General features: G+C 62.0%; 48 protein-coding genes and 1 riboswitch (1 of these 49 running past the window's edge). Of the genes, 32 read left to right on the forward strand and 16 right to left on the reverse strand.

Features of this window, described 5'->3' with window-relative positions; all coding sequences use genetic code 11:
- The 7 genes from CIB54_RS02365 to CIB54_RS02395 all read left to right on the forward strand — a co-directional run.
- Window positions 1-63 carry the end of an SDR family oxidoreductase gene (locus CIB54_RS02365; RefSeq protein WP_101218430.1) on the forward strand. 762 nt of this gene lie to the left of the window's left edge, so 63 of the gene's 825 nt are visible here — the last part of the coding sequence; its start codon lies beyond the left edge, outside the window; the stop codon is at window positions 61-63.
- 72 nt (window positions 64-135) lie between these two features.
- Window positions 136-3081 (forward strand): amino acid adenylation domain-containing protein, encoded by a 2946-nt coding sequence (locus CIB54_RS02370; RefSeq protein ID WP_198557179.1) that lies wholly within the window; start codon window positions 136-138, stop codon window positions 3079-3081.
- A gap of 2 nt (window positions 3082-3083) precedes the next feature.
- Entirely contained in the window at window positions 3084-6734 is a 3651-nt protein-coding gene (locus CIB54_RS02375; protein WP_198557180.1) for a non-ribosomal peptide synthetase, read from the forward strand.
- A gap of 16 nt (window positions 6735-6750) precedes the next feature.
- Window positions 6751-11820 carry a non-ribosomal peptide synthetase gene (locus CIB54_RS02380; RefSeq protein ID WP_101218434.1) on the forward strand — a complete coding sequence of 1690 codons (5070 nt, stop codon included), beginning with the start codon at window positions 6751-6753 and terminating at the stop codon, window positions 11818-11820.
- Between the two features lie 9 nt (window positions 11821-11829).
- Window positions 11830-12615, forward strand: coding sequence for an AzlC family ABC transporter permease (locus tag CIB54_RS02385; RefSeq protein WP_083217916.1), 786 nt, complete (start codon window positions 11830-11832; stop codon window positions 12613-12615).
- A gap of 1 nt (window position 12616) precedes the next feature.
- Complete coding sequence (locus CIB54_RS02390; RefSeq protein WP_065949747.1) at window positions 12617-12943, forward strand: AzlD domain-containing protein; 327 nt, start codon at window positions 12617-12619, stop codon at window positions 12941-12943.
- A gap of 22 nt (window positions 12944-12965) precedes the next feature.
- A complete protein-coding gene (locus CIB54_RS02395) occupies window positions 12966-13523 on the forward strand; it encodes an RBBP9/YdeN family alpha/beta hydrolase (RefSeq protein WP_065949746.1) in 558 nt (185 codons plus the stop codon).
- Window positions 13524-13567: 44 nt separating this feature from the next.
- On the opposite strand, the gene CIB54_RS02400 is transcribed toward CIB54_RS02395, so the two are convergent.
- The gene (locus CIB54_RS02400) at window positions 13568-14857 is read right to left on the reverse strand and encodes a mechanosensitive ion channel family protein (protein WP_065949745.1); all 1290 of its coding nucleotides are present in this window, start codon (window positions 14855-14857) and stop codon (window positions 13568-13570) included.
- Window positions 14858-15049: 192 nt separating this feature from the next.
- Between CIB54_RS02400 and CIB54_RS02405 the strand changes: the two genes are divergently transcribed.
- Entirely contained in the window at window positions 15050-16396 is a 1347-nt protein-coding gene (locus CIB54_RS02405; RefSeq protein ID WP_065949877.1) for a DEAD/DEAH box helicase, read from the forward strand.
- A gap of 80 nt (window positions 16397-16476) precedes the next feature.
- On the opposite strand, the gene CIB54_RS02410 is transcribed toward CIB54_RS02405, so the two are convergent.
- Window positions 16477-16752 (reverse strand): hypothetical protein, encoded by a 276-nt coding sequence (locus CIB54_RS02410; RefSeq protein WP_101218436.1) that lies wholly within the window; start codon window positions 16750-16752, stop codon window positions 16477-16479.
- Window positions 16753-16906: 154 nt separating this feature from the next.
- Between CIB54_RS02410 and CIB54_RS02415 the strand changes: the two genes are divergently transcribed.
- On the forward strand, window positions 16907-17308 hold the full coding sequence (locus CIB54_RS02415) for a transcriptional regulator (protein ID WP_065949743.1): 402 nt from the start codon (window positions 16907-16909) through the stop codon (window positions 17306-17308).
- 165 nt (window positions 17309-17473) lie between these two features.
- Here CIB54_RS02415 and CIB54_RS02420 read toward each other — a convergent pair whose 3' ends face one another.
- The 3 genes from CIB54_RS02420 to CIB54_RS02430 form a co-directional block, all read right to left on the reverse strand.
- Window positions 17474-18340, reverse strand: a complete 867-nt coding sequence (locus tag CIB54_RS02420) for a DUF6279 family lipoprotein (protein ID WP_065949742.1) — start codon at window positions 18338-18340, stop codon at window positions 17474-17476.
- A gap of 66 nt (window positions 18341-18406) precedes the next feature.
- Window positions 18407-19129 carry a TorF family putative porin gene (locus tag CIB54_RS02425; RefSeq protein WP_065949741.1) on the reverse strand — a complete coding sequence of 241 codons (723 nt, stop codon included), beginning with the start codon at window positions 19127-19129 and terminating at the stop codon, window positions 18407-18409.
- A gap of 207 nt (window positions 19130-19336) precedes the next feature.
- Window positions 19337-19516 (reverse strand): hypothetical protein, encoded by a 180-nt coding sequence (locus tag CIB54_RS02430; protein WP_003193095.1) that lies wholly within the window; start codon window positions 19514-19516, stop codon window positions 19337-19339.
- A 323-nt stretch (window positions 19517-19839) separates the two neighbouring features.
- Between CIB54_RS02430 and CIB54_RS02435 the strand changes: the two genes are divergently transcribed.
- The 3 genes from CIB54_RS02435 to CIB54_RS02445 all read left to right on the forward strand — a co-directional run bounded on the left by CIB54_RS02435 (window position 19840) and on the right by CIB54_RS02445 (window position 22768).
- Window positions 19840-20676 carry a CvfB family protein gene (locus CIB54_RS02435; protein ID WP_065884480.1) on the forward strand — a complete coding sequence of 279 codons (837 nt, stop codon included), beginning with the start codon at window positions 19840-19842 and terminating at the stop codon, window positions 20674-20676.
- 53 nt (window positions 20677-20729) lie between these two features.
- A complete protein-coding gene (locus CIB54_RS02440) occupies window positions 20730-21128 on the forward strand; it encodes a DUF2177 family protein (protein ID WP_101218438.1) in 399 nt (132 codons plus the stop codon).
- Window positions 21129-21325: 197 nt separating this feature from the next.
- Window positions 21326-22768, forward strand: a complete 1443-nt coding sequence (locus CIB54_RS02445; protein ID WP_101218440.1) for an NCS1 family nucleobase:cation symporter-1 — start codon at window positions 21326-21328, stop codon at window positions 22766-22768.
- Here CIB54_RS02445 and CIB54_RS02450 read toward each other — a convergent pair.
- Window positions 22680-23879: an MFS transporter gene (locus CIB54_RS02450; RefSeq protein WP_101218442.1), complete on the reverse strand. Its 1200-nt coding sequence runs from the start codon at window positions 23877-23879 to the stop codon at window positions 22680-22682. The genes CIB54_RS02445 and CIB54_RS02450 overlap by 89 nt on opposite strands.
- A 104-nt stretch (window positions 23880-23983) precedes the next feature.
- On the opposite strand from CIB54_RS02450, the gene ptrR reads away from it, so the two are divergent.
- Window positions 23984-24877, forward strand: coding sequence for a putrescine utilization regulator PtrR (gene ptrR / locus CIB54_RS02455; protein ID WP_101218444.1), 894 nt, complete (start codon window positions 23984-23986; stop codon window positions 24875-24877).
- Between the two features lie 143 nt (window positions 24878-25020).
- A complete protein-coding gene (locus tag CIB54_RS27805; RefSeq protein WP_017737772.1) occupies window positions 25021-25143 on the forward strand; it encodes a PA1414 family protein in 123 nt (40 codons plus the stop codon).
- A gap of 117 nt (window positions 25144-25260) precedes the next feature.
- Here CIB54_RS27805 and CIB54_RS02460 read toward each other — a convergent pair whose 3' ends face one another.
- Window positions 25261-26643, reverse strand: a complete 1383-nt coding sequence (locus CIB54_RS02460) for a sodium:solute symporter family protein (protein ID WP_101218446.1) — start codon at window positions 26641-26643, stop codon at window positions 25261-25263.
- A 166-nt stretch (window positions 26644-26809) separates the two neighbouring features.
- On the reverse strand, window positions 26810-27760 hold the full coding sequence (gene speB, locus CIB54_RS02465) for an agmatinase (protein WP_065949735.1): 951 nt from the start codon (window positions 27758-27760) through the stop codon (window positions 26810-26812).
- Window positions 27761-27914: 154 nt separating this feature from the next.
- Between speB and CIB54_RS02470 the strand changes: the two genes are divergently transcribed.
- From CIB54_RS02470 to CIB54_RS02500, 7 genes are all read left to right on the forward strand, one after another.
- Window positions 27915-28808 carry a LysR family transcriptional regulator gene (locus CIB54_RS02470; RefSeq protein ID WP_101218448.1) on the forward strand — a complete coding sequence of 298 codons (894 nt, stop codon included), beginning with the start codon at window positions 27915-27917 and terminating at the stop codon, window positions 28806-28808.
- A gap of 8 nt (window positions 28809-28816) precedes the next feature.
- Complete coding sequence (locus CIB54_RS02475; RefSeq protein ID WP_101218450.1) at window positions 28817-29416, forward strand: tRNA-uridine aminocarboxypropyltransferase; 600 nt, start codon at window positions 28817-28819, stop codon at window positions 29414-29416.
- Window positions 29417-29654: 238 nt separating this feature from the next.
- A complete protein-coding gene (gene cysM, locus CIB54_RS02480) occupies window positions 29655-30557 on the forward strand; it encodes a cysteine synthase CysM (protein WP_101218452.1) in 903 nt (300 codons plus the stop codon).
- Window positions 30557-31909 carry a 23S rRNA (uracil(1939)-C(5))-methyltransferase RlmD gene (rlmD, locus tag CIB54_RS02485; protein ID WP_065949731.1) on the forward strand — a complete coding sequence of 451 codons (1353 nt, stop codon included), beginning with the start codon at window positions 30557-30559 and terminating at the stop codon, window positions 31907-31909. The genes cysM and rlmD overlap by 1 nt, the downstream gene beginning before the upstream one ends.
- Window positions 31910-32029: 120 nt before the next feature.
- The gene (gene relA, locus CIB54_RS02490) at window positions 32030-34276 is read left to right on the forward strand and encodes a GTP diphosphokinase (protein WP_065893746.1); all 2247 of its coding nucleotides are present in this window, start codon (window positions 32030-32032) and stop codon (window positions 34274-34276) included.
- Between the two features lie 143 nt (window positions 34277-34419).
- A complete protein-coding gene (gene mazG, locus CIB54_RS02495) occupies window positions 34420-35253 on the forward strand; it encodes a nucleoside triphosphate pyrophosphohydrolase (protein ID WP_101218454.1) in 834 nt (277 codons plus the stop codon).
- A 25-nt stretch (window positions 35254-35278) separates the two neighbouring features.
- The gene (locus tag CIB54_RS02500; protein ID WP_014719402.1) at window positions 35279-35824 is read left to right on the forward strand and encodes a DUF2058 domain-containing protein; all 546 of its coding nucleotides are present in this window, start codon (window positions 35279-35281) and stop codon (window positions 35822-35824) included.
- A 65-nt stretch (window positions 35825-35889) separates the two neighbouring features.
- Here CIB54_RS02500 and CIB54_RS02505 read toward each other — a convergent pair whose 3' ends face one another.
- From CIB54_RS02505 to purM, 7 genes are all read right to left on the reverse strand, one after another.
- On the reverse strand, window positions 35890-38007 hold the full coding sequence (locus CIB54_RS02505) for a TonB-dependent receptor (protein ID WP_101218456.1): 2118 nt from the start codon (window positions 38005-38007) through the stop codon (window positions 35890-35892).
- Window positions 38004-39230: an MFS transporter gene (locus tag CIB54_RS02510; RefSeq protein WP_065949728.1), complete on the reverse strand. Its 1227-nt coding sequence runs from the start codon at window positions 39228-39230 to the stop codon at window positions 38004-38006. The genes CIB54_RS02505 and CIB54_RS02510 overlap by 4 nt, the downstream gene beginning before the upstream one ends.
- Window positions 39220-41145, reverse strand: coding sequence for an IucA/IucC family protein (locus CIB54_RS02515; protein WP_101218458.1), 1926 nt, complete (start codon window positions 41143-41145; stop codon window positions 39220-39222). Before CIB54_RS02515 ends, CIB54_RS02510 begins: the two co-directional genes overlap by 11 nt.
- 215 nt (window positions 41146-41360) lie before the next feature.
- Window positions 41361-41549, reverse strand: coding sequence for a hypothetical protein (locus CIB54_RS02520; protein ID WP_083217915.1), 189 nt, complete (start codon window positions 41547-41549; stop codon window positions 41361-41363).
- Between the two features lie 359 nt (window positions 41550-41908).
- Window positions 41909-42622, reverse strand: coding sequence for a DUF3108 domain-containing protein (locus CIB54_RS02525; protein ID WP_065949725.1), 714 nt, complete (start codon window positions 42620-42622; stop codon window positions 41909-41911).
- Between the two features lie 8 nt (window positions 42623-42630).
- Window positions 42631-43281, reverse strand: coding sequence for a phosphoribosylglycinamide formyltransferase (gene purN, locus CIB54_RS02530; RefSeq protein WP_101218649.1), 651 nt, complete (start codon window positions 43279-43281; stop codon window positions 42631-42633).
- Between the two features lie 11 nt (window positions 43282-43292).
- Window positions 43293-44351 (reverse strand): phosphoribosylformylglycinamidine cyclo-ligase, encoded by a 1059-nt coding sequence (gene purM / locus CIB54_RS02535; RefSeq protein ID WP_065949723.1) that lies wholly within the window; start codon window positions 44349-44351, stop codon window positions 43293-43295.
- Between the two features lie 338 nt (window positions 44352-44689).
- Between purM and CIB54_RS02540 the strand changes: the two genes are divergently transcribed.
- From CIB54_RS02540 to CIB54_RS02560, 5 genes are all read left to right on the forward strand, one after another.
- Entirely contained in the window at window positions 44690-45730 is a 1041-nt protein-coding gene (locus tag CIB54_RS02540) for a DUF2066 domain-containing protein (protein ID WP_101218460.1), read from the forward strand.
- Window positions 45731-45798: 68 nt separating this feature from the next.
- A complete protein-coding gene (locus CIB54_RS02545) occupies window positions 45799-46872 on the forward strand; it encodes an AI-2E family transporter (protein ID WP_065949721.1) in 1074 nt (357 codons plus the stop codon).
- A 205-nt stretch (window positions 46873-47077) separates the two neighbouring features.
- Window positions 47078-47782 carry a DnaA regulatory inactivator Hda gene (hda, locus tag CIB54_RS02550; RefSeq protein ID WP_065884498.1) on the forward strand — a complete coding sequence of 235 codons (705 nt, stop codon included), beginning with the start codon at window positions 47078-47080 and terminating at the stop codon, window positions 47780-47782.
- 213 nt (window positions 47783-47995) lie between these two features.
- Complete coding sequence (locus CIB54_RS02555; RefSeq protein WP_101218462.1) at window positions 47996-48625, forward strand: C40 family peptidase; 630 nt, start codon at window positions 47996-47998, stop codon at window positions 48623-48625.
- A gap of 144 nt (window positions 48626-48769) precedes the next feature.
- A complete protein-coding gene (locus CIB54_RS02560; protein ID WP_065892596.1) occupies window positions 48770-49309 on the forward strand; it encodes a C40 family peptidase in 540 nt (179 codons plus the stop codon).
- 139 nt (window positions 49310-49448) lie between these two features.
- On the opposite strand, the gene CIB54_RS02565 is transcribed toward CIB54_RS02560, so the two are convergent.
- Window positions 49449-50762 (reverse strand): PQQ-dependent sugar dehydrogenase, encoded by a 1314-nt coding sequence (locus CIB54_RS02565; RefSeq protein ID WP_101218464.1) that lies wholly within the window; start codon window positions 50760-50762, stop codon window positions 49449-49451.
- A gap of 99 nt (window positions 50763-50861) precedes the next feature.
- Window positions 50862-51119, forward strand: a riboswitch (cobalamin riboswitch).
- A 79-nt stretch (window positions 51120-51198) separates the two neighbouring features.
- On the opposite strand from CIB54_RS02565, the gene cobO reads away from it, so the two are divergent.
- Genes cobO through CIB54_RS02595 form a run of 6 tightly spaced genes read left to right on the forward strand, consistent with a single transcriptional unit; the run spans window position 51199 to window position 57195 of the window.
- The gene (gene cobO, locus CIB54_RS02570; RefSeq protein WP_065949718.1) at window positions 51199-51810 is read left to right on the forward strand and encodes a cob(I)yrinic acid a,c-diamide adenosyltransferase; all 612 of its coding nucleotides are present in this window, start codon (window positions 51199-51201) and stop codon (window positions 51808-51810) included.
- A complete protein-coding gene (locus tag CIB54_RS02575; RefSeq protein WP_101218466.1) occupies window positions 51807-53213 on the forward strand; it encodes a cobyrinic acid a,c-diamide synthase CobB in 1407 nt (468 codons plus the stop codon). Before cobO ends, CIB54_RS02575 begins: the two co-directional genes overlap by 4 nt.
- Window positions 53210-53860: a 5,6-dimethylbenzimidazole synthase gene (gene bluB / locus CIB54_RS02580; RefSeq protein ID WP_065949716.1), complete on the forward strand. Its 651-nt coding sequence runs from the start codon at window positions 53210-53212 to the stop codon at window positions 53858-53860. The genes CIB54_RS02575 and bluB overlap by 4 nt, the downstream gene beginning before the upstream one ends.
- Window positions 53857-54765, forward strand: coding sequence for an adenosylcobinamide-phosphate synthase CbiB (gene cbiB, locus CIB54_RS02585; RefSeq protein ID WP_065949715.1), 909 nt, complete (start codon window positions 53857-53859; stop codon window positions 54763-54765). Before bluB ends, cbiB begins: the two co-directional genes overlap by 4 nt.
- Entirely contained in the window at window positions 54758-55747 is a 990-nt protein-coding gene (cobD, locus tag CIB54_RS02590) for a threonine-phosphate decarboxylase CobD (RefSeq protein ID WP_065949714.1), read from the forward strand. Before cbiB ends, cobD begins: the two co-directional genes overlap by 8 nt.
- Entirely contained in the window at window positions 55744-57195 is a 1452-nt protein-coding gene (locus CIB54_RS02595) for a cobyric acid synthase (protein WP_065949713.1), read from the forward strand. Before cobD ends, CIB54_RS02595 begins: the two co-directional genes overlap by 4 nt.
- The last annotated feature ends 476 nt before the right edge of the window (window positions 57196-57671 follow it).

Raw genomic sequence — 57671 nt, forward strand, 5'->3', positions numbered from 1 at the left:
GACGACGCGCGCCAGGTGACGGGCAGCGTGATTGCGGTCGACGGCGGTTTTACTGCCCGCTGATGGCAGGCGTCTTTCATCTCTTTGCAGGGCTCGCGGTGGTGCAGACCCCAGAGCAATAAGGGCAGGTTCAAAATGGATAGTTTACTTAGCACTGCGGTGGCGACTGAGCCTCAGTCTGTTCAGCGTTCCGTCCTGGTGGGCGCCAAGCGCCGCGATGGCGCCTATTGCCACGGTGTGCGTTACAGGGTCAGCGGCGTTTCTGATGTGACGCAGCTTCAACAGCATTATTCGCGTGTGGTGGCCCGCTATTTGTCCGATGGCAATACGCACGAGGCGCCGGTGGCCTACACCCTCTGGCATGAAACGGTTGCCGCGCAGTCCGGGGATGCCTTGGCGTTGCGCCGGGCCGAGGCGCAGTTGCGACAGCCACTTTCACCGTCGAGCCCTGCCGCGTTGCGGGCAGTGTTGCTGGAATACCAGGATAGCGTGTGCGACCTGATCCTGATCGCGCGTCGCGGCCAACTGGACCGGCGCTCGTTGCTGCTGCTGGGGGATGCCTTGCTGTGTGGCGGCGACCAGCCGCTGCAACCGCTGGCGCTCACGCAGGCCACCGGCTTGCCCGACGTGCAACGCTTGGAGGAAGAGCGTTTTGCCGCACCGGAATGGGCGCTGGGAGAGCCTGGCCAGGCGGCGCTGGTGTCACGTTTCCAACTGCCTCTGACGCCGCAGCAGACCGGCAGCGCCAGCAGTTGGCTGGCGGCGTTGGCGGTGACCCTGGGCCAATACGCCGAGGCGTTGCCCTGCGAGATCGCGACGCTGGTGCAGGACGACCAGCGCCCACCTTTCGCCATGGGCGCCTACGAGCGGCTGGTGCATGTGCCGATTGAGGCGCAGGGCACGTGTGCCGCTTTGCAGGCCACTGTCGCGACGCAACTGGCGCGTCTGGAGGACGCGCCGGCCGGGCCGCTCAAGGCTTTTGTGGCGGCCATGATTGCCCGCGATCCCGAGGCAGACCTGGCGCCCCTCAGCGACTACCAGTCGTCCTTGAGCCGCTTGTATTCGCTGCTGTTCGTGCGTGACCAGAATGCCCAGGGCGAGGCCTATCTTGAGTGCGCCTACCATTGCCAGTCGTTCAATGACGAGGTTATCCGGCACTTTGCGCGGTCACTGGTGCATGTTCATCAGCAAGTGCTCGAGCTGCCCGAGGCCCAGGTAAACAGCCTGTGCCTGCTCAGCGACACCCATGCGCTGCAGGTCGGTTCACTGGGCCGCACCGTCCAGGCTGAAGACCCGCTGCCGCGCATCGAGCAGCGCTTTGCCGAGCAGGCGCGCCTGCGTCCCCAGGCGCTGGCGCTGTCGTTTGAAGGGCAGCGCCTCACCTATGAAATGCTGGACCAGCAGAGCAGCCAGTGGGCCCATGTTTTGCGCGCCGAAGGCGTCGCGCAGGGGGATCTGGTCGGCGTCTGCCTGGAGCGCTCCCTGGAGCTGGTGGTCATGCTGCTCGCGCTGCTCAAGGCCGGTGCAACCTATGTACCGCTGGACCCGGCGTACCCGGCCGAAAGGCTGGCCTACACCGTGGACAATGCACGCATCGGCCTGGTCGTCAGCAGCCAGGCGCAGTTCCCAGGCCCGGTCCGGTTGCTCTCTGTGCAGGCAATTGTCGAGCGCAGCGTTGATTATCCGCCCGTCGCGCCTGTGCACACCGGCGACTCGCAGGCGCCTGCTTATGTCATCTACACCTCCGGTTCCACCGGCAAGCCCAAAGGTGTGGTGGTCCGCCACTGCAACCTGCTCAGCCTGCTCATCGGCACGCAGGACGACTTCAAGCTGTCCGCCTCCGATACCTGGACACTGTTCCACTCCAGTGCGTTTGATTTCTCCGTCTGGGAAATGTGGGGCTGCCTGCTGACCGGCGCGCATCTGGTGGTAGTGCCGTATTGGGTCTCCCGGTCGGCCCGGGAGTTTCACCAATTGTTGGTGCGTGAGCGGGTCACGGTGCTGAATCAGACCCCGTCGGCTTTTTCGCAATTGATCGACGCCGACGAGCACAGCGACGAGGCCCTGGCGCTGCGCCTGGTGGTGTTTGGCGGCGAACCTCTGGATGCCAGGATGCTGGTGCGCTGGTTCGACCGTCACCCCGAGTCTGTATGCCGGATGGTGAACATGTTCGGTATCACCGAAACCACGGTGCATGTCACGGCGCAAACCATCACCCGTCGCGAGGCGCTCCAGGCCACTCGCTCGGTGGGACGACCCGTGGACGGCTGGCACGTTTACATCATGGACGAGGCGGGCCGCTTGCTGCCGCCAGGCGTGAGTGGCGAGATCTGTGTGGCCGGTGCCGGGGTAGCGCTGCACTACCTGAACCAGCCGCAACTGACCGCCGAGCGTTTTATCGAGGGGCCGGCCCACATTGGCCGACTCTATCGCAGCGGTGACAAGGGGCGCCTGCGTCCGGATGGGCGGCTGGAGCACCTTGGCCGCCTGGACAGCCAGATCAAATTGCGTGGTTTTCGTATCGAACTGGATGAGATCCGCTCGGTGCTGCTGCAAGTCAACGCGGTGGTCGCCGCTGCGGTGGTGCTCAATCAGGGTAAGCCAGGGGATGCGGCATCGGCGCGACTGGACGCCTACATCGTGCTCAACGGCGGCAGCGTGCAGGAGGTGCGCCAGCATGCCGGCAAGTTCCTGCCGGAGTACATGCTGCCGGCGACCTTCACCGTGCTGGATGTGCTGCCCCTGACCGCCAATGGCAAGCTCGATGCACGGGCCTTGCCGGCACCGGCCCTGCAAGGGCTCGCCGCTGCGCCGAGCAAGAAAGCAGGCGTGGTGGGGGATGACGTGACCCAGGCCCTGGTGGCGATCTGGGAGACGGTGCTCGGCGTTCCGGTGGCGCTGGACGACAACTTCTTCGAGCTGGGGGGCAACTCCCTGTACGCGGTGCGTATCGATGCTCTGTTGCGTGAGCAACAGTTGCCTTCGATTCCAATGCGCGAGATCTACATCCAGCAGACCGTGCGCAACCTCGTGGCGTTTCTGCAGGCCGCCGAGGGTGAGCCCTCGACTGCGGGGGTGTGATGATGTCGACTTCCCCAGAGCTTAATGACTGCGGCGTCTGCAAGCGCACCCTGGCGCTGGCGGACATCGGTGCAAGCGGCCTCAGCCCGGCGTGGCTGTTGGCCGGATGGTCGGTGCTGATTCAGGTGTACACGCGCCAATCGCGGGTCACGTTGCATCCGCGGCTGACGCACGGACCGGGAGCGGTGCTGGAGCTGGATCTCGATCCCGCTCAGGCGTGTTCGGTCCTGGCCGAGCAGATCGAGGCGCACCTGGCGGCCTTGCCTGCGACTGCGCGGTATGTGGTCGCCACCGCGCCCGATGCGCCGCCCGGCAGCGGGCAGGAAATCACGCTGACCTGGGCCGATCAGCACCTGTGCCTGCGCAGCGACCTGACGCTCGATGGGCAAAGTTTCGAGCGTTATCTCGAACACCTGGCGCAGGTTTATCGTCAACTGGCACAAGCGCCCGACCGCCCCATCAGCCAGCTGCACGCGTTGCCGCCCGAGCAGGCGAGGCAAGTGCTCGAAGGGTTCAATCGCACGACCCGCAGCTACCCGTCCGACCTGACCATCGAGCAGCGCTTTGCCGCGATTGCCACGCGGTTTCCCGAGCGGTGTGCGGTCATGCACCGTGATCAGCACCTGACCTACCTGCAGCTGGAGCAGCAGGCCAATCGCCTCGCCACACGTTTAAGGGCAGAAGGGGTGGTGGCCGGTCAGGTGGTGGCGCTGCTGATGCCGCGTATCCCTGCCATGGTGGTGGCGACCCTGGCGATTCTCAAGGTCGGCGCTGTCTACCTGCCGATTGATCCGGACTATCCCGAAGACCGGATCAATTTCTTGCTGCAAGACAGCGGCGCCGGGCACTTGCTGGTCGACAACGCCCAACGCCGGCAGGGCGGCGGAGTCTTCAGCGGGCGCACCCTCAACGTGGGCGAACTCGACGGCCAAGCGTGCGCAGCCTCGCTGATGTCGGCGCCTGGACGTGCCGAAGCCGCCGCTTACGTGATGTACACCTCCGGCACGACGGGCCAGCCCAAGGGCGCGATCGTTACGCACAGAGGCGTGATGCGCCTGGTGTGTAACCCCGACTACGTGGTTTTGGACCAATACACCCGCATGCTCCAGGCGGGCGCCATCGGTTTTGATGCCGCGACGTTCGAAGTCTGGGGCGCGCTGCTCAACGGTGGCTGCCTGCAACTTGTCGATCGCGACGTGTTACTTGACGCGACGGCGCTCGGTCGCTTCCTCGCCACTCACCAGACCACCTGCGCGCTCATCACCACGTCGCTGTTCAACCAGCTGGCCGCACAGGACCCCGCGCTGTTCAAGCCCCTGCAGCAGTTGGTGATTGGAGGGGACGTCATTTCCCCTCTGCATGTTCAACGCGTGTTGAGTGCCTGTGCGCCGCTGCGCCTGATCAACGCCTACGGGCCGACTGAAAACGCGGTAATTTCCACGGCGTGCACGGTGACGCAGGCCGACGGCCTGCACATTTCCATCGGGCGTCCCATCGCCAACTCGACGGCCTACATCCTCGATCGCGCAGGTCACCCCGTACCGATCGGCGTCGAGGGCGAACTCTATGTGGGCGGCGACGGCTTGGGCCTGGGCTACCTGAATCGAGCGGATCTGACTCACGCGGCGTTCCGCAGCGAGGCGGGCATCGGCGGGCGCCTGGTCTACCGGACCGGCGACATGGCGCGCTGGCAGGAAAACGGCAGCATCGAATTTCTCGGCCGGCGTGACCATCAGGTGAAAATCCGGGGTTTCCGGGTGGAGACCAGCGAGATCGAACAACAGTTGCTGGCACTCGAATCCGTACGCCAGGCCCTGGTACAGGTGCACAAACAAGCGGTAACCCAGGAGCGCGTCCTGGTGGCGTATCTGGCGCTGGAACCGGGTGGCTGCATTGATCGCGTGCGGCAGGCGCTGGCGTGCAAGCTGGCGGCGCACATGGTACCTGCGGCGTTTATCCGGTTGGCGAATCTGCCGCTGACGACCAACGGCAAAGTCGACCGAGCGGCACTGCCGCTGCCCGAACCCGCGGACTTCATCGGCGGCGGGCTCGACAGCACGGCGCCCGACACGGCCACTGAGCGCGCATTGGTACAGCTGTGGGCCGATGCATTGGGAATGCCTGCGGTAGGGGTGCATGCCAGCTTGTACGACATGGGCGCCAGTTCGTTGACGGCGACCCTGCTGGCCGGTCGTATTGAACAAACCCTGGGCTGGCGCTGCCCGGTGGCGCAGTTGCTGGCGACGCCGACCGTGGCCGGGATCGCCGCGTACCTGGATGCCAACACTGGGCGTGCGGCATTGTTGCCCGGGAACATCAGCGTTGCGCACGAACAGCCGCGCTATCAGGCCTCAGCCCAACAGCAGCGCGTTTATATCGAACAAATGAAGGACGAGCGCGCCACGCACTACCACCTGCCCATGATCGTGCCGCTTGCCCAGATGCCGGACGTGCCGAAATTGTCGGAAGCGTTGCAGGCGCTTGTGCAACGCCACGAGATATTGCGCACGGAGTTCCTGCAGGAAGACGGCACGACCTGGCAACGGATTCAGGCGCGAGTGCCGGTCGAGCTGCCCGTGCATGATTACGCCGGCACGGCCGAGGCTTTCCTGGGCCAGTTCGTGCGGCCGTTCGCGATGAGCGAGGCGCCGCTATGGCGTGTGGCCGTGGTACGTCACAGTGGCGGCGTCGCGTTGGTGTTGGATATCCACCATCTGATCACCGACGGTTTCTCCCTGGCGCTGTTGTTCCGCGAATGGGCCCTGGCCTATGACGGCCGGCCTGTCGCCCAGCCGGTATTGCAGTACAAGGACTACGCCCAGTGGATGGCGCAGGACACGGTTGCACCGCTGTTGGCGCACGCCGGTGCGTACTGGCAGCAGGTGTATCAGGTGCCGTTCAAACCGCTGGACATTCCCTGTGATCACCCGCGTTCGCACAAGCGTTCCACTGCCGGTGGCCGGTTGGATTTCGCGCTCGGCAGCGAGCGCACCCTGGCGTTGCGCACCCTGGCGCGCGAACACAGGGTGACCCTGTTTCAGGTACTGCTGGCCGGCTATGGCCTGTTCCTGGGGCGGGTGAGCATGGCGCGGGACGTGACCGTGGGCACGCCTGTGTCGGGTCGCAACCTGGCGCAAACCCAAGCGCTGCAAGGCATGTTCGTCAACACCGTGTGCCTGCGCCTGGCACTTGCCGGGGAGCTGCGCTTTGACCAGTACCTCCAGGACGTGGCCGCACATGCCAACCAGGCGTTCGATCATCAGATCTACCCCTTCGATGCCCTGGTGAAAAGCTTGCCGCTGGTGCGCGAGCCCAACCGCAACCCGTTGTTCGACAGTTTGTTTGCCCTGCAGAACACCGACCTCGAAGCGCTCGACTTTCTCGGTGGCCAGCCCCGCTGGGTACCCGAGGCGACGCAGAGCACGATCTTCGAACTCAATTTGCAGATCAGCGAACAGCCGCAGCAACTGAGCGCCGCCTGGATGTACAGCAGCGATCTGTTTCTGGCGCCCACCATCGGCAGTTTTCGCGACACCTACCTGGCAATCCTGGACGCGCTGTTGGCCGACCCATCGCAACGCCTGGATGCGCTGCTGATCACCGAGCCGGCCGAACAGGCCGTTGAACTGCCCACTATCGACTTCTGTTTCTGAATTCCCGGAGCTTGTGATGCAATCGATTGAAACCCTTGGTCAACTTAAGGTCGCTGCGGCCCAGCGCCCGAAACAAGCCGCTTACTGGCGCGAACTGTTCAACCTGGACTGGAGTAGAACCGGTTTTCCGGTCGACACGTCGCTGGCCGGTGAACCGCGCCAGAGCGCGCTGACGCTCGCCTTGCGTGGCGAGGTCTCGGCCCAGGTCATCAAGGTGACCCGAGGCAACGAGGCCAGCCAGCAAGTGTTGTTGACGGCGGCGGTGATCGCCCTGCTGCAGGTCTACACGCGCCACGAAGTGCTGGTGGTCGGTCTGCCGGCCAGCTTCGAACCGAGCCTTGTCGCGTCGCAGAACCTGGCGTTCCCCCTGCACGCCAGCCTGCACGGCGACACCAGCTTCAAACAATTGCTGGACCAGGTGCGCAGCCGCGTACTGGGCGCCATCGAGCACAGTGACTACCCGCTCGCGCTGTTTGCCGACGAACTCTCACTGCCGGAAACCGAAGGCCAGAGTCCGTTTTTCGACGTGGCCGTGGAAATCGCTCATCCGCAAAAGCCCGGCCTCGCACAGCGTCTGGACGTAGCGACGCTGTTCAGCTTTAACGTCGGCGCCGAGCAGGTCGAGCTGACGATCCACTTCGATCAGCGCAAATATGAGGCCGCCACGCTGCGCTGGGTGGCCATGCACCTGGAGGAACTGTTGGCGCAGGTCTTGAGTGCGCCTCAAGCGCCGTTGGCGAACCTCGACCTGATGACCGCCCGCGATGTGGATTTTCTGAGTACGGTCAATGCCACCGAGCAGGCCTACGACCAGAACGTGAGGATCGAAACGCTGTTCGCTCGTCAGGTGCAGGAGCGCCCCGAGGCTGTTGCAGTGGTCTCTGACGCTGGGCAAATGACCTTTGCCGAACTGGATAAACGGGCCAACCAACTGGCCCGCACCCTCGTCGAGCGCGGCGTGTGCCGTGACCAGGTGGTGGCGGTGGTGGCCCAGCGCTCCAACGAAATGCTGGTGGCGATTCTGGCTGTGCTCAAGGCGGGCGGGGCGTACCTGCCCATCGACCCGAACTATCCGCAGTCGCGGATTGACTATGTACTCAATGACAGTGGCGCCCAGCTGATTCTGGCGCAGACGCACCTGCTGAGCGAGTCGGCGGACCGCGAACAGCAGGTCATCGACCTGGCCGATGCCGCTGTATACGCGGCCGACGACCAGGCGCTGGCAGTGGTGGGCGATTCGCGCAACCTCGCCTACGTCATCTACACCTCCGGATCTACCGGTCAGCCCAAGGGCGTGATGGTGGAGCATCACTCGGTGGTCAATCGCCTGGCCTGGATGCAGCGTGCCTATCCTATCGGCCCTGGCGATGTGATTTTGCAGAAGACCCCGATTGCCTTCGACGTATCGGTATGGGAACTGTTCTGGTGGATGATCGAGGGCGCGACGGTGTGCCTGCTGGCACCGGGCGCGGAGCGTGACCCGGAGGCGATGGTCAGCACTATTGAGGCCCATCGGGTCACGACGCTGCACTTCGTGCCGTCGATGTTGAACGCGTTCCTCGGGTATGTGCAGAGCGCCCGTTCCGGCGCCCGGTTGGCGAGCCTGCGCCAGGTGTTCGCCAGTGGCGAAGCGCTTGGCGTGCACCAGGTGCGGTTGTTTGAAACGCTGCTGTTCGACACCCACGCCACGGCCCTGATCAACTTGTACGGGCCTACCGAGGCCACGGTGGACGTGTCTTACTTCAACTGCTGCGGGCGCAACCTGAGTCACTTGGTGCCCATCGGCAAACCCATCGATAACACGCGCCTGCACATTGTGGGGGCGAACCTTCAGCCCCTGCCGGTCGGTGTGCCCGGCGAGCTGTGCATTGCCGGTGCCGGTTTGGCCCGTGGCTATCATCAGCGCGAGGCGTTGACGGCCGAGCGTTTTGTCGAGCAGCCGGTGGCGGGCGAGTCGCGTATCTACCGCACCGGCGACCTTGCACGCTGGTTGCCGAACGGGGAAATCGAATACCTGGGGCGTATCGATAACCAAGTCAAACTGCGCGGCCTGCGCATCGAATTAGGTGAAATCGAAAGCCGCCTGCGCGCTTTTCCCCAGGTGCGTGAGGCGGTGGTCGTGGTACGCACCCTCGGCGAGACCCAATCGCTGTGCGGCTATGTCGAGGCGCCGCACACCCTGGACCTGGCGCAACTGCGCAGCTTCCTCGGGCAGTTTTTGCCCGACTATATGGTGCCCACCCACCTGACCGTGCTTGAGGCCTTCGCGTTGTCACCCAGCGGCAAGCTGGATCGAAAAGCACTGCCGGACCCGCAATTGACCAACGCCGACGACACGGAGTACGTGGCGCCGCGCAACGCCAGTGAGACCTTGCTGGTGGGCATTTGGGAAGACGTGCTGGGCGTGCGCCCGATTGGCGTGCATCACAACTTCTTCGCACTGGGGGGTGACTCCATCCACTTCGTGACTATCCTGGCCCGGGCGCGTACCCAAGGCATGGACTTCACCTTCCAGGACTTCTTTGCCCGTCCGACCGTCGCTCAACTGGTGGAGGGGCTGGCGTCCGGCACTGGCGGCGAACAGGTTCGCCATACGTTTGAACCTTATGAACTGCTGAGCCCGGCGGACCGCGAACGCTTGCCCGAAAGCGCCGAAGACGCCTACCCGTTGTCCATGCTGCAGGCCGGACTGATCTTCCAGAACGAACTCAGTTTCGGCACTGCGCAGTATCACGACATCATCAGCTACACGATCAAAAGCGCAATTGATTTGGCCGTATTCGAGCAAGCCGTGCGGATTCTGGTGCAGCGTAATCCGATTTTCCGCACCAGTTATCATTTGTCCGGCTTCGACCAGTTCATCCAGATGGTCAATCGGGACGTGGAGCTGCCGCTGACGATGGCGGACCTGCGTGGCATGGACGAGCAGGCCCAGGAACAGTGGTACCAGCAATGGCTGGAAGACGAAAAGGCCCACCGTTTTGTCTGGGAAAATGCCGGACTGGTGCGCCTGCATGTGCATGTGCTGAGCGACACGCTGTATCGTTATGTGCTCAGCCAGCACAACTCGGCCCTGGATGGCTGGAGCATCACGCTGGTACACACGCAGTTGTTCGACATCTACTACAGCCTGCTCAAGGGCAACACGTACGACAAGCCGCTGGTCGATAACCACCTGCGCAACTACATGGGCCTGGAGCAGCAGTCGCTGGCCAGCGTTGCCGACCGTCAGTTCTGGCACGACCTGATGGAGGAGGCGCGGTTTACCCAACTGCCGCGCCTGCAAGCTGAGCAGCCGACGGACGGCTTATCGGTGGTGTTCCATGAAGTGAAGATCGACACCGGACTGTCGGAGCGCATCATTGCGTTGGCCGATGCCCTGAATGTGCCGGTCAAAACCGTGTTGATGGCCGCGCACCTGAAGGTCCTGAGCGAACTGACCGCCGACAATGACGTGCTGGTCGGCTATGAGCACAGTGGGCGTCCCGAGGTGGATGGGGCGACGCGGGCGATTGGCCTGTTCCTCAATACCCTGCCGCTGCGGGTGAAGATCGCCAAGGGGTCGTGGGCGCAATTGATCCAGCAGGTGTACAACGCCGAAACCGACCTGCTGCCGCACCGCCGTTACCCGATGGCGCAGATCAAGCAAGACATGGGCACCCAACAACCGCTGTTCGAAACCGCGTTCAACTACACCCACTTCTATTTGCTCAAGGACCTGGAGAGCCTGCCGGAGTTCGACCTGCTGGACGTGCGCGCCAACTCTGAAACCGAGTTCGTGCTGCGTGCCGAATTCTCCCGGCATTTCTCCACCGACGAGGTCCATCTGAGCCTGCACTACCACGACCACGTTTTCAGTGCGCAATACGTCGAACAGATGGGGGATTACTACCGTCAGGCGTTCGAACTGATGACCCGTGACCGTCAGGCGCCCCACGATGCCATCCCGCTGCCGAGCCCTGAACAGGCGCAGTTGTTGAATCAGGCCCGGGCCGTCGAGGTCATGACCTTTGCGCGGGCGAGCAAGTCCCAGGGTGCCGGGTCAGGCGCCACGCCATTGGCCCCGCACACACCCACCGAGCGGCGTATTGCCCAGGTGTGGGCGCAAGTGCTCGGAGTGCCGGTAGAGAGCATCCAGCTTGAGGACAACTTCTTCGAGCTGGGCGGTACCTCGATGGCGGCGATTCGCGTCGCGCTGGTGTCTGAAGGCTTGATCTCGATTCCCAACCTGATGCGCCACTCCACGCTCAAGCCCCTGGCCGACGCCATCGATGCCGGCGCGGGGGATGTACAGAGCGTGCTGCAGCGCCTGGCACCACCGTGCAGTCACGCCAGCGCTGCGGTGGTGTGTTTCCCCTATGCGGGCGGCAACGCCATCAACTTCCGCGACCTGGGCCAGGCATTGGCGGCGGATGGCGCTGAGCGGGATCTCTTTGCGGTCGAACTGCCGGGGCACGACATCACCCGTGCCGATGAGCCGCTGCTGGATGTGCAGGAAGCGGCGCAACGCATCGCCCGCGCCATTGAGCAGACTTCGCCGGGTGTACCGCTGTTGTTCTGGGGGCATTGCGTCGGTGCGGCGCTGATGCTGGAAACCGCGCGATTGCTTGAAGGGCAGGGGCGCACGATTTCCCGGCTGTTCATTGGTGGCAAGTTACTGGACGACGCCGAGTCGACGCGCCAGCGCACCGCGCAAACCCAGGCGCTGAGCCATGAGCAAGTGTTGAACTGGATGGTCGGCGAAACGGGCTACCAGGAACTGGCACAGATGAATGAGCAACAGTCGGCCACCTTGATCCGTGCTTTCCGCCATGACGCCACGGTGGCCAATCTGTACCTGGCCGATGCCGAGGAGGCGTGGCGCGACCGAACCCTGGTGGCGCCGCTGACCGTGGTGGTGACGCGTGACGATGGCATGACTGCTGACTTCGCCGAGCGCTATCAGCGTTGGAGCCTGTTCAGCCAGGACGTGTCGCTGCAGGTGATCGACGACGGTGGGCATTACTTCTGCCGGACTCGCCCCGAAGCGGTGGCTGCCGTGATCAACGCGGCCTGCCCGACCAGCAGCCCACGTACTCATCAATAAGGAATCGACATGACCCATAAAGAGTCGTTTGTACAGGACGCGGCGGTGGCAGCGGGCGCCGTCGCGCTCAATGCCGGCCCGATGCCCAATCGCCGGGAAGAGTTGACCGCCGGGGCGAAGGCGATGATTCCGTTTCTGGTGTCGGCATTTCCCATGGGGCTGCTGGGCGGTGCCTTCGGCATGACCAGCGGCCTGGGGGAAGCCAAGACGTTGGCGCTCGCCATGGTCCTGAACTCTGGCACGGTGCAGTTCATTGCCATCAAGTTGCTGCAGCAGGATGCGGCCGCGTCGGTGTTGCTCCTGACGGGCCTGGTGCTCAGCCTGCGCCTGTTGATCTACAGCACGGTATTGCGTTCCAGCACCCGCCACTTGTCGCAGCGTTGGCGTGCGGTATTGGCCTTCGGCATGATCGACGCGGTGTTCTTCGTGATGCTGGATCGATTCAAGAAACACCACGAGGCCTATCCGGGTTGGCAATGGTTCTATGCGGGTGCTTCCCTGGCCATGTATGTGAACTGGATGGTGGCGACCGTGATCGGTATCGCCATCGGTGCCTCGTTGCCCGACCTGATTCAGCACGGGCTGGATTTCCCGATGATCGCAGTGTTCGTCGCCATGCTGGCGTCCACCCTGGTCAACTGGAAGGTATGGGCCACGGTGAGCTGTGCCGGGGTGGTGGCGCTGCTGTTTGTCGCGCTGCCTTACAACCTGGGCTTGTTGATCGCCACCGTCGCGGGCGCCGCGATGGGTGTGCTGTGTGAAGTGTTGGAAAAACGTCGCGCCAAGGAGCTGTGAAATGACTACCTGGATCTTGATTTTCGGTTTGGGCCTTTGCACGTTCCTGCCACGCTACCTGCCCCTGGTGCTATGGGGGCAGCGCGAGCTGTCACCGCTGGCCAAGACGGTATTGGGCGCGGTGCCTCCGGCGGTGCTGGCGGCGTTGGTGGTGCCGGCGATGCTGGTGCCCACCGGGACGGCCATCGATTTCAGTGTGCAAAACCCTTATCTGCTAGGGTCTGTAGCGGTGTTTGTGTTGTTTTTCCTGACTCGGCGTATGTTGTTGTCGAGTTTTATCGGTGTGCTGGTGTTTTTTGCAGTGCAGTGGTTTTTTGGTCGTGTATGAAAGGTCTTGAGGGAGAGGGAAGATGACAGTCAACGTTTTGATCCTGCCGGGCCTGTTCAACTCCGGTGAAGCCCATTGGCAATCGCAATGGGAGCGTCAGTTCCACGGCTTGCAGCGGGTGGAGCAGCAGGACTGGGAAACACCGGTCGCTGCCGATTGGGTGGCGCGCCTGAATCAGGCGATAGAGGCGGCTGACAGCGACGTTGTGCTGGTCGCGCACAGCCTGGCGATTACCCTGATCACCCGCTGGGCGGCGCAGTATCCGCAGTCGAACAAGGTGAAGGGCGCCTTGCTGGTGGCGCCGAGCGATACCGAGGCGGACTCGTATCCGTCGGGCACCACCGGTTTTACGCCGATGTCGATGCAGCGCCTGCCTTTTCGCACGATCCTGGTGGCGAGCACCAACGATCCCTACGTCACCCAGGAACGGGCGAAAGCGTTCGGCGAGGCATGGGGCAGTGAACTGGTGTGGGAGCAGGACGCCGGCCATATCAGCGGCGACGCGGGGTATGGGCCTTGGCCGAAGGGTGTGGAGTACCTTTACCAATTGACCGGTGACCCGCAGTTCCAACTTAAGTAGCGGCCACTGCGAGGGGCCGGTCAAGCCCCTCGCAGCTCAGGTTGTCAGTGCTCCAGGGTTTGCGCGGCGTTGGCATTTTGCGTCATCGCAAACAGCCCGCTGCGCAGGTCCGTGCCGCTCGGCTGCTGATACAGGCTCAAGCCGAACTCCGGCAACACCGCCAATAAATAATCGAAAATATCCCCCTGGATGCGCTCGTAGTCCGCCCACGCCGTGGTGCGGGTGAAGCAGTAGATTTCCAGCGGCACGCCCTGGGCGGTGGTCTGCATCTGGCGCACCATGCAGGTCATGTTCGGCTGGATGTCCGGGTGACTTTGCAGGTACGCCAGGGCATAGGCGCGAAAGGTCCCCAGGTTGGTCATGCGGCGGCGGTTGGCCGACAGTTGCGCGCTGTGGCCCTGGGCCTCGTTCCAGGCCTTGAGTTCGGCCTGCTTGCGACCGATGTAGCCGGTGAGCAGGTGCACCTGGGTCATGCGCTCTTCTTCGTCATCGCGCAAAAAGCGCACGCCGCTGGCGTCGATGAACAGGCTGCGCTTGATGCGCCGACCGCCGGAGGCCTGCATGCCGCGCCAGTTCTTGAACGACTCGGACATCAGGCGCCAGGTGGGAATGGAGACGATGGTCTTGTCGAAGTTCTGCACCTTGACCGTGTGCAGGGTGATATCCACCACATCCCCGTCGGCACCGACCTGGGGCATTTCGATCCAGTCGCCGACCCGCAGCATGTCGTTGCTGGTCAATTGCACACTGGCGACGAACGACAGCAGCGTGTCCTTGTACACCAACAGGATCACTGCCGACATCGCACCCAGGCCCGATAGCAGCAACAGCGGCGAACGGTCGATCAGGGTGGCGACGATGATGATTGCACCAAACACGAACAGCACCATCTTTGCCAGCTGCACATAGCCCTTGATCGAGCGGGTGCGCGCATGTTCGGTGCGTGCGTAGATATCCAGCAGCGCGTTGAGCAGGGCACTTATCGCCAGCACCATGAACAGGATGGTGATCGCCAGGGCCACGTTGCCGATGAACAGGATGGCGGTCTTGCTCAGGTCCGGCACCAGGTACAGGCCGAACTGGATCACCAGGGACGGCGTCATCTGCGCCAGGCGATGGAAGACTTTGTTATGCCGCAGATCGTTAAGCCAGTGCAGCGCCGGTTGCCGGCCGAGTAACTTGACCGCGTGCAGGATAAGGTAACGTGCCACACGCCCTACCACCAAGGCCACCACCAGCAGTACCAGCAAGCCGAGGCTGGAATGCAGGACCGGGTGTTCATCGAGGGCGCCCCAGAGGTCTTGGACGTTGAGCCAGAGCTGTTTGATATCCATGGGTTAACCGATTCTTCTGTAAGACAACACGGGCCGATTAGAGCATTTAAGTGCAACAAAGTTGACGCCACGGACAAAATCGCTGACAAAAAAGCAGCTGATTAGCACCGTTCGCGTAAAGAAACTCGGTTTGGACGCCCGAAACCGGTAACCTATGCAGCTGATATTTTGTATTTCTTCGAGGTAGCACCCGTGTTTTCCCAATTCGCCCTGCACGAACGCCTGCTCAAAGCCGTGGCCGAGCTTAAATTTGTCGAGCCTACGCCTGTGCAGGCAGCGGCCATTCCGCTCGCGCTCCAGGGGCGTGACCTGCGGGTGACGGCGCAAACCGGTAGCGGCAAGACCGCTGCTTTCGTCCTGCCGATTCTCAACCGCCTGATCGGTCCGGCCAAAGTCCGCGTCAGCATCAAGACCCTGATCCTGCTGCCGACCCGCGAGCTGGCCCAGCAGACCTTGAAGGAAGTGGAGCGCTTCTCGCAGTTCACCTTCATCAAGTCCGGCCTGATCACCGGCGGTGAAGATTTCAAGGTCCAGGCCGCCATGCTGCGCAAGGTGCCGGACATCCTGATCGGCACCCCGGGCCGCATGATCGAGCAACTCAATGCCGGCAACCTCGACCTCAAGGAAGTCGAAGTGCTGGTGCTTGACGAAGCCGACCGCATGCTCGACATGGGCTTTGCCGACGACGTGCAGCGCCTGGTAGCCGAGTGCGTCAACCGCCAGCAGACCATGCTGTTCTCCGCCACCACCGGCGGCTCGACCCTGCGCGACATGGTCGCCAAGGTGCTGAACAACCCCGAGCACCTGCAGGTCAACAACGTCAGCGACCTGAACGCGACCACGCGTCAGCAGATCGTCACCGCTGACCACAACGTGCATAAAGAACAGATCCTCAATTGGCTGCTGGCCAACGAGACCTATCAGAAGGCCATCGTCTTCACCAACACCCGCGCCGCTGCCGACCGTATCTACGGCCGGCTGGTGGCGCAGGAATACAAGGCGTTCGTGCTGCACGGCGAAAAGGACCAGAAGGATCGCAAACTGGCCATCGACCGCCTCAAGGCCGGCGGCGTGAAGATCCTGGTCGCCACCGACGTCGCCGCGCGCGGTCTGGACGTGGATGGCCTGGACCTGGTGATCAACTTCGACATGCCGCGCAGCGGCGACGAATACGTGCACCGTATCGGCCGTACCGGGCGTGCCGGCAACGATGGCCTGGCCATCTCGCTGATCTGTCACGGCGACTGGAACCTGATGTCGAGCATCGAGCGCTACCTCAAGCAATCATTCGAGCGCCGTACCATCAAGGAAGTCAAAGGCACCTACACCGGGCCGAAGAAGGTCAAGGCCTCGGGCAAGGCGGTTGGGGTGAAGAAGAAAAAGACCGACGCCAAGGGCGACAAGAAGAAAGCCGGCGCCAAGTCGCCGACCAAGCGCAAGATCGCCAACCGGCCGAAGACCGACAACCTGTCGCTCGTCAGCAAGGACGGCATGGCCCCGCTCAAGCGCCGCAAGCCGGAAACGCCGGCTGCCGAATAAGATCGCTTGATATGAAAAAACCGGACGATGTCCGGTTTTTTTTTGATCGTTCCCAGGACGCTCCGCGTCCACTCCTGCATTCAGCTTTTGGCCTTTGCCGCCGCTTCCTTGAGTTCCTTGAGCCGGGCATCGATCAACTGGCACTTGTCGGGGAATTCCGCGCTTTCGGTGTCCAGGTCCATTTTCTGCAACTCGTCGTTCATCTCTTTGGCCTTGGTCGGGTTCTGCTCAGTGAGCTGGGTGACTTCCCGCGCCAGTTGCTCACGCTTGGCGGTGGCTTCTTCCGGCGTGCAGGCCCAGGCGGGCACCGTGCTCAGCAGCGTGGCGGCGATGGCCAGGTTCATCAGGGTTTTCATCGGGGACCTCCTTGGCGATTGTGTACGGTTGAGGGTGCGAACGTCGGGAAAGTTCAGCGAAATGACAGCCGTCGATCCGGCTGAACGGCGGCCGACCTGGCGTGTCACACCTGCAGACGGGCTACTTTTTCGTGGGCCTGCAGGAGGAATCAGGATGACGACTTACAACTGGGATCTGATCGAACGTCTGCTGCACGAAGTGCAGAATGGTGAGGGCAGCTTTGCCCCGCGCAAGTACGCCGAGCAGGAAGCCGCCGAGAAAGCCACGGCGGGCGAGTCCGTAGGTAACTTGGATACGCTGAAAAAGACTGCTGCCGATTACGAAGCGCTGTTGCTCAAGCGTGGGTTTATCGAATCGCGTCCGCAGGAGGAAGGCGGCAATGGGGAGAACTTCATTTTGACGCCGCGCGGTTCTAGCCTGCTCTCCCTGATCGACAGTTCCATTCCAGGCGAACACCATCCACGCCATGTGCTGGACCAGCAGGAAGATGCGCTGGACGAAGCGACCTTCGATCACGTGGCCTCCAAGGCGGCAATTGCCGGCGGCGCGATCTGAAGACCTCGCACAACCCTGTGGGACGGGGCTTGCCCCAATCCCGGTCAGTGTAGGAGCGAGCAAGCTCGCTCCTACAGATGGCGGTAGGGCTTGCCCCCGATAGCAGTTTGTCAGTCGCTGAGAAGAATCTGACCCGCTGCTATCGAGAGCACGCCCTTTCCCACATCACGCAGAGGCAGCCTTGAGGCATTTGAGGGCCTGAAAGTCGCTGCGAACCTTGTCGATTTTCTGGCTCAGCTTCATGCGCTGTTGCTCAGTGCTCTGCGCCATCAAATCCACGATCAGGCTACGCGCCGCAGCTTCGGTCTGTGCATAGGCAGCACGGTATTGCGGTGTCCAGAGGCTTTCCCGATCGACCAACAATCGCTGCATTTTTTGCGCAAACTCAGCGCTGTTGCGCTGCTGCACCGCCTCGCTGAACTGCGCCTGCCAGTGGGCACGGTTGCCGATCCACGCGTTGTTCTGATCCCCCAGCGCCACAGACCAGGCCATCACCCGCTGCTGCTGGCTGGCGCTGAGTGGGCCGATCCAGGCGTCCAGACGCTTGCTCATGCGCTCGGCGCGCTCCTTGATCTGCTGGGCCAACGGCGGCTTGAGGTATTCGTCCTGGCGTTTGCGCAGGTCTTTGGCCAGGGCGTCGTTCATCTCCTTGACCTGCTGATCGTCCAGGCCTTGCAGCAGTTGAACCGCAGACGGGGTGATTTCACGCGCGATCTCGGCGATGGCCTGTTTGGCTTCGACGGTGCGGGCCTGCAAGGCGGCGTCGGTGACCTGATTGCTGTCGACCATCTGTTGCAGGCGGTCCAGCCAGTCCAGGTAACCCGGCAATTGCGTGGTGCAGTGCCAGGTCAGGTGCTCCTTGAGTGTGTCGTTGAACCAGCTCTTCTGCCCGGCATTCATCTCCAGATAGTCGCTGAGGGTCCAGGGGATGATCACGTCAAGATTACGGTAGGCCAGGCCCACGCGATTGCAGCCGGCGAGCACCAGGCTCAGGGTCAGCAATAACACCAGAAGTTTGAGCCGACGCAACATGGGCGGTTCCTTGCACGGGTGGGGTTAATGCATGTGAACCTGCACAGGGTGCGACAGTTCAGCCCATCAATAAAACGACCGAACAGCCTTCAAGGTCAACAGACCGTCACATTGCGAATTGTGTCCGGAGTAGGCTGAGCAGTCACCGCCACTGAGGCTGGAGTCGCTGTAGATCAGGTCCAGGTCGACCCCTTTCCAGGCCCGGGAAAGTTGCACCGACCAGTCGCTGAAGCTGCTGATGGCGCCGTTCTCCACCGACACCGGTGTGCCCAGTTGATGGGTGGTGTACTTCATGCTGACGCCGATGCCGAACGGCTGGGTGCCGCCGAGGTCGGCAAACAGCGTGCTGTCCTGGCGGTCGGGGTCGTTGCTGAAGGACACGCCGAAACGGTTGCCCAGCAGGTTGAGGCCACCATAAAACGCCTGGCTGTCGAGGGGGCTGACCTTGGGGTAGCTGTAGTGAATCAACCCCACTTCGTAGCCCAGGGTCTGGTCGAAGGGGTGTTTGAAGCCCATATAGGAGTCGACTTCAAGGGTGCTGGGCGAGGACAACCCCATGTTCGGTGAAAACTGGCCGACGTACAGGCCGCTGTCGTGACTCAGGTCCAGCCCGCCATGGAACGCATCGCTGCCGGGGGAGGTCGGCTTGACCAGGCCCTGGGCCATGCTGCGGCTGGGAGTGGTGCCCAATTTCAGGTCGAAGTCGCCCAATTCGCGCTGAAAAATCTGCGCGTCGGCGAGCGGACAAGCGACAAGCGCGCTGACCAGTAGAATGCAGGATTTGAGCATGCTTCACTCCATGAAAAGCGAGGAGCAGTGACGAAGAAAGACGAGCAGATGCCCGTGCTAGACGTGTGCAAGGATACCGGCGAAAGCTCGCAGGTGAGGCCCGTTCGTCGATTGATGTGAGGATCAAGGTGTTGCGAAGGTGTTTCGGGCTCTAGTCCTAGCGCCTTGAAGGCAAGACGCATAGGGACCAGGTGCGTTGCGCAGGTATTACTTCTTGCCCAGGCTGATCTGCTTGGACGGGCCGAAAGTCTGGCCGCTCACGCCCTTGGCAATTTGCTGGATTTCGCCACCGGACTTGAGGAACGCAGCAATCTGGCTGTTGATCGATTCGCTGGTTTCAACGGCGGGAGCTGGCTTTGCTTTGCTGTTGGATGCTTTTACGCGCATGGCGGCCACTAACCTGTAGAAAATTAACTTGGCCAGGCATCGTACAGGAAATACTTGACAATTGCTTGGCAAATATCCCCGAGGAATTAAATGTCGCGTCTGCAAAAGACCGAACTTGATCAACCCATTAACCCGCTAACTGACTGTTTTAATTCGAAAGCTTGAGACGTACGGATGCTGGCCGCGGGTAAAATTCGCAGGATTGATCAGACGAGCGGGCGGTGCCAATGGCGCGCCACCTCAGCCCGCGGATTTTTCAGGCGCGCGCGCGTGTCTGGCTCAACTCGGGTAGAATGCCGCCCACGCAATGAGGGTATCTGGAAATGGCTTTAGTCGGGCGCTACAACAGCTTGCAAGTGGTTAAACACACTAACTTCGGTTTGTACCTGGATGGTGCGCAGGACGGTGAAATCCTCTTGCCTAATCGGTATATCCCCAAAGACATTCCCAGTGAAGATGAAGACTGGCTTAACGTTTTCATTTATCTGGACAGTGATGACAAACTTATCGCCACCACGGAAAAACCCAAAGTTCAAGTGGGCGAATTTGCCAGTTTGAAAGTGGTGGAAGTCAACAGCATCGGTGTGTTCCTCGATTGGGGCCTGCCCAAGGATCTGTTGCTGCCCTATTCGGAAGAAAAACGTCAGTTGAGCGCCGGTGAATACTGCGTGGTGCATGTCTACCTCGACAAGCACACCCGGCGCATCACCGCCACCGCGCGCCTTGATCGCTACCTGGACAAAACGCCGGCCAATTACCAGGTGGGCCAGGAAGTCGACCTGCTGGTGGCCGAAGCCACGGACATGGGCTTCAAGGCGATCATCAACAACAAGCACTGGGGCCTGATCCACAAGAACGAAGTGTTCAAGTTCCTGCGCCCGGGCAAGGAAGAGAAAGGCTTTATCAAAGAGATCCGCGCCGATGGCAACATCAGCCTGAGTCTGCAGCCGGTTGGCCAGGAAGCGGCTTCGAGCCTCAACTCGAAGATCCTTGCCAAATTGCGAGACAACAACGGCACCTTGCCGGTCAGTGATAAAAGCGATCCCGCCGTCATCAGCAACTTGTTCGGCGTGAGCAAAGGCAACTTCAAAAAGGCCATTGGTGCGCTCTACAAGCAGGGGCAGATTGTGATTCATGCCGATCGCATTGAACTAAGCTGAGTGCGCCTGGCTCTGCTGTAGGAGCATGTTTGCTCCTACAGTGGACCGGTCAAATGTCTAAGAAAACGTTGTTTGCCTACCTCGGCACGCTGGTCGCCTTTCTGGTACTGGACGGGCTCTGGCTGGGCGTCCTCATGGGCCCTACCTATAAGAGCTTGCTCGGCTCGCTGATGCTCGATCAGCCCCGACTGTTGCCCGCCGTCGTGTTCTATCTGCTGTATGTCCTCGGTTGCGTGGTCTTCGTTGTTCTGCCCAGCGCGAGCTGGCAACGCGCTGCGCGTTTGGGCGCCTTGCTTGGGTTGGTGGCCTATGGCACTTACGACCTGAGCAATTGGGCCACACTGCAAGGCTGGTCCGCCGGCTTGGCGGTAATGGACATGGCGTGGGGGACTGTTCTCACAGCGATCTGTTGCACAGTCGGCTACCTCTGTGCACAACGGGTGCGCCAGTGATTGTGTACAGGATTGTCGTGCACCGTTGCTGCGCATAACTGTTTTATCCAAACCATCATAGTGTCTTTGGAGCGCCGTTCCACAGGTATTGTGTGCCGTTGGCACGCATTCTGCTGACTACCTCGTATACAACCCGTATTGCCTACCGTATGCATATCGCTACGGCAGCGCAGGGCGATATTTCGAGGAGTTTCGCGATGACCGACCCATTGCCCAAAGGCTACAGTCCACGCCTGTATAACCAGGACCTGGGTCCACTGCCGCAAAAATGGACCTGGTACAACATCTTCGCCTTCTGGATGAGCGACGTGCACAGCGTCGGCGGGTACGTGTTCGCCGCCAGTCTGTTTGCCCTGGGGCTGGCCAGTTGGCAGGTGTTGATTGCCTTGCTCGCGGGCATTTGCATTGTGCAATTGATCGCCAACCTGGTGGCCAAGCCGAGTCAGCAAGCGGCGGTACCTTATCCCGTGATTTGCCGACTGGCATTTGGTGTATTTGGCGCGAATATTCCTGCGGTGATCCGTGGCCTGATCGCGGTTGCCTGGTACGGGATTCAGACGTACCTGGCGTCGAGTGCCTTGATCATTGTGGTGCTGCGCTTTTTTCCGTCGATGGCCGTGTATGCCGAGCCGCACTTTGCCGGGTTGTCGTACCTGGGCTGGTTCGGCTTTCTTACCCTGTGGGTGCTGCAGGCCGCTGTGTTCTGGGCCGGCATGGAGTCCATCCGCCGCTTTATCGACTGGGCCGGCCCGGTGGTGTACGCGGTGATGTTTGCCCTGGCCGGCTGGATTGTGTGGAAAGCGGGCTGGGCAAATATCAGCTTTACCCTGGCGGAAAAATCGCTGTCGGGCTGGCAGGCGTTCGGCCAGGTGATCGTGGCGACGGCGCTGGTGGTGTCGTACTTCTCCGGGCCTACCCTGAATTTTGGCGATTTCAGCCGCTACTGCCGCAGCATGCAGGACGTGCGCCGGGGCAACTTCTGGGGGCTGCCGGTGAACTTCCTGGCATTCTCCCTGGTAACTGTGGTGATCGTCTCGGGCACCTTGCCAGTATTTGGCGAAATGTTGCACGACCCCATCGCCACCGTGTCGCGTATCGACAACAGCATGGCCGTGTTGCTGGGCGCCTTCGCTTTCGTCACCGCCACTATCGGCATCAATATCGTCGCCAACTTTGTCTCGCCGGCGTTCGACTTCGCCAACATCGCGCCGAATAAAATCAGCTGGCGTGCGGGTGGAATGATCGCGGCCTTGGCGTCGATCTTTATCACGCCATGGAACCTGTTCAATAACCCGCTGATGATTCACTACACCCTGGATATCCTGGCCGCGTTTATCGGGCCGCTGTTCGGCATCCTGCTGGTGGATTTTTACCTGGTCAAAAAGCAGCGCATCGACGTGGATGCGCTGTTCGATGACAGTCCGAGCGGGCGCTATTACTTCGACGGCGGAGTGAACTGGACGGCGGTCAAGGCCCTGGTGCCTGCGACGCTGGTGGGCGTCGCCATCACCTTCACGCCGGCGTTGCAAGGCATGGCCAATTTCGCATGGTTTACCGGCTGCTTCCTGGGTGGGCTGTTTTTTCTGGTACTGGCGCGGCGTGAGCAGGTGCGTTTGCCCACCCCTGTGGTCGCTGGCTGAGCACTACACCGCCCGCCACCAACAGGCCGCAACCGGCAATCACCAGCGCCGGTTGCAGACCGCCGCTCCAGTGGCTGCTCACCGAGGCCAGCAGCGGCCCGCTCAATTGGCCAATGGCAAAGCTGGCCGTCAACAACCCGGTGCTGCGCTGGTAGCCGTGGGGCGCTATCTCGCGCAGGCGCGCCATGACCAATTGCATGCAGGCCAGAAAAGGTGCTCCGCACAGCAACACCCCCAACGCCAGCCCCCAGCCATTGCCCAGCAGGCAAGTGAATACGCCGGCCGCTTGCAGCCACAGCGTGGTCATCAGCCAGCGCCGGGTGGTGTTCGGGTCCTTGCGGCGCAGGCTGGCAATCACCACGCCCATCGCTGCGGCCAGGCCAAAGCACGGCCAGAACACGTCGGCCTGCCAGGCGCCCTTGAACTGCGCACTGGCCATCTGCGACAGGAAGGTCGCTGGAATGATGTAGCCCAGGCCGTACAGGAAGTAGATCCAGCCCAAGTGCGCGATGCTGCCGTTATTGCCGGCGGTGGAGGCGGGTGCAGCCAGTGTGGTCGGCTTCGGCAGGAAGGGCAGGATCGCCAGCAGCATCGCCAGAGCCACCGCGCCATACACCAGCCACAGCGTCGCGGAGCTTTGCCCCAATAGATTGGCGCCCAGCGCCAGCAGTCCGGTGAGCACAATGCCCAAGCCAGGCCCTGCGAACACCAGCGCTCCCAGGCGTGGCCGGCCGGCGGCAATCGCCAGCGGCTGGCTCAGGCTGGTAATCATCACCAGGGCCCAGGCGCTGGCGACACCAGTGCCGAAACGCAGCAGCAGGTGGGGCCAGAAGCCCTCGGCCCAATAGGACGCCAGTGTCAGCAGCACGCAGAGCCACAACCCGCCGTACAAGCGGCCTTTGATATGTTGATGACTGCGGGCGAAGATCGAGTCCACCGCACCGACGAAGTAACCCAGGTAATTGGCGGCCGCGATCACCCCGGCGCCGGTCAGGTCGATCTGACCTTCGCTGAGCAAATGCGGCATCTGCGGGGTCAGGGCAAAGCGACCAATGCCCATGGCCATCATCAGGGCGACAAAGCTGGCGGTTAAGCGAATCAACGGTGACATGTTCAAGTGTCCTGCGAGAAAGCGAAGACCTTCAGGCTAAAGCGGATTGACTTTCTGTAAAAATGAATAATAGTGAGTGACTTGTTCAGTTTTGGAGAAAGGCTATGGAGTTCAGTCAACTGCGCATCTTCCAGGCGGTGGCGGAGGAGGGCTCCATTACCCGCGCCGCCGAGCGCTTGCACCGTGTGCCGTCGAACCTGTCGACCCGGCTCAAGCAAATGGAAGAACAGCTTGGCGTGGAGCTGTTTGTGCGTGAACGCCAGCGCTTGCAACTTTCTCCTGCGGGTAAAGTGCTGCTGGACTACAGCACCCGTCTATTGGCGCTGCACGACGAAGCTCACGGCGCCGTGCAGGGCGGGCAACCGGCGGGTGATTTTGTCCTTGGCAGCATGTACAGCACGGCGGCGATTCACTTGCCCACCCTATTGGCGCGTTATCACAAGGCTTACCCGAGGGTGAACCTGCAGGTGCAATCTGCGCCGAGCGGCGAACTGCTGGAAGGCTTGATCACCGGGCGGCTGGATGCGGCGCTGGTGGATGGTCCATTGACGATTGCCACGCTGGACGGCGTGCCGTTGTGCGAAGAGCGCCTGGTGATCATTTGCGAGGCCGACCACCCGCCGGTGCGCGGCCCCCAGGATGTGGCCGGCCGCTCGGTCTTCACCTTCCGCCGCAGTTGCGCCTATCGGACCCGCCTGGAGACGTGGTTTTCCCACGAGCGTGTGGCCATGGGCCGCGCCATCGAGATCGAGTCCTACCAAGGCATGCTCGCCTGTGTCATCGCCGGTTCAGGCGTGGCATTGATGTCCGAATCCATGCTCGACAGCCTGCCGGGCAGGGACAGCGTGTCCGTTCATCCGCTGACTGGGCCTTTTGCCACTGCCACCACCTGGTTGATGTGGCGAAAGGGTATGCTCGGCGCTAACCTCAATGCATGGATCGAGTTGCAGCAGGCGAGCCAGGCAGAGAGCGTGCAAGACAGGCGCGAGATTGCTTGAACGATTCGTCAGGATCCTGATCCATTCAGTAATAGTTCGTTGTGGTTTCGCGCAAGCAATACGTAGGACTTAGGGCTACTATCAGTGTAGGAAAGGGCGACAAAACGGGCGCCTACACGCATTACCCTCAAAGGGGGCACATCATGAAAGAGAAAATTCAAACCTGGCTCCATGACCTTGGCGTTGCGCTGGGCTTGATCGAGCCTCCACTGCAGCCGGTGCCGATTCGCACCGATGACGAGCAACGCCGTCCCCGTCGGCGTTGAGCCCCAGCCAACTCGGGATTGAGGTGGGAGCGGGCTTGCTTGCGAATACGTTGAGTCAGTCGATAAATAGTTGACTGATTTACCGCATTCGCGAGCAAGCCCGCTCCCACATTTGTTTCAAGCCACCCGTGCCGCCACCGCTCCCGGTTTACGCGACACCACACTCACCAGCACAAAACTCACCGACGCCACCGCGAGGCTGTAATAAATCGGCGTGTTTGCATCCAGCCCATCCTTGAACATAAATACCAGCGCGGTGAAGAACCCCAGGCCCATCGACGTAATCGCCCCGGCGGTGGTCGCGCGTTTCCACACGATCGCTCCGATCAGCGGGATCAGCATGCCGCCCACCAGCAGGTTATAGGCCAGGGTGAGGGCGCTGATTACATCGTTCACCACCAGTGCGATGCCGAGCACGGCGATGCCGGTCAGCAAGGTGAACAAGCGGTTGACGCCCAGGCTCGACTGCTTGCCGCTGCGCAAACGTGGCAACAAGTCTTCGGTCAGCACGGTGGAGGCGGCGAGCAAGCCGGCGCTGGCCGTGGACATCATCGCCGCCAGGGCAGCAGCAATCACCAGGCCGCGAATGCCGTCCGGCAGCGAGGCTTTGACGATGGCCGCGAACGCGTTGTCGACGTTGTCCAGGTCCGGGATCAGCACATGCGCCACCATGCCGATCAATGCGCATGCCAGGCCATAAACAATGCAATAGAACCCGGCGAAGGTGCCGGCGTGCCGGGCAACTTTTTCGTCGCGGGCGGTGAATACGCGCTGCCAGATATCCTGGCCGATCAGGATGCCGAAGAAGTAGATCATGAAGTAGGTCATGATCGTGTCCCAGCCGATCGCGGTGAAGCTGAAGCTTGATGCCGGCAGCTTGGCCACCAGTTCATCCCAGCCGCCGACGCGGTACAGGCAGATCGGCAATAGAATGAACATCAGCCCCACCGTCTTGATCACGAACTGCACGATATCGGTCAGGGTCAGCGACCACATGCCGCCGATGGTCGAATACACGACTACCACGGCACCGCCCAGCAGCACCGAGATCCAGAACGGCAGGCCGAACAGCACGTGTAGCACAGTGCCGATGGCCAGGATCGAGGTCACTGCAATCATCAGTGCGTAAGCCAGCATGATCACTGCACTGGCCTGGCGAGCCATGGGGTTGTAGCGTTTCTCCAAGACCTGGGTGACGGTGAATATTTTCAGCTTCAACAGCGGCTTGGCCAGGAACAGGTTCAGCGCAATGATCCCCGCGCCCAGTGCGGCGCACAGCCAGAAACCGGAAATACCGTGCACATAACCCAGGCGCACGGTGCCGACGGTGGAGGCGCCGCCCAATACCGTGGCGGCCATGGTGCCCATGTACAGGGATGGCCCCAGGTTGCGTCCGGCCACCAGGTAATCTTCATGGGTCTTGGCGCGGCGCATGCCGTAGTAGCCGAGCACCAGCATGCCGGCGGTGTAGATGAGTACGACGAATAGATCCAAAGCCATGGCGTTGATTCTCCGATTATATTTTTTATGGACGATCAGGCGGCAGTCGGCTCGGCAAACGTGCGAGCCAAGGTCAGGTACATCAGTGGTTGGGGATCTGTGCGATCCCCTTGACTGTTAGTGTGAAGACACTGTTTTCATTGTTTTTGGAACTGCTCATCGTTCATCAGCGATGTGTCACGCCAGGCAGTACGCAGAGCATTTCATACAGCAGGTTGGCACCCAGCAGCGAGGTGTTGCCGGTGGTGTCATAGGGCGGCGAAACTTCCACCAGATCACAACCAATCAGGTCCAGGCCCTGGCAGCCACGAATGATCTCGATCGCCTGGATGGTGGTCAGCCCGCCGATTTCCGGCGTGCCGGTGCCCGGTGCCCAGGCCGGGTCGATGCCATCGATGTCGAAGCTCAGGTACACCGGGCCGCCGCCGACCTTTTCGCGCACTTCGGCCATCAACGGCGCGAGCGAGTGATGCCAGCATTCTTCGGCCTGGACCACACGGAAGCCCTGCTTGCGGCTCCAGTTGAAGTCTTCGGCGGTGTAGCCCTGGGCACGCAGGCCGATCTGCACCACGCGGTCACAATCGAGCAGACCCTCTTCCACGGCACGGCGGAAGGTGGTGCCGTGGGCGATTTTCTCGCCGAACATATGGTCGTTGACGTCGGCGTGGGCGTCGATATGCACCAGCCCGACCTTGCCGTGTTTCTTGTGGATCGCCCGCAGGATCGGCAGGGTGATGGTGTGGTCGCCACCCAGGGTCATGGGGATGACGTCGTGCTCGAGGATTTCATCGTAGGCGTGTTCGATGATGCGCACGGCGTCGAGGAGATTGAAGGTATTGATCGCCACATCGCCGATATCCGCAACCGACAGCGAATCGAACGGCGCAGCACCGGTGGCCATGTTGTACGGACGGATCATCACCGATTCGGCGCGAATTTCCCGAGGTCCGAAGCGGGTGCCGGCGCGCAGCGAGGTGCCGATGTCCAGGGGCACGCCGATAAAGGCCGCGTCCAGGCCCTTGGCCGTTTGCAGGTGGGGCAGGCGCATCATGGTGGCGATGCCGGCGAAGCGCGGCATTTCGTTGCCGCCCAGTGGTTGGTGGAAAATCTTGTCCACGGGATTGCCTCATCGTTGTTGTGTTTATCAGGTGGCCGATTCTGTAAAAAGCGAGGGCAGGGAAGAATCGGCAGAGGCAAATACTTAGTTCAGATTTTTCTAAACTAAAGCCTGGGGTAAACTCGGTTCACATGAGAGCGCCTGCGGAGATTTAATGGCCAACGCCTTGCCCGACCTGAAACTGCTGCGCATCTTCGTCAGCGTCGTGCGGCACCAGGGGTTCGCCAACGCCCAGCACGCACTCAACCTGTCGACGTCAGCCATCAGCACCTATATGAGCCAGCTGGAATCGGTGTTGGGCCTGGTGCTGTGCCATCGCGGGCGGGGCGGCTTCAGCCTGACCAGCAAGGGTGAGCTGTTTTATCAGGAAACCTTGCGTTTATTGGCCGAGCTGGAAGGCTTCGAACAATATGCCGCCGCGTTGAAGGGCGAATTGCGCGGCACGCTCAAGCTCGGCGTGCTCGACTCCACCGTCAGCGACAAAGCGCTGCCGTTCGCTGAGGTGATCGGTGCCTACAGCCTCGAACACCCGGCGGTTCATTTGCATCTGTCGGTGATGAGCCCTTATGAACTGCAACTGGGGGTCCAGGACAATCGCCTGGACCTGGCCATCGGCGCGTTTTCCAACCGCATGAGCGGGCTGATCTATATGCCGCTGTACCGCGAACAGCACTGGCTGTATTGCAGCACCCGGCACCCGCTGTTCAATGAACGGCGCATTCCCGAGCAGGTCATCACCCAGCAACGTATGGTCGGACGGGGTTATTGGAGCCAGGCCGAACTGGCGCGCCACGGCTTCAAGCACAGCGCGGCCACCGTGGAAAGCATGGAGGCGCAGCTGATCCTGGTGCTGTCGGGGGCCTACATCGGCTATCTGCCCGAGCACTACGCCCAGGCCTGGGCCGACAAGGGCGACCTGCGCGTGCTGCTGCCGGCCACCTTTGGCTACCAGGCGCCGTTTTCGATGATCATGCGCCGGGGCCGAAGCCGCGAACCGCTGATACAGACCTTTCGCGATCTACTTAAAGCCCAGCTCAACCAGGCCTGAAAAAAAACATGTCCAGACCCCAGTGTCCCCGTTGTCTCAGGCCAGTCAGCCACTGCTTGTGCCCGCTGATTCCCCGTCTCGACAGTCGCACCCGCGTGTTGCTGCTGCAGCATCCGAGCGAGGTCAACCACGCGCTCAACACCGCGCGGCTCGCGGCGTTGGGGTTGAACAATGCGCAGTTGGTGGTGGGCGAGGTGTTCGATGACTTGGCGAACCTGTTGAACCCGCCCGGTTATCAGGCGCGGCTGTTGTTTCCGGCCGACGATGCCCAACCCCTGCAAGCCTACGCACAAAACGATCAGCCGCTGTTGCTGGTGGTGCCCGACGGCACCTGGCGTAAGGCGCGCAAGTTGCTGCATCTGAACCCACTGTTGGCGGCGTTGCCGCGGGTGACGCTGGCCGATGGCGGTGTGTCGCGCTATCGACTGCGCAAGGCACCGGGCCCGGGCGCGTTGTCGACGGTCGAAGCGATCGTGCAAGCGTTGCAGGTACTGGAAGCGCCAGCATCGTTCGAGACGCTGCTCAAACCCTTTGAAGCATTGATCGAGGGGCAGATTGCGGCGATGGGGGAAGAGGTTTTTCAGAGAAATCATGGCGGTGGGGACTAGGGCCAGGCGGATTATCGAGGCGTGGCCATCGGGGGCAAGCCCCCTCCCGTAGTTGACAGCGTTCCAACATGAGAATGCGGTCCAGTGTGGGAGGGGGGCTTGCCCTCGATGGCGTCCGCCCAGTCTCCACCTCTTTGCCTTATTCCTATAAGCCATAAGCACCACACTTTGCGTGATATGGCCCGCCGACCTTTCCCGGTATGATGTCCGCCCCCGCAGTCTGGATTGCGAATACGCCATGACCTTGCAGTACCCAACAATCGCCGATTGCGTCGGCAACACGCCCCTGGTCCGCTTGCAACGCATGGCGGGTGAAACCAGCAATACCCTGTTGCTCAAGCTTGAAGGCAACAACCCCGCCGGTTCCGTCAAGGACCGTCCGGCGCTGTCGATGATCAGCCGCGCCGAACTGCGCGGGCAGATCAAGCCGGGGGACACGCTGATCGAAGCCACCTCGGGTAATACCGGGATCGCCCTGGCCATGGCCGCCGCGATCAAGGGTTACAAGATGGTGCTGATCATGCCCGACAACGGCAGCGCCGAGCGCAAGGCGGCGATGACCGCTTATGGCGCACAGCTGATCCTGGTCACCCAGGAAGAAGGCATGGAGGGCGCGCGCGACCTCGCCGAACGCATGGCCGCCGAAGGCCGTGGCGTGGTGCTGGACCAGTTTGCCAACGGTGATAACCCCGAAGCGCACTACACCAGCACCGGCCCGGAAATCTGGCGCCAGACCCAGGGCACCATCACGCATTTCGTCAGCTCCATGGGCACCACCGGCACCATCATGGGCAATTCGCGCTACCTCAAGGAGCAGAATCCGGCGATTCAGATCGTCGGCCTGCAACCGATGGAAGGCGCGGCCATCCCCGGCATCCGCCGCTGGCCCGAAGAGTATTTGCCCAGGATCTACAACGCCACGCGCGTGGACCGCATCATCGACATGGCCCAGCGTGAAGCCGAATACACCACCCGCCGCCTGGCCCGTGAAGAGGGCATCTTCTGCGGTGTGTCGTCCGGTGGCGCCGTGGCCGGTATGTTGCGCTTGTCCAAAGAGGTGGAAAACGCGGTGATCGTCGCGATCATCTGTGACCGAGGCGACCGCTACCTGTCGACCGGCATTTTCGACGAACCCAACTGATGGCCAAGCACGAGAGAGGCCTGCGCTTTCAACCGACGGGCGGCAGCCGGGCTCCGCAGATTCCGGTGGGCAAGAAGCAACGCCTGACCATCGAACGCCTGGCCAATGACGGACGCGGCATTGTGTTTTTCGAAGGGCGTACCTGGTTCGTCAACGGTGCGCTGGCCGGCGAAGAGGTGGAAGCGCGGGTGCTCGGCGCCCACGGCAAGGTGGTCGAGGCGCGCACCGAGCGTGTGTTCACGGCCAGCGAACTGCGTCGCCCGGCGCCGTGTGCGCATTTTGGCCGCTGTGGCGGCTGCAGCGTCCAACACCTGCCCCATGCCGAACAACTTGCGCTGAAACAGCGCATGCTCGCCGAGCAATTGTCCCGTGTGGCCGGTGTGGAGCCGCAAGCGTGGGCTGCGCCGTTGAGCGGGCCGGAATTCGGCTACCGTCGCCGCGCCCGCGTGGCCGTGCGTTGGGATGCCAAGGCCAAACACCTGGAGGTCGGTTTTCGTGCCGTGGCCAGCCAGGACATCGTCGCCATCGATGATTGCCCGGTCCTGGTACAGGCCTTGCAGCCGATCATGCAGCGTCTGCCGAACATGCTGCGCCGCTTGAGCAAGCCTCAGGCGTTGGGGCATGTGGAATTGTTCAGTGGAACGTCCATCGCCGTGTTGCTGCGGCATATGGCACCGCTGTCCGAGGCGGACATGCAGGTGTTGAAAGAATTTTGCAGCTTCCATGATGCCCAGTTGTGGCTGCATGGCGAGGGCCAGCCGGAGCCGGTCGAGCCGGGTCGCACGCTCGGTTTCCGCCTGGAGGCATGGGACCTGGAGCTGGCGTACCGGCCGGGTGATTTTGTGCAGGTCAACGCCGGGGTCAACGAGGCGATGGTCGCCCAGGCCCTGGAATGGTTGGCGCCGCAACCCGATGAACGGGTGCTGGATCTGTTTTGCGGGCTGGGCAATTTTGCCCTGCCACTGGCCAGACAGGTCCGCGAAGTCGTTGCCGTGGAGGGCGTGCAGACCATGGTGGAACGCGCGGCACAGAACGCCGTAAGCAACAATTTGCATAACGCGCGGTTTTTTCAGGCCGATTTGTCCCAGCCCCTGACTGACGCGGAATGGGCCAAACCAGGCTTTTCTGCGGTACTCTTGGACCCACCGCGCGACGGTGCCCAGGAAGTTGTGCGCAGACTTGCCACCCTGGGCGCCAGGCGCCTGGTGTATGTGTCCTGCAATCCGGCGACGCTGGCGCGGGACACGGTTGAATTGGTCAAGCAAGGCTACCGGCTAAAGCGTGCCGGGATCCTCGACATGTTTCCGCAGACAGCGCATGTCGAGGCCATGGCGTTATTTGAAGCGGGCTAGGATGCCCGTTTAATCCGACTGGCCTGCAGTCTCCAGGGCCGTGAACTGCCAGGGAATCTGCAGCAAGGTCGGCGATGATTTTTGGCGCATCCAAGGTGCGTCGTAGGGAAGGTAAGCAAGATGGTACAGGTGAGAGCACACCAGCCGATCAACACCGACGGCAGTATCAATCTCGAGGCATGGCTGGATCATGCCGTCAGTGTCGACCCGGCACTGGACCGTGAAGCCTTGAAAGCAGCCTGCGAGTTCGCTCGTGAGTCTGAGCAGCAGGACAATGCGGCCAAGAACCTGTGGGCGGAGGGCACTTCAAGCTTTCGTACCGGGTTGGAAATCGCCGAGATCCTGGCCGATCTCAAGCTGGACCAGGATTCGCTGATTGCCGCCGTGCTCTATCGCGGCGTGCGCGAAGGACATATCCCGTTGCCGACCGTCAGCCAGCGTTTCGGCGCGGTGGTGGCCAAGCTGATCGACGGCGTGCTGCGCATGGCGGCCATCAGTGCCAGCCTCAGCCCGCGCCAGTCCATGGTGCTGGGTACCCAGGGCCAGGTGGAAAACCTGCGCAAGATGCTGGTGGCGATGGTCGACGACGTCCGCGTCGCGCTGATCAAGCTGGCTGAACGTACCTGCGCGATCCGTGCGGTGAAGACCGCCGACGACGAAAAGCGCAACCGCGTTGCCCGCGAAGTCTTCGACATCTACGCGCCGCTGGCGCACCGCCTGGGTATCGGTCATATCAAATGGGAGCTGGAGGACCTGTCCTTCCGCTACCTCGAACCCGATCAATACAAACAGATTGCCACGCTGCTGCATGAGCGGCGGCTTGACCGCGAGCGCTTTATCAGCGACGTGATGGGCCAGTTGCGCGCCGAGTTGCAGGCCACCGGCGTCGATGCCGACATCAGCGGCCGCGCCAAGCACATCTATTCCATCTGGCGCAAAATGCAGCGCAAGGGCCTGGCGTTCAGCCAGATCTACGACGTGCGAGCCGTGCGTGTGCTGGTGCCGGAAATGCGCGATTGCTACACCGCGCTGGGGATCGTCCATACCCTGTGGCGTCACATCCCCAAGGAATTTGACGACTACATCGCCAACCCCAAGGAAAACGGCTATCGCTCGCTGCACACGGCGGTGATCGGTCCTGAGGGCAAGGTGCTGGAAGTGCAGATCCGCACCCATGCCATGCATGAAGAGGCGGAGCTGGGCGTCTGCGCGCATTGGCGTTACAAGGGCACCGACGTCAAGGCCGGGTCGAACCAGTACGAAGAGAAGATCTCCTGGCTGCGCCAAGTACTGGAGTGGCACGAAGAACTCGGCGATATCGGCGGCCTGGCCGAACAGCTGCGCGTGGATATCGAACCGGACCGGGTCTACATCTTCACCCCCGACGGTCACGCCATCGACTTGCCCAAGGGCGCCACGCCGCTGGACTTCGCTTACCGCGTGCACACCGAAATCGGCCACAACTGCCGTGGCGCCAAGATCAACGGGCGCATCGTACCGCTCAACTACAGCCTGCAAACCGGTGAGCAGGTCGAGATCATCACCAGCAAGCACGGCACGCCGAGCCGCGACTGGCTGAACCCCAACCTGGGGTATATCACCACCTCACGGGCACGGGCGAAGATCGTCCACTGGTTCAAGCTGCAGGCCCGCGACCAGAACGTCGCCGCCGGCAAGACCCTGCTCGAACGCGAACTGGCACGCCTGGGCCTGCCCCAGGTGGACTTCGACAAGCTGGCCGAAAAGGCCAACATGAAGATTGCCGAAGACATGTTCGCCGCCCTCGGTGCCGGCGACTTGCGTCTGGCCCAATTGGTCAACCTGGCCCAGCAACTGGTGGAGCCGGAGCGTGGCAACGAACAGCTGGAGCTGATCCCGCGCAAGGCCACCGGCTACAAGCCCGGCAAGCGCGGCGATATCCAGATCCAGGGCGTGGGCAACCTGATGACGCAGATGGCCGGTTGCTGCCAGCCGTTGCCGGGCGACGCCATCGTCGGCTACATCACCCAGGGCCGCGGCGTGAGCATTCACCGCCAGGACTGCGCCTCGGTGCTGCAGCTGGGCGGGCGCGAGCCGGAGCGGATCATCCAGGTCAGTTGGGGCCCGGTGCCGGTGCTCACCTACCCGGTGGACATCATCATTCGCGCCTACGACCGTTCCGGTTTGCTGCGTGACGTCTCGCAAGTGCTGCTCAATGAGCGGATCAACGTACTTGCGGTCAACACCCGTTCGAACAAAGAGGACAACACCGCGCTGATGTCCCTGACCATCGAGATTCCGGGGCTGGACGCGCTGGGGCGGTTGCTGGGGCGGATTTCCCAGCTGCCGAACATCATTGAGACGCGGCGTAATCGCACCCCTGGTTGAACGCAGTCAAATAATGTGGGAGGGGGCTTGCCCCCGATAGCGGTGGGTCAGTCAATACAGGTGTCGGCTGATCCTTCCCCATCGGGGGCAAGCCCCCTCCCACATTGGATCGGCGGTGTTCATACCTGATTGGAAAGAGATCAATGTATTCACTAGATGACCTGCTACACCTGATGAACCGCCTGCGCGACCCGCAATACGGATGCCCGTGGGATATCAAGCAAACCTACGCCAGTATCGTGCCGCATACCCTTGAAGAAGCCTACGAGGTGGCCGATGCCATCGAGCGCGGCGACTTCGATCATCTGCAAGGTGAGCTGGGCGACCTGCTGTTCCAGGTGGTGTATTACAGCCAGCTGGCGCGCGAAGATGGGCGCTTCGAATTTGCCGGCGTGATCGACAGCATCACCCGCAAGTTGATCCGGCGTCATCCCCATGTGTTTCCTACCGGCGATCTTTACGCACCGCTGGATATCCCGCGGTTGAGCGAGGAGCAGGTCAAGCAGCGCTGGGAGCAGATCAAGGCCGAGGAGCGCGCGGAAAAATCCGACGCGCCCGAGCAACTGTCCCTGCTTGATGACGTGCCCACCGCCTTGCCATCGCTGTCCCGCGCCGCGAAATTGCAAAAGCGCGCCAGTCAGGTGGGTTTCGACTGGCCGTCCGCGTTGCCGGTGGTGGATAACGTACGCGAAGAGCTGGATGAAGTGCTCGAAGCCATGGCCGATAACGACTCGGCAGCGATTGCCGATGAGGTCGGCGACCTGCTGTTCGCAGCGGTCAACCTGGCCCGTCACCTCAAGGTCGACCCTGAAACCGCGCTGCGCGGCGCCAATGCCAAGTTCGAGCGACGTTTCCGATTTATCGAACAGGCATTGCGCGATACACAGCAACCCATAGAAGATTGCACCCTCGAAACGTTGGACGCCCTGTGGGGCGAAGCCAAACGCCAGGAAAAGACTATATCCAGCTGCGGTTGAGCAGTTGCCCAAGTGAGTAAGCACCATGAGCCTTTCCCTTCGCGACCAGTTGCTCAAAGCAGGTCTGGTCAACCAAAAGCAGGCCAAGCAGGTCGGCAAAGAGAAGCAGAAACAGCAGCGGCTGGTCCACAAGGGTCAGGCTGAGGTCGATGACACCCAGGCGCGCCTGGCGGCCGAGGCGCACGCCGAGAAGGTCAAGCGCGACCAGGAACTGAACCGCCAGCAGCAGGAAAAAGCCGAGGCCAAGGCCCGTACGGCCCAGGTCAAGCAATTGATCGAAACCTCACGGCTGCCAAAGTTGACCACCGAGGACTATTACAACTTTGTGGATGACAAGAAGGTCAAGCGCCTGTCGGTCAACACGCTGATGCGCAATAAACTGAGCAATGGCTCCCTGGCCATCGTGCACCACGGCGGCGGCTACGAAGTGATCCCGCGCGAAGCCGCGCTGAAGATCCAGGAGCGCGCGCCGGAACGTATCGTGCAGCTCAATATCCTGACCGAAAGCCAGGTGCCGGATGAGGATGATCCGTACGCCGCCTACCAGATCCCGGATGATCTGATGTGGTAAGGCTGTAGAAACGACAAACCCCGCCAACAGGCGGGGTTTGTGTTTTACCGTGCAGCGCCTGCCGGTTACCAATCCACCGCGTAGCTCAAGCTGAAGGTGCGACCTTCGGCATTCGGATACGGTGCGCGGGCGTTGGCCTGGGCGAACATGTTCTGATAGTTGCGGTTGGTGAGGTTGTACACCGCACCTTCGAGGCGACCGACCGGCAGCCTGACCGAGCCCAGCAGGTCAACCAGGGTGTAGCCCTGGATATCGCGACCGTTGTTGTCCTTGAAGGCCGCGTCGTAATTGGCCAGACGCATGCCCTGCAAGCGCAGGCTGTAGTCGTCACGCTGATAGCCGACGAAGGCGGTGGCCTTGGCCGGGGAAATACGCGTGGCGGGCAGGTCGATCCATTTGCCGTTCTGCTGGGTTTCACCTTTGGCGTACGCGTACGTGCCGCCTACCGACCACTGATCGGTGACGTTGTACGTCAGGCTGGTTTCGATACCGCGCACGCGCTCTTTCTGGTTGATCAGGCGCAGTACGCGGTCATTGGCATCGTAGAACTGCGTGACGTCCGAGGTGTTTTCATACGCCGTGACATTGGCCAGCCACTTGTCCCAGTTGCCACGCCAGCCCAGTTCATAGCTGTCGACCTTCAGCGCCTGGGCATTGAGGTCCTGGATGTTGTACGTGCTGTTGACGTCACGCAGGAAACGCTGGATATCCGGCAGGGAGAAGCCCTGGCTGAAGTTGGCGAACACGTCCTGGTTTTCACTCAGGTGGTACACCGCGCCGAGGTTGTAGAGGGTGTCGTCATATTTGAGGGTGCCGCCCGGCAGCGTCGCGCGGTTGCCCGTCTGAACGATTTCGCCGTAGGCGATGCTGTCGTCGACTTCGCTCTGGATCCATTCGCGGCGCACGCCACCGCGCAAGGTCCAGTCGCCGATGTCATAGGACAGTTGGCCGAAGATCGCCTTGGTGGTGGTCTGGATGTCCGGGCCCAACTCGAAGGTGGTACCGGTCTTGGTGTACGTCAGGCCGTTGACCCGGTATTGGTCGCCGCGTTGGCGCGAGGTTTCGTGATCGTAGTCGGCGCCCCACACCAGGTTGCCGGTGGCGGGGCCGATGTCCGGCATCTGTGTGTCGATGGCTGCGCGCAAGCCATACACGTCTTGCACGCTGTTGTTGTCCGAGACGCCTGCCCGGCCCCTGGACAGGTCCGGGAAGAACAACGCATCCGCGCGGCGCCAGTAACTTTCCACCTGCAGGCCCTGGCCGTAGAAGTCCTTGTCGGCGTAATTGAGGTTGACCGCCTGATTGTGGGTGGACGGCTGGTCGTCCAGGTCCAGGCCTTTGACCGCGACGGCCTCGCTGGTGATGCGCGGGTTCTTGGTATAGCGGGTGTCCTGTTCGTCTTTATAGTCCTGCAGCGACAGGCTGATCTTCTTGTCGTCATCGAGCGCGTAGCCGAAGCGACCTTGCAGGTCATAGGTGTCGGTGTCCATGTTGCTGCCCTGGGACGTGTCCTGGGGAATGCGCTTGCCGTTGCCGTCGAACTGGTCGTTGCGTTGCACCGTGTTGCCCGACACATACCAGTCCAGCGGGCCCTGGCGGCCTGTTGCGCTCTGGAAGGCCTGGTAGGAAAAGCCTTTGCGGCTGAGGTTGTCGCCGGCGGTCATGCCGATCTTGCTGCTGAAGGCCAGGTCTTCACCTGTGTTGCGCTTGGTGATGATGTTGATGATGCCGCCCGATGCGCCGGCGCCGTAGACACTGCTGGCGCCGGAAATCACTTCGATGCGCTCGATACTTTCCGGCGCCACGCTGTTGAGCTGGCGGAAGTTGTCGCGCGTGGCGTTCTGGGATACCCCGTCGATCAGGATCAGCGTATTGCGCCCGCGCAGCGTCTGGCCGAAGTTGCTCATGCCGCCGCTGGAGGGGGCGATGCCGGGGACCAGTTGCCCGAGGATATCGGCAACCCGGCGTCCCGCCGACGTCTGCTGGCGGATCTGTTCTTCGTCGATAACCTGCACCGAGCCCGGGATCGCCGCGATGCTGGTTTCACTGCGCGTGGCCGAGACCACCGTGGCCTGTAACTGCAGGTTGTTCGCCGCTGGCGTCTCCTCAGTCTGGTCGGCCCAGACGGGGGCGCTGATCGACCCCAGCAGGGGCAGCAGAATCGCCCATTGTGTTGTATTCATGACCTTGCCTTTGAGTTATTAGAAGTATTGACAGAAAAATCGGACATTTCAGGTGTTCGGGTGAACGAACGAATCGCGCGGATGCCCAGTGCGGCCAAGGCATACGTCAGGGCCACCAGCCAGAAGCTGTGCGCCAGGCCCACCATTGCCATACCGATGCCACCCAACAGCGCGCCGCACAACGCGCCGGCCTTGGCGGCGCTGTTGCCCATGCCCAAGGCAAATCCCTGCTGGCTGGGGGCAACGGTGTTGGCGATCAAGGTGTAGGCGACAGGCAGCAACGCGCCCTGCCACACGCCCCACAGCAGGCGGCTGGCAAGGAACCCCAGCCATTCGCCGGCCAACGCCGTGAAGGCCAGGGTCAGGGCGCAGAACCAGGTGACCCATTCGATGATGTGCAGCGTGCGTGCGGGTGAGTGCCGGTCAAACAAACGGCCCCACAGCGGCGCGGACAGCGCCAGGGTCAGCGCGCTGGCGGCGTAGCTGGCGCCGATCAGCCATGCGGGCGCATGCAGAACATCGGCAACATACAACGCGTAGAACGGTTGCGGCATCATCTTGGCGGCCTGGATCAATACGATGATTCCCAGCATCGCGCCAAGCCAACCTTTGGGAAGCGCAGCAGGCTTGGACGTGAGTGCGGGTCTCGAGCGTGGTGAGTCGCTGGGTAGGAACACGCTGATTATTGCGCATATCAGGCAGACTGCGGTGGCGCTGTAACACAGCAAAGCGAAACCGGATATATCCATCAGCCAGCCCCCCAACACCGGCCCGGCCAGGGAGCCCACGGCGGTGGCGGATTGCAGCCGGGCCAGAATATGCCCGCGACCGCCGTCGCCGCAGCAGGCCAGTGCATAGGCCTGGGCTGCCGCGATGAAGCCGGCCAACGCGCCTTGCGCCACACGGACGAGCACCAGCAGCCAAGGGTCGTCAGTGACGGCGGCCAGCGCCTGGCATAGCGCCAGCGCCAGCAGCGCGCGCAGGATCATTGGCTTGTGACCTGTACGGTCACCCAGACGCCCCCACATGGGCGTGAGGATCATCGCCGCCATCATCGGCCCGGCGTACACCAGCGAAGAAAGCAGGCCGGTGTAGTGGGCGTTCGCAGTGCCAAGCAATTTCTGGATCTGCAAGGGCCAGAACGGCCCGCTCATTTCCATGGCACCCATCGACACCAACTGAATCACTACCAGCAAGCGCAGCGCAGTGCTGTTAGCCGACATGGGCGGCAGTGCTCAACGGGTTGGGCAGACGCCCGACGATGTCGGCATGGCTTTCCATCAGACGCATGCGCATAAACGACTTGGCCGGCCAGTCCTGTTCCAGCAATGCGGCGCGTTCGGTCAGCCAGCGTTGTGGTTCGACCTGGCTGCGCACGTCATCGAAGCACTGGCTGACTTGCGCTGACAGTTCGTCCCACAGCAGTGCCTGGGCAATCTCGAAGTGGCGCGCGCAGAGCAACACCAACTCGCCCAAATGGCACATGAACACCGTGTGCAGCAACTTGTCACGCACGAAACCCGCATCGTCGTACAAGGTCATCTTCGGGTCATGCAATTCGATGTCCAGGCCTTGGGCGTGCAGGGTTTTGCGGTCGATGCGGATATCGCCGAAATCGCGCAACAGCAGGCGGCTGACGTGCCCGTCTGCGCCCATCACCATAAAGGAGTTCTGTTGATGGGCCTCGAAGGCCACGCCATAGCGCAGGTACATGCCCAGCAGGGCGGGCACTGCGATGGATGCGTAGTCCTTGAAGAATGCGCGGATGGCCTGTGCGTCGTCAGTGCCTTTACTCAGGCGCACCCACTGCCGCAGCAGCGGCTGCCCATGGTGGTCGGTGGCAAACAGGCTGCCTACCGGAATGGCCATCTCGCCCGTTTCGAGCAGGCTTTGCGGGTTGTCGCGGTAGAGCACAGCCAGGTGACGGGAGTGCTCGTCATTTACCGGTTGTGGTTTGAAATGCACGCCGAGGCGTTCGGGCACGATGCTGAGCAGGCGCTGGATGTCGGGCTCGCGCGCCATAATGGTCTGCAGCAGATGGCTGATGCGCGGGCCCATGCGCGCCGAGCGTGGTGACACCGTGCGCTGCACGCTGGTCAGGCGCAGTGAAACCGGGAGCTTGACCATTGGCGCGTCGCTGCGGCCTTCAGGCAGGACGGTCCTGAACGACATGGTCGGGTGGGCCGTGAAGGCAACGATGTCGGTCAGCACCAGCAGCCGATCGGCGATCTCATTGGCGAACAGCTGCGGTAACTCCTGGCGAGCTTGCCAGGGGTGGGCAGGCAGCGGCAGATAATCGCTGGCCTCAAGGCCCTGGGCGGTCAGGTGCGCCGTCAGTTGGCGGGCAGCCTGCGGGAACTGGTGTTGCCACCACTGCCAGTAGTCCGCGGTACCGCCCAGGCTTTCGACGTGGGCGTACTGGCGGTGCAGGGCACACAGCAATACCGGGAAGCGCGCTTCGAACTCCGGTGAGAAATCGATCACCTGTTCCGTTCCCAGACCCAGCTTCGTCTTGTAGTTCGGGTGCCAGGGATGGCCGAGCGTACCCCATTGCTCAAGCACTGACGTCGGGTTGCCAACGCCAGGGTCATTCTTCAGATAGCCGAGCAGGTTGCCCTGATGCACAGGGTCCATTGCGGCCTGCAACTGGAGCGTCCATTGCTCGTGAAAGGCCAGGCACAGGGTATCGTTGATGAAGCTGTCGTCGATTTCTGTGTTGAGGCGGTCCAGGACCTCTGGCTCGGCAGACGATTGGAGGCGGGTGTTCAGTAAGGTCAGCAACTGCGACGGGAATTGGATTCTCTGTTCGGGCTGCCCAGCCCGCACCACGCTGACCTTGCCGCGCAAATCCCAGCTGGCCATGCGGCCGCGGCGCAGATGCTCGAAGCGCACGCGGGTCTGGTCGGGCAGCGTCAGCCAGCCGTGGCCGTGTTCGTCATGGCTGAGTGTGTCCGGATCAAGCAGGCCTTCACGAAACAGTGCCTGGATCAGGCGCTGGAAACTGCGTTCGCAGGCTGGCGCCAGGGTTGCGACAAGCGTATCGATCGTAATGTGCCTGGCTTGGAATTGACGGGTGGCGAGTGCTTCACCCCAGCGGTCAAGCAGGGATTTTTCCGGTGTGGTGACATGTCCGTGCATCAAGTCAAACTCCGTTTCCGTGGGGTCGAGTAAAAGCGCAGCGATACTATCGAGAATCATTACCAAATGTCTATTTGTTGTTACGCTTTTTGCGGAAACGATTATTCAGGGCGGCGAGGGCGTTTTCTAAAAACGAAAACCCCGCTCAAAAGGCGGGGTTTTCGTTTGCAGGCGGCGCGGCTGCGTGGGCCGGGCGTCTACGCGATTTCGGAATTTCAGGAGCCTTGTGCCTGGCGTTTCATCTCAAGCGATTCAAGTTCGGTTTTATAATTATGAGCATCGCTCTCGTTGTGAAACATGCCGACCAGCAAATCTTGTTGATGTACATCCCAGATGTGAATCCCGTGGCCTACCGCTTCGTGGGACATATGTTCATCGTCGCGTTCAGTTACTTTTACAGTCATCTGCTTGCTCCAATCTCTGGTTGATCTGCGGCAAGTCGTCGCAGGTCCTTGTTATATGATTTGTTAGCTTGCTAAGTAAACCGGTTTAGCATGCAACAATTCATTGCAGGAAACGCAACAGTGCTGCAGGCCGTGTAAACCGTGGCATTTGGTCGCGGTGGTGGAGGGTGGATGACAAAAGTTTCATGTTTGGGGGCAGACACTGACGCCATCGGGGGCAAGCCCCCTCCCACCTTTGAAATGCATTCCAATGTGGGAGGGGGCTTGCCCCCGATGGCTGTGGATGCTTCAACACCAATACCTGCAGGCGAAAAAAAGCCCCGCATTCAGCGAGGCTCTCTTCAAGCACATCCGTGCAATCAGCTACCTTTAACGGCCTTACCGTCAACGGTGCCATCCTGCAGCATGATGTTGTATTCCTTGCCATCGGTCTCAACCTGGCGCAAGGCAACCAGAATGCCGCCCTGGTCCTTGGCAAACCACATCTGCGTGATGCGCTTGCTCTGGGAGGGGTCACGCACGCGTTCAACCTTGATCGCGTCGATGGCGCCCACTTTGGTCTGGACCTTTTCCGCGCCAATGACGCGGAAATCGTAGGTATCGACGTCCGTGCCTTCGGCCACTCGGTAGCTCATGCTTTTCTTGCCGGCAGCCACGTCACGCTGCAGGGCGAGTTGATAGGTGGACTTGTCGAGCATGCCGCTTTCGAGGGTGACGTTAACCGGGTCCTTGTTTTCAAAGCCGGTGATTTTCTTGGTCGCCTGGTCGAAATCCAGGTTGACCTTCTTCGCTTTGCCCAGGCCGCCGCGCTCGAAGCTGTAGCTCTTGGGTTGCAGGGTGTCCTTGTCGAACAGGATCACGCTGGTTTCGGTCAGGCTGGCAATCATCATCGAGGCCTTGAAGTTCAAGGTCCACGTGCCGTCGCCGTTTTTGGTCAGGCTGCGTTCAGCCGAACCGCTCATGGGCAATTGCTTCCAGTCGGCGGTATAGCTGACGGAGAAGGGGTGAAGGTCTGCCGCTTGCACGGCAGGCAGAGCGAACAGCGCAAAAGCGAAAAGCAGGGCGCGACGCATAAAATCTCCTAGGTTCGAATCAAGTGGCCGCTGGCCGCGAGTAACTGACCGTCCAATAATGCACCCTGTTCACCAAGAATCAACCGACCCTCGGCAAACCAGCGAACGGCTAGCGGGTAAATCCTGTGTTCCTGGGTATGAACCCGTTGCGCAAGCGTCTGCGCCGAGTCGCCTGACTCTACCGGAACCACTGCCTGTACGACCAGAGGCCCACCATCGAGTTCCTCGGTGACAAAGTGCACGCTGCAGCCGTGCTCGCTGTCACCGGCATCGAGGGCGCGCTGATGGGTATGCATGCCTTTGTACTTGGGCAGCAGGGACGGGTGGATATTGAGCAGGCGACCTTGGTAATGGCGCACGAAATCTGCGCTGAGAATGCGCATGAAGCCGGCGAGCACCACGAGCTTGGGGTCGAAGGCGTCGATCAGCTCGATCAAGGCCAGGTCGAAGGCCTCGCGACCTTCGAACGCCTTGTGATCGAGCGAGCGGGTTTCGATACCCGCGTCCCGGGCACGCTGCAGGCCATAGGCGTCGCTGCGGTTGGAAATCACCGCAGCGATGCGCACCGGGCTGTCGCCGACACGCGTGCTGTCGATCAGGGCCTGCAAGTTACTGCCGGTGCCGGAAAGCAGCACCACGACATTACAGGTAGCGGGCATCCGCTCTTGCATCAATGAGCCTTAAGGTTTTTCAGTTCAACCGAAGCGGCGCCTTCGGCAGCCGTGGCGATCTGGCCGATGACCCAAGGTTGTTCGCCGGCTTCACGCAAGACGTTCAGCGCAGTTTCAACGTGTTCCTGTGCCACGCAGATGACCATGCCCACGCCGCAGTTGAGCACGCGGTGCATCTCGGTTTCGTTGACGTTGCCGTTCTCTTGCAGCCAGTCGAAGACTGCAGGACGCTGCCAGCTGGCCACGTCGACAATCGCCTGGGCGCCTTTTGGCAGCACGCGAGGGATGTTGTCCAGCAAGCCGCCGCCGGTGATGTGGGCCATGGCCTTGACGGCGCCGGTGTCCTTGATCAGCTTGAGCAGCGGCTTGACGTAAATGCGCGTCGGGGCCATCAGCAGGTCGGTCAGTGGCTTGCCGTCGAGCTGGATGGTCTCGATGTCGGCGCCGGACACTTCGATGATCTTGCGGATCAGCGAGTAGCCGTTGGAGTGCGGGCCGGAGGATGGCAGGGCAAGCAGGGCGTCGCCGGCAGCCACTTTGGAGCCGTCGATGATCTCGGCTTTTTCCACCACGCCGACGCAGAAGCCTGCCAGGTCGTAGTCTTCGCCTTCGTACATGCCTGGCATTTCAGCGGTTTCGCCGCCCACCAGGGAGCAACCCGACAGTTCGCAGCCGGCGCCGATGCCGGTGACCACCTGGGTCGCGGTCTCGACATTGAGCTTGCCGGTGGCGTAGTAGTCGAGGAAGAACAACGGCTCGGCGCCGCACACCACCAGGTCGTTGACGCACATGGCAACCAGGTCGATGCCGATGCTGTCGTGCTTGTTCAGGTTCAGCGCCAGGCGCAGCTTGGTGCCCACGCCGTCGGTGCCGGAGACCAGTACAGGCTGCTTGTAGCCGGCCGGGATTTCGCAGAGGGCGCCAAAACCGCCCAGGCCGCCCATGACTTCGGGGCGCGCGGTGCGCTTGGCGACGCTCTTGATGCGTTCGACCAATGCTTCACCGGCGTCGATGTCTACACCGGCGTCCTTGTAGCTCAGGGAGGGTTGCTTGCTCATGATCCAGGCCTTTAGGGGGGATTTCTGGGTAACGACCGGGCGGGCGGGCACTTTTGGAAGGCCCAGCCGTTGACGGTCTGCGAAGGCGCGCGATTTTATCAGGCTTGAGGGGCAGCGGCCATCCTCGGGCCGACGGGCAGGGCATATGAGCTTAAAAAAACCGGAATCGGCGCGGTAATGGAGCGTATTAAGGTATAGCCTTGAACCCGCTATCGTTATGACAGTATGAAAACTTACCGAGACCCGTGAATGTTTTAGCGGTCGCTGTGTCACAGCCTTGCCAAACCGAGATCACGCGGTCTGTTCCAGCCGCTAAATTTGTCGTTCGGGAATCTTCCATGCGTCTGTGTAAATTCTTTTTTGTAGGCTGCTTGTCATGGGTCAGCCTGGCGAGTCATGCCGAAACCCTCAATGGCCTCTATCAAGTCCTCGAACCGGTCAGCAGCCAGTCGCCCCAAGAGCGCGACCAGGCCACCCAGCGCGCCGTGCAGACCCTGGTCATCCGCCTGACCGGCGATGCCAAGGCCGCCGAGGGCCCGGGCCTGGCGGCGATCCGCAAGGACCCGCAGCAAATCATCAGCCAATACGGCTACGACGCCGGCCCGCCGGAAAGCCTGCAAGTGGATTTCGACCCGGTCAGCACCGATCGCGCCTTGCGCGACGCCGGGTCGGCGATCTGGGGCAGCAATCGCCCCTCGATCCTCGGCTGGTGGCTGAACGACTCCACCGACGGCAGCAGCCTGGTCGGCGACGGCCAGGCGGTGGCTCAGGCGCTACGCCGGGCGGCCCAGCACCGTGGTTTGCCGCTGCGTCTGCCGTTGGGTGATTTGGACGAGCAGGTCGTCGCCACCGCACCGAATCTGGAAAGCGCAGACGCCACGCCGCTGCGCGCCGCCTCCGAACGTTATGGCGCCGATGCGCTGCTGGCGGTTCATGCGCGCCAGGAAGGCAGCCAGTGGCAGGCCAAATGGCGTCTGTGGCTGGGCGACAAGACCGAGCAGGGCAGCGTCCAGGGGGCTGACACCGCCGCGGTCGCCGACGCTGTATTGCTCGCCGTCAGCCAAACGCTGGCACCGCGCTTTGCGGTCAAGCCGGGGGTCAGCTCCGAGCAGTTGCTTGAGGTGCAAGGCATGAACCTGGAGCGCTATGCCGCGCTGGGTCGTTTGCTGGAGCCCTTTGGTGGTCAGCCGCAGCGGGTGGATGGCGATCGTATTGTGTATCGCGTCAATGGCAGCGCCGACCAGTTGCGCACCCAGCTGAGCCTGGCCAAGTTGCAGGAAGTGCCGGCCGGTGATGCCTCCGTCCAGCAACCACCGGCTGACGGCGCACAACCGGCCGTCGCGCCTGAGCCTCAGGCGCAGTTACGTTTTCATTGGTAAATGAATAAGTGGGTAAGCGGTCTTCCTTCTATATAGAAGAGGGAAGCCAATAACAGAGGAAGTGGTATATGGCGGATACGCGTCGTTGGGTGTGGCTTGGCGGGATTGTCCTGCTGTGCGTTTTTGTGTTCTTGCTGCATTCGATCCTGACGCCATTTCTGGTGGCGTTGTTGCTCGCCTATCTGTTCGATCCCGTGGTGGATCGCCTGGAGAAGGCCGGCCTGTCGCGAACCTGGGGTGTGATCGCGGTATTTGCCTTGTTTACCCTGATCGTCACCGCGCTGGTGCTGGTGCTGGTGCCGATGCTGGCCAAGCAGCTGTATCGACTTTACGAACTGGCGCCGCAGATGCTCGACTGGTTGCAGCACACGGCCATGCCGTGGGCCCAGGCCAAGCTGGGGCTGTCGGACGGGTTCTGGAAGTTCGACAAGGTCAAGGCGGCAATCAGTGAGCACATGGACAAGACCACCGATATCGTCAGTATGGTGCTCAGCCAGGCAACCGCTTCCAGCCTTGCGCTGATCGGCTGGCTGACCAACCTGGTGCTGATCCCGGTGGTGGCGTTCTATCTGCTGCGTGACTGGGACATCATGATGGCCAAGATCCGCAGCCTGCTGCCGCGCGACCGCGAGGAACGCATCGTGTCGCTGGCCGGCGAGTGTCATGAAGTACTCGGCGCGTTCGTACGTGGGCAACTGCTGGTGATGTTGGCGCTGGGTATCATCTACGCCGCCGGCTTGATGGCGATCGGCCTTGAGCTGGGCCTGTTGATCGGCCTGATCGCCGGCCTGGCCGCGATCGTGCCGTACATGGGGTTCGTCATCGGTATCGGTGCGGCGCTGGTGGCGGGGTTGTTCCAGTTTGGTGGCGACCTGTACCCGATGCTCGGGATCGTCGCGGTATTCATGGTCGGTCAGGCGCTGGAAGGCATGGTATTGACGCCGCTGCTGGTGGGCGATCGCATCGGCCTGCATCCCGTGGCGGTGATCTTTGCGATCCTCGCGGGCGGTGAGCTGTTCGGCTTTACCGGCATCCTGCTGGCGCTGCCGGTGGCGGCGGTGATCATGGTACTGGTGCGGCATGTTCACGATCTGTACAAGGATTCGGACGTGTACACGGGGGTTGAAGACCCCGATCTGTAATCGAGGTATCACAAACCCGGCTCATCGCCGGGTTTGTTGTTTACGGGGGTGGAGGCGTCAAACAATTCGCATAAAACCAACAGGTTAACGCAAACCTTTGATTTTGCTTATGGTCTGCTGCATTGTGCGCTCGGCGCCACGCGTATAAACTTTGCAAACTTTACACAGAGGCCACTAACGGTTCGATGGGAGCCGTTCAGTCAGCATGAAACCGATTCAGCTGCCCCTAGGTGTGCGTCTGCGTGACGACGCTACCTTTATCAATTACTACCCAGGCGCCAATGCCGCTGCACTCGGCTATGTCGAGCGCCTCTGCGAAGCCGACGCCGGGTGGACTGAAAGCCTGATCTATCTGTGGGGCAAACATGGGGTAGGGCGAACCCACTTGCTGCAGGCCGCGTGCCTGCGCTTCGAGCAGATGGGCGAGCCGGCGGTCTACCTGCCTTTGGCCGAGCTGATGGACCATGGGGTCGGGATCTTCGACAACCTCGAACAATATGAGCTGGTGTGCCTGGACGACTTGCAGGCCATTGCGGGCAAGGCAGACTGGGAAGAGGCGCTGTTTCATCTGTTCAACCGCCTGCGCGACAGCGGCCGGCGCCTGTTGATCGCCGCGTCCACCTCGCCACGTGAGTTGCCGGTGAAGCTGGCCGACCTCAAGTCGCGCCTGACGCTGGCGTTGATCTTCCAGATGCGCCCCTTGTCCGACGAGGACAAATTGCGCGCCCTGCAACTGCGCGCTTCGCGTCGCGGCTTGCACCTGACCGACGAGGTCGGGCACTTTATCCTCACCCGTGGCACACGCAGCATGAGTGCCCTGTTCGATCTGCTCGAACAGCTCGACCAGGCCTCGCTGCAGGCCCAGCGCAAGCTCACCATTCCGTTCCTCAAGGAAACCCTCGGCTGGTAGCCAAGCCGTGTGTTTCCAGGCTTTCGGCAAATTCCAGGCGCCAGAAAACCTGCGTTTGAGCCGGTTTGGCCACGCTAAAGACAGGTATCAGGGATCAAGGGCTTAGATGGCATAGTCCAAACAAGAAGTCACAAAGAACTCGATTGAATTTGCAAATCGATGTGATAGCGGGCATAGTCTCGCCTTCTTTACACATCAGCCACGGTCGTGCCCATGCTAAATCGCTTCGCACCCCTCGTGCCTCTCGCACTCGTTACCCTGTTGTTTGGTTGCGCCTCCCACCCTCAGCAGGTGGCAGAACAGCAAAAACCACAGGTTCAAAATCAGGCTAAATTCGTTGTTGCACAGTCTGCTTCTGTTTATGAAGAAGAGCTGGCAACCGAAAAAGAACTCGCCAACTTCTCCGGCAGCAAGCCTTACCAGCTTCCCGTTCTGGCCGACAGCATTCTCGAACGCGGCATGTCCCTGATCGGTACCCGTTACCGTTTCGGCGGCACTTCCGAAGCCGGTTTCGACTGCAGCGGTTTTATCGGCTACCTGTTTCGTGAAGAAGCCGGCATGAATCTGCCGCGCTCCACTCGCGAAATGATCAACGTGAATGCACCGTTGGTCGCTCGCAACAACCTCAAGCCCGGTGATCTGCTTTTCTTCAGTACAGCCGGTCGCGGTCGTGTCAGTCACGCCGGTATCTACCTGGGCGATAACCAGTTTATCCACTCCAGCAGCCGCCGTAGCGGTGGGGTGCGGGTCGATAACCTGGGCGACAGCTACTGGAGCAAAACCTTCATCGAAGCCAAGCGCGCACTTGCCATGGCCCCGTCTACGGTTACCGCCAGTAAGTAAAGTTAAAGTGATACTTGAAGTTTGACACGTAAGCGCTAGAATCCCTGGACATTGTTGTAATCCGTTCGCGCGAGCCCTGCTTGCGCGTTCTGGTTTTCAACGTTCGGCAGCGAAAGCCGCATCCAGTCCAGGATTGTTCTGCACATGTCGACCTCGGCCCGCCTCATTCTGCTTGTTTGCGCCGCGCTCCTCAGCGCCTGCGCGAACCGTCCACCGCCGCCCGCGCCCGTAGCGGTCAAGCCCAAGCCGGTGTTCAACTATTCCACCCAGAATTTTTCGCCTGCTGCCGAAGACGTGCTCTTCCGCGCGCTGGGGCTGGTGGGCACGCCCTATCGTTGGGGCGGCAACACGCCGGACTCGGGGTTTGATTGCAGCGGCCTGATCGGCTTCGTCTATCGCGATGCGGCCGGTATTTCCCTGCCGCGTACCACCCGCGAACTGATCGTGATGCGCGCCCAGGACGTCAGCGAGCAAAACCTGCAAACCGGTGACCTGCTGTTCTTTGCCACCGGTGGTGGCTCGCGGGTGAGCCACGCCGGAATCTACGTGGGCGAGGGCCGTTTTGTGCACGCGCCGCAGACCGGCGGTACGGTGAAGCTCGATACCTTGTCCAAGGCGTATTGGCAGAATGCCTACCTGAGCGCCAAGCGCGTGCTGCCGGCAAACCTGGCACGCAATCCCTGAGTCAGACACAGACCTGATTCAAATGTGGGAGGGGGCTTGCCCCCGATGAGGGAGGGTCAGTTGATAAAATTTCAGCTGACCCACCGCCATCGGGGGCAAGCCCCCTCCCACATTGGTTTTGTATCTGTCTCGGAAATATTTATTTGGCAGCAGACACCCGCCACACCTTATTGCCCACATCATCAGCGACCAGCAACGCACCTTGCTGATCGATCACCACGCCCACCGGCCGGCCCAGGGCGTTCTCGTCCTTATCCAGGAACCCGGTCAGCACATCCACCGGCTTGCCTTTAGGTTGCCCACCCTCGAACGGCACGAAGATCACCTTGTAGCCGCTGTGCGGCTTGCGATTCCACGAGCCATGTTGGCCGATGAACGCGCCGTTGCTGAACTGGGCAGGGAGTTTGTTGCCGGTGGCGAAGGTCAGCCCCAGCGACGCGGTATGCGGGCCCACCGCATAGTCCGGCGCGATGGCTTTGGCCACCAGTTGCGGGTTCTGCGGGGTGACGCGCACATCCACATGCTGCCCGTAATAGCTGAAAGGCCAGCCGTAGAAGGCGCCGTCCTTGACCGAAGTGATGTAGTCCGGCACCAAATCACTGCCGATCTCATCGCGCTCGTTCACCGCCGTCCATAGCTTGCCGCTCTGGGGTTCCCAGGCCATGCCGTTGGGATTGCGCAGGCCGGAGGCGAAAATACGATGCTGGCCCGTGGCGCGGTCGACCTCCCAGATCGCCGCCCGGCCTTCTTCGGCTTCCAGGCCGTTCTCGCCGACGTTGCTGTTGGAGCCGACGCTGACATACAGCTTGCTGCCATCCTGGCTGGCCACCACGTTTTTGGTCCAGTGATGGTTGAGGCTGCCGCCCGGTAGATCGACGACCTTGGTGCCGGCCGCCTTGATCGCGGTTTCGCCAGGCTGATAGGGGAAGCGCAGCAACTTGTCCGAGTCGGCCACGTACAGGTCGTTGCCGACCAGGGCCATGCCGAACGGCGAGTTGAGGTTTTCCAGGAACACCGTGCGCGTTTCGGCAACGCCGTCGTGGTCGGCGTCGCGCAGCAGGGTGATGCGGTTCGGGCTCGGCACACCAGCGCCGGCGCGGCCCATGACTTTTTCCATGGCCCAGCCGCGAATGCCTTTGGTGTCATCCGGCTTGGGCGGTGCGTTGGTCTCGGCCACCAGTATGTCGCCGTTGGGCAGCACATAGAGCCAGCGCGGATGCTCCAGGCCCTCGGCGAATGCGGCCACTTGCGTGCCGGCAGCGGCGGTTGGCCTGGCGCCGTCGGGCCAGCCGACAGCTGGTGCGATGTTCACGGTAGGGATCAGCGTCTTGTTTGGTTCCGGCAGCTTGGGCGAGGGCCCGGTGCCATCCGTCACCTGCAGGGTAGAGCTTTCTCCGCAGGCGGCGAGGGTGCCGGCCAGCATGATCAGTAAGGCAAGTCTGGTTTTATGCATGGTGTTCTCCTGAATACCTGTAAGGGTAGAGAAGCACATCACCTTGATGGTTCAAGTACAGGACCAGCTTTAATTGACGCTCCACCCCCAACCCACTAACCTTCGCGGCTTGTTTCAGGTGCTCCGTGGCGTACGCGTCGACAGAGTGAAACAGGGAAGCCGGTGAGTGAGCGCACTTGTACACAGTGCTGCCGCAATTCCGGCGCTGCCCCCGCAACGGTAAATGAGTCAAGACGGCGCTGTTGGCCACTGTATCGCAGGCGATATGGGAAGGCGCGCCGTCGGCCTGCACGGTCTTTTACACAGACCGAGTGCCACTCATGAGCCCGGAGACCGGCCTGAAACATTCAACAGCATCACGGTGGGCGATGCTTGGCTGTCTGTTTTGTTTTTTTCCTGCCCGCCGTTTTTTGTCCAGCCCCAACGGAGAGCTGCCATGACCGATACCCCCGACCGCGACGAACGCCACCTGGCGCGCATGCTGCGCAAAAAAGCCGTGATCGATGAACGCATCGCCAATTCGCCCAATGAGTGCGGTTTGCTGCTGGTGCTGACCGGCAACGGCAAGGGCAAGAGCAGCTCGGCCTTCGGCATGCTGGCCCGGGCCATGGGCCATGGCATGCAGTGCGGCGTGGTGCAGTTCATCAAGGGGCGCAACAGTACCGGCGAAGAGATGTTCTTCCGCCGTTTCCCCGAGCAAGTGCGCTTCCATGTGATGGGCGAGGGCTTTACCTGGGAAACCCAGGATCGCCAGCGCGATATCGCCGCCGCCGAAGCGGCCTGGGCGGTATCCAGGGCGATGCTGAATGACCCCTCCATCGGCCTGGTGGTGCTGGACGAGTTGAACATCGCCCTCAAGCACGGCTACCTTGACCTGGACCAGGTGCTCGGCGACCTGCAAGCCCGCCCGCCGATGCAGCACGTGGTGGTCACCGGCCGGGGTGCCAAGCCGGAACTGATCGAAATGGCCGATACCGTCACCGACATGGGCATGCTCAAGCACGCGTTCCAGGCCGGTATCAAGGCTCAGAAAGGCGTCGAACTTTGAATCAGCCCCGTCATTGCCCGGCCGTATTGATCGCCGCACCGGCGTCCGGCCAGGGCAAAACCACGGTCACCGCCGCGTTGGCGCGTTTGCACCGCAACCTGGGGCGCAAGGTCCGCGTATTCAAATGCGGGCCGGACTTCCTTGACCCGATGATTCACGAACGCGCCAGCGGCGCGCCGGTGTATCAATTGGACATGTGGATGGTCGGCGAGCAGGAAAGTCGTCGCTTGTTGTGGGAAGCGGCGGGTGAGGCCGACCTGATCCTGATCGAAGGCGTGATGGGGCTGTTCGACGGCACCCCTTCCAGCGCCGACCTGGCGCGGCATTTCGGGGTGCCGGTGCTGGGCGTGATCGACGGCACGGCCATGGCGCAGACCTTCGGCGCGCTCGCGTTAGGCCTGGCACGCTACCAGCCGGACCTGCCCTTCGCCGGGGTGCTCGCCAACCGCGTCGGCACGCTGCGCCATGCGCAGTTGCTGGAGGGCAGCCTGACCGAAGGCTTGCGTTGGTACGGCGCGCTGTCGCGCGAAACCGGCATCGAATTGCCCAGCCGTCACCTGGGCCTGGTGCAAGCCAGCGAACTGAATGACCTCGACGCGCGCCTGGACGCCGCCGCCCAAGCGCTGGGCAGCAGTTGCGAAGTGGCCGTGCCGCCGCCGGTAATGTTTGCCGCGCCCGAAGTCATCGAGGCCGAGCCCTTGCTCGCCGGGGTACGCATTGCGGTAGCCCGCGACGAAGCCTTCGCCTTTACCTACGGCGCCAGCCTCGACCTGCTGCGGGCCATGGGCGCGCAGCTCACGTTTTTCTCGCCCCTTCACGATCATGCGTTGCCTGACGCCGACAGCCTGTACCTGCCAGGTGGCTACCCGGAACTGCATCACCTGGCGCTGTCGCAAAATACTGCAATGCTTGAGGCGATCCGCGCCCATCATGCCGCCGGCAAGCCATTGCTCGCCGAGTGTGGCGGCATGCTGTATTTGCTCGACTCGCTGACCGATGTCGAGGGCAACCGCGCCGAACTGCTCGGTCTGCTGCAGGGCGATGCAGTGATGCAGAAGAAATTGGCCGCCCTGGCGCTGCAAAGCGTGGAGCTGCCCGAGGGCACGTTGCGCGGGCATACCTATCATCACTCCTTGACCAGCACAGCGTTGGAGCCGATCGCCCGCGGGCTTAGCCCCAATGGTGGGCGCGGGGCCGAGGCGGTCTATCGGCAGGGGCGGATGACAGCCTCCTATGTGCACTTTTACTTTCCGTCGAACCCGGCGGCGGTGGCCGCATTGTTTGCGCCAGGTCCCGACACCGCTATCGGGGGCAAGTCGAATCGTCGCACCGCCCCTCCCACAATTGACCGAGTTGAAACCCCATCCAATGTGGGAGGGGGCTTGCCCCCGATGAGGCCATGACTGACCACGCCTTCCCCGAAGCCGACCGCCAAGCCGTCTACCGCGCCATCGCCGAACGCCGCGACATGCGCCACTTCAGCGGTGGCACCGTCGCGCCTGAATTACTGCAGCGCCTGCTCCAGGCCGCCCACCAGGCGCCGAGCGTCGGCCTGATGCAGCCGTGGCGCTTTATCCGCATCAGTGACCGTCAATTGCGGGGCCGCATTCAACAACTGGTGGAAGCAGAACGCATCCGCACCGCCGAGGCCCTGGGCGAGCGCTCCGACGACTTCATGAAGCTCAAGGTCGAAGGCATCCACGACTGCGCCGAAGTGCTGGTGGCGGCACTGATGGACGATCGCGAGCGGCACATCTTCGGCCGACGCACCTTGCCGGAAATGGACATGGCGTCCTTGTCCTGCGCGATTCAGAACCTGTGGCTGGCCGCCCGCGTCGAGGGCTTGGGCATGGGCTGGGTCTCGCTGTTCGAACCCCAGGCACTGGCCGACCTGCTGGGTTTGCCGGCGGGCGCCAAACCCCTGGCGGTACTGTGCCTGGGACCGGTCGCGCAGTTCTATCCGGCACCGATGTTGCAACTTGAAGGCTGGACCGAACCTCGGCCATTGAGTGACATGCTGTATGAAAACCTGTGGGGAGTGAGTCAATGAGTGTGGCCTTGCTGTGTGTCGCCGCAGTGGCGCTGGATGCGCTGCTGGGCGAGCCCAGGCGCTGGCATCCGCTGGTGGCGTTCGGCAATTTTGCCGGGCGGATCGAGCAACGTTTCAACCCGGGGGGCCGGGGCTGGCGCAGCCATGGCGTGACCGCGTGGTTTATCGCGGTGGTGCCGCTGACCCTGCTGGCCACCGCATTATCCTGGGCGCCTTATATCGGTTGGGTGTTGGAAATCCTCGCGCTGTATTGCGCCCTGGGTATGCGCAGCCTGGGGGAGCATGTGATCCCGGTTGCCCAGGCCCTGCGCAGCGATGATCTGGACGAGGCGCGCAAACGCGTGAGCTATCTGGTCAGCCGCCAGACCAGCGAGTTGGATCGCACTGAAGTTGCCCGCGCCGCCACCGAGTCGGTGCTCGAAAACGGCAGCGACGCCGTGTTCGCCGCACTGTTCTGGTTTGTGGTGGCCGGCGTGCCGGGCGTGGTGCTCTATCGCCTGAGCAACACCCTCGACGCCATGTGGGGCTATCGCAATGAACGCTTCGAGCGCTTTGGCTGGGCGGCGGCGAAGATCGACGATGGGCTCAACTATATTCCTGCACGTCTGGTGGCATTAACCTACGCGTTGCTGGGCAAGACGCGGCTGGCGCTCACATGCTGGCGCACCCAGGGGCCGACCTGGGACAGCCCCAATGCCGGCCCGGTGATGGCCGCTGGCGCTGGCGCGTTGGGCGTCGAACTGGGGGGCGCGGCGATTTATCACGGCGAGGTGCACCAGCGCCCGCCGTTGGGCGAAGGCCCGCCGGCCGACGCTGACGCCATCGACCGCGGCTGGCAACTGGTGCAGCGCGGCGTATGGTTATGGCTGCTGATCCTGTGCGCGGGGGCGCAATTTTATGCTTGAACACGGTGGTCGGCTGCGTAAGGCCGCGATCGAGTACGGGATCGCCGAAGCGGATTGGCTCGATTTGTCCAGTGGCCTGGCGCCCTGGCCGTGGCCGATTCCCGAGATTCCGTTGCGCGCCTGGGCGCGGTTACCCGAAGTCGATGACGGCCTGGAGAAAGCGGCCAGCGACTACTACGGCGCCGCTCAAGTGTTGCCGGTGCCAGGCTCCCAGGCCGCGATCCAGTTACTGCCGCGCCTGCGCCGTTCGGGCAAGGTCGGGGTGCTGTCGCCGTGTTATGCCGAGCACGCCGAGGCCTGGCGGCGGGCCGGTTATGTCGTACGCGAAGTGCAGGAGCAGGAAGTCGACTTCTTTCTCGACGGCCTCGACGTGCTGGTGGTGGTCAACCCCAACAACCCCACCGGCTTGAGCCTGGCCCCGGAGCGCCTGCTCGACTGGCATACGCGGCTGGCCCAGCGCGGCGGCTGGCTGGTGGTGGACGAGGCCTTCATGGACGTTACCCCGCACTTGAGCCTGGCCGGCCACACCCATCAGGTCGGCTTGATCGTGTTGCGCTCGTTCGGCAAGTTCTTCGGCCTGGCCGGGGTGCGCCTGGGTTTTGTGCTGGCCGAGCGCAAGTTGCTCAGGTTGCTGGCCGAGCAGGTCGGGCCCTGGGCGGTCAGCGGGCCGACACGGGTGATTGGTCAGCACTGCCTGCGCGACAGCGCCGGGCACACCCGCCAGCGCACCCGTTGCATCGAGGCCGGCCAGCGCTTGTTCGACCTGCTGGAGCGCCAGGGCTTTGAACCCCAGGGAGGCTGCGCCCTGTTCCAGTGGCTGATCACCCCGCATGCCGAACGCTTGCACGAATTCATGGCCCAGCGCGGCATCCTGCTGCGCCTGTTCGTGCACAACAGCAGCGTGCGTTTCGGCCTGCCCGACAGCGAGGCCGATTGGCAGCGCCTCGAGACGGCCCTGGCCGCCTATAAGGAAGCGACATGACTACGCTGATGGTGCAGGGCACCACCTCCGACGCCGGCAAAAGCACGCTGGTGACCGCGCTGTGTCGCTGGCTGGTGCGCCAGGGGGTCGCGGTCGCACCGTTCAAGCCACAGAACATGGCGCTCAATAGTGCGGTGACCGCCGAAGGCGGCGAGATCGGCCGCGCCCAGGCGGTACAGGCGCAGGCCGCCCACCTGGCGCCCCACACCGACATGAACCCGGTGTTGCTCAAGCCCAACAGCGACACCGGCTCCCAAGTGATCATCCATGGCCGCGCCGTGACCAGCATGAATGCCGTCGCCTACCACGACTACAAGGCCATCGCGATGCAGGCGGTGCTCGCCTCCCATGCGCGGTTGAGCCAGGCCTATGCGGTGGTCATGGTCGAAGGCGCGGGCTCGCCGGCCGAAATCAACCTGCGCGCCAATGACATCGCCAATATGGGCTTCGCCGAGGCCGTGGACTGCCCGGTGCTGTTGATCGCCGACATCAATCGCGGCGGGGTGTTCGCCCATCTGGTCGGCACCCTGGAATTGTTGTCTGCCAGCGAACAGGCACGGGTCCAGGGGTTCATCATCAACCGTTTTCGCGGTGATATTGCGCTGCTGCAACCGGGGCTCGATTGGCTGGAGGCGCGCACCGGCAAGCCGGTGGTGGGCGTGCTGCCCTATGTGATGGACCTGCACCTGGAGGCCGAAGACGGCATCGATCGGCGCCAGATCGACAAGGCCGCCCAGGTGCTCAAGGTGGTAGTGCCGGTGCTGCCGCGCATCAGCAACCACACGGATTTTGACCCGCTGCGCCTGCATCCCCAGGTGGACCTGCAATTCGTCGGGCCGGGCCAGTCGATCCCGGCTGCCGACCTGGTGATCCTGCCGGGGTCGAAAAGCGTGCGCAGTGATCTGGCGTATTTGCGTGCCAATGGCTGGGATACGGCCGTGGCGCGGCATTTGCGTTATGGCGGCAAGGTGCTGGGCATTTGTGGCGGGTTGCAGATGCTCGGCGAGCAGGTGCATGACCCGTTGGGTCTGGAAGGTGCTGCCGGCTCCAGCGATGGTCTGGGTTTGCTGGCGTTCAGTACCACGCTTGCGCAGGAGAAGCAGCTGCGCAATGTGCGCGGGCGCTTGTTGCTGGAGGATGTCGAGGTCAGTGGGTATGAGATCCATGCCGGTGTGACGAGCGGCGAGGCGCTGGCGAATGCCGCCGTGCTGCTCGATGATGGGCGCAGTGAGGGGGCGCAGAGTGCCGATGGGCAGATTCTCGGGACGTATCTGCATGGGTTGTTCGAAACGCCGGCCGCGTGCAGTGCGTTGCTGCGCTGGGCGGGGTTGCAGGACGTGCAGGAGGTGGATTATCACGCCCTGCGTGAGCGGGATATCGAGCGGTTGGCGGATTTGGTGGAGAACCATCTGGATACGGACTTGTTGCGCAAACTGTGCGGGCTTTGACGGTGTGTACGCGGACAACATGTGGGAGGGGGCTTGCTCTCGATGGCGGCCTCTGGGCCGACCAGGATGTTGGATTGGACGGAGTACATATCCGTTTCTGCGGTAACGGCTGCTTAGGGTTCCGCCCTTACGGCGGCTCACTTTTGAAAAGCGCAAAAGTAAGCAAAACGCTCTTGCCCCACCACTCGGCACCTCGCCTAGGCTCGGTGTGCCCTCTCTCCGGCTTGAATCCGTGGGCCGCCGCAATGGGCCATCCCTGGCCCAGTGCGGCTAACCCGGCGTCCTGCCGGGTTACCCACGGATTCAAGCCTGCGTTCGGCCAGCGTGGTTTAACGGGGCGCTCAAGATCAAAAGCCAGATCAAGATCAAGATCAAGAGCGACTCGCTGCGCATCGTGGTTAGTGTTGGGCGCTACTGAGTTGTGTAGGCAGCCGCGGACTAAATGTGGGAGGGGGCTTGCCCCCGATAGCGGTGGG

This window comes from Pseudomonas fluorescens, assembly GCF_002837185.1.
Classification (GTDB): domain Bacteria; phylum Pseudomonadota; class Gammaproteobacteria; order Pseudomonadales; family Pseudomonadaceae; genus Aquipseudomonas; species Aquipseudomonas fluorescens_AM.

Coding starts and splice junctions, on each gene's coding strand:
- CIB54_RS02475 (WP_101218450.1), top strand. CDS start 28,817: ATGTCCAGACCCCAGTGTCCCCGTTGTCTCAGGCCAGTCAGCCACTGC.
- CIB54_RS02430 (WP_003193095.1), bottom strand. CDS start 19,516: ATGCGCGTAAAAGCATCCAACAGCAAAGCAAAGCCAGCTCCCGCCGTT.
- CIB54_RS02390 (WP_065949747.1), top strand. CDS start 12,617: ATGACTACCTGGATCTTGATTTTCGGTTTGGGCCTTTGCACGTTCCTG.
- CIB54_RS02445 (WP_101218440.1), top strand. CDS start 21,326: ATGACCGACCCATTGCCCAAAGGCTACAGTCCACGCCTGTATAACCAG.
- hda (WP_065884498.1), top strand. CDS start 47,078: ATGAAACCGATTCAGCTGCCCCTAGGTGTGCGTCTGCGTGACGACGCT.
- bluB (WP_065949716.1), top strand. CDS start 53,210: ATGACTGACCACGCCTTCCCCGAAGCCGACCGCCAAGCCGTCTACCGC.
- CIB54_RS02450 (WP_101218442.1), bottom strand. CDS start 23,879: ATGTCACCGTTGATTCGCTTAACCGCCAGCTTTGTCGCCCTGATGATG.
- CIB54_RS02400 (WP_065949745.1), bottom strand. CDS start 14,857: ATGGATATCAAACAGCTCTGGCTCAACGTCCAAGACCTCTGGGGCGCC.
- CIB54_RS02470 (WP_101218448.1), top strand. CDS start 27,915: ATGGCCAACGCCTTGCCCGACCTGAAACTGCTGCGCATCTTCGTCAGC.
- CIB54_RS02435 (WP_065884480.1), top strand. CDS start 19,840: ATGGCTTTAGTCGGGCGCTACAACAGCTTGCAAGTGGTTAAACACACT.
- CIB54_RS02545 (WP_065949721.1), top strand. CDS start 45,799: ATGGCGGATACGCGTCGTTGGGTGTGGCTTGGCGGGATTGTCCTGCTG.
- purN (WP_101218649.1), bottom strand. CDS start 43,281: ATGCCCGCTACCTGTAATGTCGTGGTGCTGCTTTCCGGCACCGGCAGT.
- CIB54_RS02385 (WP_083217916.1), top strand. CDS start 11,830: ATGACCCATAAAGAGTCGTTTGTACAGGACGCGGCGGTGGCAGCGGGC.
- CIB54_RS02595 (WP_065949713.1), top strand. CDS start 55,744: ATGACTACGCTGATGGTGCAGGGCACCACCTCCGACGCCGGCAAAAGC.
- CIB54_RS02520 (WP_083217915.1), bottom strand. CDS start 41,549: ATGACTGTAAAAGTAACTGAACGCGACGATGAACATATGTCCCACGAA.
- CIB54_RS02420 (WP_065949742.1), bottom strand. CDS start 18,340: ATGTTGCGTCGGCTCAAACTTCTGGTGTTATTGCTGACCCTGAGCCTG.
- ptrR (WP_101218444.1), top strand. CDS start 23,984: ATGGAGTTCAGTCAACTGCGCATCTTCCAGGCGGTGGCGGAGGAGGGC.
- CIB54_RS02410 (WP_101218436.1), bottom strand. CDS start 16,752: ATGAAAACCCTGATGAACCTGGCCATCGCCGCCACGCTGCTGAGCACG.
- CIB54_RS02425 (WP_065949741.1), bottom strand. CDS start 19,129: ATGCTCAAATCCTGCATTCTACTGGTCAGCGCGCTTGTCGCTTGTCCG.
- CIB54_RS02540 (WP_101218460.1), top strand. CDS start 44,690: ATGCGTCTGTGTAAATTCTTTTTTGTAGGCTGCTTGTCATGGGTCAGC.
- purM (WP_065949723.1), bottom strand. CDS start 44,351: ATGAGCAAGCAACCCTCCCTGAGCTACAAGGACGCCGGTGTAGACATC.
- CIB54_RS02395 (WP_065949746.1), top strand. CDS start 12,966: ATGACAGTCAACGTTTTGATCCTGCCGGGCCTGTTCAACTCCGGTGAA.
- CIB54_RS02370 (WP_198557179.1), top strand. CDS start 136: ATGGATAGTTTACTTAGCACTGCGGTGGCGACTGAGCCTCAGTCTGTT.
- cysM (WP_101218452.1), top strand. CDS start 29,655: ATGACCTTGCAGTACCCAACAATCGCCGATTGCGTCGGCAACACGCCC.
- CIB54_RS02565 (WP_101218464.1), bottom strand. CDS start 50,762: ATGCATAAAACCAGACTTGCCTTACTGATCATGCTGGCCGGCACCCTC.
- CIB54_RS02510 (WP_065949728.1), bottom strand. CDS start 39,230: ATGTCGGCTAACAGCACTGCGCTGCGCTTGCTGGTAGTGATTCAGTTG.
- CIB54_RS02415 (WP_065949743.1), top strand. CDS start 16,907: ATGACGACTTACAACTGGGATCTGATCGAACGTCTGCTGCACGAAGTG.
- rlmD (WP_065949731.1), top strand. CDS start 30,557: ATGGCCAAGCACGAGAGAGGCCTGCGCTTTCAACCGACGGGCGGCAGC.
- mazG (WP_101218454.1), top strand. CDS start 34,420: ATGTATTCACTAGATGACCTGCTACACCTGATGAACCGCCTGCGCGAC.
- CIB54_RS02375 (WP_198557180.1), top strand. CDS start 3,084: ATGTCGACTTCCCCAGAGCTTAATGACTGCGGCGTCTGCAAGCGCACC.
- CIB54_RS02555 (WP_101218462.1), top strand. CDS start 47,996: ATGCTAAATCGCTTCGCACCCCTCGTGCCTCTCGCACTCGTTACCCTG.
- CIB54_RS02505 (WP_101218456.1), bottom strand. CDS start 38,007: ATGAATACAACACAATGGGCGATTCTGCTGCCCCTGCTGGGGTCGATC.
- cobO (WP_065949718.1), top strand. CDS start 51,199: ATGACCGATACCCCCGACCGCGACGAACGCCACCTGGCGCGCATGCTG.
- relA (WP_065893746.1), top strand. CDS start 32,030: ATGGTACAGGTGAGAGCACACCAGCCGATCAACACCGACGGCAGTATC.
- CIB54_RS02460 (WP_101218446.1), bottom strand. CDS start 26,643: ATGGCTTTGGATCTATTCGTCGTACTCATCTACACCGCCGGCATGCTG.
- CIB54_RS27805 (WP_017737772.1), top strand. CDS start 25,021: ATGAAAGAGAAAATTCAAACCTGGCTCCATGACCTTGGCGTTGCGCTG.
- cobD (WP_065949714.1), top strand. CDS start 54,758: ATGCTTGAACACGGTGGTCGGCTGCGTAAGGCCGCGATCGAGTACGGG.
- CIB54_RS02380 (WP_101218434.1), top strand. CDS start 6,751: ATGCAATCGATTGAAACCCTTGGTCAACTTAAGGTCGCTGCGGCCCAG.
- CIB54_RS02525 (WP_065949725.1), bottom strand. CDS start 42,622: ATGCGTCGCGCCCTGCTTTTCGCTTTTGCGCTGTTCGCTCTGCCTGCC.
- CIB54_RS02560 (WP_065892596.1), top strand. CDS start 48,770: ATGTCGACCTCGGCCCGCCTCATTCTGCTTGTTTGCGCCGCGCTCCTC.
- CIB54_RS02500 (WP_014719402.1), top strand. CDS start 35,279: ATGAGCCTTTCCCTTCGCGACCAGTTGCTCAAAGCAGGTCTGGTCAAC.
- cbiB (WP_065949715.1), top strand. CDS start 53,857: ATGAGTGTGGCCTTGCTGTGTGTCGCCGCAGTGGCGCTGGATGCGCTG.
- CIB54_RS02515 (WP_101218458.1), bottom strand. CDS start 41,145: ATGCACGGACATGTCACCACACCGGAAAAATCCCTGCTTGACCGCTGG.
- CIB54_RS02440 (WP_101218438.1), top strand. CDS start 20,730: ATGTCTAAGAAAACGTTGTTTGCCTACCTCGGCACGCTGGTCGCCTTT.